The organism is Leeuwenhoekiella sp. W20_SRS_FM14 (assembly GCF_052119605.1).
Lineage (GTDB): Bacteria > Bacteroidota > Bacteroidia > Flavobacteriales > Flavobacteriaceae > Leeuwenhoekiella.
Window position 1 is genome coordinate 749727 of sequence record NZ_JBGQOK010000001.1, and the last position, 57671, is coordinate 807397.

General features: G+C 36.1%; 49 protein-coding genes and 1 other RNA gene (1 of these 50 only partly in view). 28 read left to right on the top strand and 22 right to left on the bottom strand.

Going from position 1 to position 57671, the window contains the following annotated elements; genetic code table 11:
* Positions 1–19: 19 nt before the first annotated feature.
* Positions 20–520 carry a DUF4168 domain-containing protein gene (locus ACEN25_RS03160; RefSeq protein ID WP_441801616.1) on the top strand — a complete coding sequence of 167 codons (501 nt, stop codon included), beginning with the start codon at positions 20–22 and terminating at the stop codon, positions 518–520.
* A gap of 76 nt (positions 521–596) precedes the next feature.
* On the opposite strand, the gene ACEN25_RS03165 is transcribed toward ACEN25_RS03160, so the two are convergent.
* Positions 597–2060 (bottom strand): aminoacyl-histidine dipeptidase, encoded by a 1464-nt coding sequence (locus tag ACEN25_RS03165; RefSeq protein WP_441801617.1) that lies wholly within the window; start codon positions 2058–2060, stop codon positions 597–599.
* A gap of 134 nt (positions 2061–2194) precedes the next feature.
* Between ACEN25_RS03165 and ACEN25_RS03170 the strand changes: the two genes are divergently transcribed.
* Both ACEN25_RS03170 and ACEN25_RS03175 read left to right on the top strand, forming a co-directional pair.
* Positions 2195–2479, top strand: coding sequence for a 4a-hydroxytetrahydrobiopterin dehydratase (locus ACEN25_RS03170; RefSeq protein WP_441801708.1), 285 nt, complete (start codon positions 2195–2197; stop codon positions 2477–2479).
* 100 nt (positions 2480–2579) lie between these two features.
* Positions 2580–3311: a YebC/PmpR family DNA-binding transcriptional regulator gene (locus tag ACEN25_RS03175; protein ID WP_441801618.1), complete on the top strand. Its 732-nt coding sequence runs from the start codon at positions 2580–2582 to the stop codon at positions 3309–3311.
* Between the two features lie 140 nt (positions 3312–3451).
* On the opposite strand, the gene rny is transcribed toward ACEN25_RS03175, so the two are convergent.
* The 4 genes from rny to ACEN25_RS03195 form a co-directional block, all read right to left on the bottom strand.
* Positions 3452–5020, bottom strand: a complete 1569-nt coding sequence (gene rny, locus ACEN25_RS03180) for a ribonuclease Y (RefSeq protein WP_441801619.1) — start codon at positions 5018–5020, stop codon at positions 3452–3454.
* Between the two features lie 48 nt (positions 5021–5068).
* A non-coding RNA gene (ssrS, locus tag ACEN25_RS03185) (6S RNA) lies at positions 5069–5176 on the bottom strand.
* Positions 5177–5227: 51 nt separating this feature from the next.
* Complete coding sequence (locus ACEN25_RS03190; protein WP_441801620.1) at positions 5228–5518, bottom strand: cell division protein ZapA; 291 nt, start codon at positions 5516–5518, stop codon at positions 5228–5230.
* Between the two features lie 8 nt (positions 5519–5526).
* A complete protein-coding gene (locus ACEN25_RS03195) occupies positions 5527–5817 on the bottom strand; it encodes a hypothetical protein (protein WP_028375185.1) in 291 nt (96 codons plus the stop codon).
* A gap of 283 nt (positions 5818–6100) precedes the next feature.
* On the opposite strand from ACEN25_RS03195, the gene ACEN25_RS03200 reads away from it, so the two are divergent.
* Together ACEN25_RS03200 and ACEN25_RS03205 are read left to right on the top strand one after the other, a co-directional pair.
* Positions 6101–7792, top strand: coding sequence for a M23 family metallopeptidase (locus tag ACEN25_RS03200; protein ID WP_441801621.1), 1692 nt, complete (start codon positions 6101–6103; stop codon positions 7790–7792).
* Between the two features lie 5 nt (positions 7793–7797).
* Positions 7798–10254 (top strand): TonB-dependent receptor, encoded by a 2457-nt coding sequence (locus ACEN25_RS03205; RefSeq protein ID WP_441801622.1) that lies wholly within the window; start codon positions 7798–7800, stop codon positions 10252–10254.
* Here the strand turns inward: ACEN25_RS03205 and ACEN25_RS03210 are convergent, their stop codons facing one another.
* Entirely contained in the window at positions 10255–11400 is a 1146-nt protein-coding gene (locus ACEN25_RS03210) for a cysteine desulfurase family protein (RefSeq protein ID WP_441801623.1), read from the bottom strand. It lies immediately after the preceding gene.
* A gap of 105 nt (positions 11401–11505) precedes the next feature.
* On the opposite strand from ACEN25_RS03210, the gene ACEN25_RS03215 reads away from it, so the two are divergent.
* Positions 11506–12468, top strand: a complete 963-nt coding sequence (locus ACEN25_RS03215; RefSeq protein WP_441801624.1) for a hypothetical protein — start codon at positions 11506–11508, stop codon at positions 12466–12468.
* A 12-nt stretch (positions 12469–12480) separates the two neighbouring features.
* Here the strand turns inward: ACEN25_RS03215 and ACEN25_RS03220 are convergent, their stop codons facing one another.
* Entirely contained in the window at positions 12481–13023 is a 543-nt protein-coding gene (locus tag ACEN25_RS03220) for a Smr/MutS family protein (RefSeq protein ID WP_441801625.1), read from the bottom strand.
* Between the two features lie 96 nt (positions 13024–13119).
* Between ACEN25_RS03220 and ACEN25_RS03225 the strand changes: the two genes are divergently transcribed.
* From ACEN25_RS03225 to ACEN25_RS03240, 4 genes are all read left to right on the top strand, one after another.
* On the top strand, positions 13120–15216 hold the full coding sequence (locus tag ACEN25_RS03225; RefSeq protein ID WP_441801626.1) for a T9SS type A sorting domain-containing protein: 2097 nt from the start codon (positions 13120–13122) through the stop codon (positions 15214–15216).
* Positions 15217–15394: 178 nt separating this feature from the next.
* Positions 15395–16672 (top strand): mechanosensitive ion channel family protein, encoded by a 1278-nt coding sequence (locus ACEN25_RS03230; RefSeq protein ID WP_028375178.1) that lies wholly within the window; start codon positions 15395–15397, stop codon positions 16670–16672.
* A gap of 35 nt (positions 16673–16707) precedes the next feature.
* The gene (locus tag ACEN25_RS03235; RefSeq protein WP_441801627.1) at positions 16708–17793 is read left to right on the top strand and encodes an endonuclease/exonuclease/phosphatase family protein; all 1086 of its coding nucleotides are present in this window, start codon (positions 16708–16710) and stop codon (positions 17791–17793) included.
* A gap of 23 nt (positions 17794–17816) precedes the next feature.
* Positions 17817–18767 (top strand): mechanosensitive ion channel family protein, encoded by a 951-nt coding sequence (locus ACEN25_RS03240; protein ID WP_441801628.1) that lies wholly within the window; start codon positions 17817–17819, stop codon positions 18765–18767.
* Here the strand turns inward: ACEN25_RS03240 and ACEN25_RS03245 are convergent.
* The 3 genes from ACEN25_RS03245 to ACEN25_RS03255 are packed head-to-tail and all read right to left on the bottom strand — an operon-like array spanning position 18764 to position 21266.
* On the bottom strand, positions 18764–20110 hold the full coding sequence (locus tag ACEN25_RS03245) for a GntP family permease (RefSeq protein ID WP_441801629.1): 1347 nt from the start codon (positions 20108–20110) through the stop codon (positions 18764–18766). The two genes, ACEN25_RS03240 and ACEN25_RS03245, sit on opposite strands and share 4 nt — an antisense overlap.
* Before the next feature lie 3 nt (positions 20111–20113).
* Positions 20114–20599 carry a gluconokinase gene (locus ACEN25_RS03250; RefSeq protein WP_441801630.1) on the bottom strand — a complete coding sequence of 162 codons (486 nt, stop codon included), beginning with the start codon at positions 20597–20599 and terminating at the stop codon, positions 20114–20116.
* Positions 20600–20654: 55 nt separating this feature from the next.
* The gene (locus ACEN25_RS03255) at positions 20655–21266 is read right to left on the bottom strand and encodes a DUF72 domain-containing protein (RefSeq protein WP_441801631.1); all 612 of its coding nucleotides are present in this window, start codon (positions 21264–21266) and stop codon (positions 20655–20657) included.
* 202 nt (positions 21267–21468) lie between these two features.
* On the opposite strand from ACEN25_RS03255, the gene ACEN25_RS03260 reads away from it, so the two are divergent.
* The 3 genes from ACEN25_RS03260 (at position 21469) to ACEN25_RS03270 (ending at position 25722) form a co-directional block, all read left to right on the top strand.
* On the top strand, positions 21469–22188 hold the full coding sequence (locus ACEN25_RS03260) for an outer membrane lipoprotein-sorting protein (protein WP_441801632.1): 720 nt from the start codon (positions 21469–21471) through the stop codon (positions 22186–22188).
* A 92-nt stretch (positions 22189–22280) separates the two neighbouring features.
* The gene (locus tag ACEN25_RS03265; protein ID WP_441801633.1) at positions 22281–25328 is read left to right on the top strand and encodes a WD40/YVTN/BNR-like repeat-containing protein; all 3048 of its coding nucleotides are present in this window, start codon (positions 22281–22283) and stop codon (positions 25326–25328) included.
* A 160-nt stretch (positions 25329–25488) separates the two neighbouring features.
* On the top strand, positions 25489–25722 hold the full coding sequence (locus ACEN25_RS03270) for a hypothetical protein (RefSeq protein ID WP_028375170.1): 234 nt from the start codon (positions 25489–25491) through the stop codon (positions 25720–25722).
* Here ACEN25_RS03270 and ACEN25_RS03275 read toward each other — a convergent pair.
* A complete protein-coding gene (locus ACEN25_RS03275) occupies positions 25719–26360 on the bottom strand; it encodes a protein-L-isoaspartate(D-aspartate) O-methyltransferase (protein ID WP_441801634.1) in 642 nt (213 codons plus the stop codon). The genes ACEN25_RS03270 and ACEN25_RS03275 overlap by 4 nt on opposite strands.
* A 119-nt stretch (positions 26361–26479) precedes the next feature.
* Between ACEN25_RS03275 and ACEN25_RS03280 the strand changes: the two genes are divergently transcribed.
* The 4 genes from ACEN25_RS03280 to dnaN all read left to right on the top strand — a co-directional run bounded on the left by ACEN25_RS03280 (position 26480) and on the right by dnaN (position 31119).
* Complete coding sequence (locus tag ACEN25_RS03280; protein WP_441801635.1) at positions 26480–27439, top strand: Gfo/Idh/MocA family protein; 960 nt, start codon at positions 26480–26482, stop codon at positions 27437–27439.
* Between the two features lie 27 nt (positions 27440–27466).
* On the top strand, positions 27467–28183 hold the full coding sequence (gene gldF, locus ACEN25_RS03285) for a gliding motility-associated ABC transporter permease subunit GldF (RefSeq protein WP_441801636.1): 717 nt from the start codon (positions 27467–27469) through the stop codon (positions 28181–28183).
* 1 nt (position 28184) lies between these two features.
* On the top strand, positions 28185–29858 hold the full coding sequence (gldG, locus tag ACEN25_RS03290; protein WP_441801637.1) for a gliding motility-associated ABC transporter substrate-binding protein GldG: 1674 nt from the start codon (positions 28185–28187) through the stop codon (positions 29856–29858).
* Positions 29859–30000: 142 nt separating this feature from the next.
* Positions 30001–31119, top strand: a complete 1119-nt coding sequence (gene dnaN, locus ACEN25_RS03295; RefSeq protein WP_441801638.1) for a DNA polymerase III subunit beta — start codon at positions 30001–30003, stop codon at positions 31117–31119.
* Positions 31120–31235: 116 nt separating this feature from the next.
* On the opposite strand, the gene ACEN25_RS03300 is transcribed toward dnaN, so the two are convergent.
* The 3 genes from ACEN25_RS03300 to gltB form a co-directional block, all read right to left on the bottom strand.
* Complete coding sequence (locus ACEN25_RS03300) at positions 31236–31676, bottom strand: hypothetical protein (protein ID WP_028375164.1); 441 nt, start codon at positions 31674–31676, stop codon at positions 31236–31238.
* Between the two features lie 106 nt (positions 31677–31782).
* Positions 31783–33249: a glutamate synthase subunit beta gene (locus ACEN25_RS03305; RefSeq protein WP_441801639.1), complete on the bottom strand. Its 1467-nt coding sequence runs from the start codon at positions 33247–33249 to the stop codon at positions 31783–31785.
* 7 nt (positions 33250–33256) lie between these two features.
* Entirely contained in the window at positions 33257–37765 is a 4509-nt protein-coding gene (gene gltB, locus ACEN25_RS03310; RefSeq protein WP_441801640.1) for a glutamate synthase large subunit, read from the bottom strand.
* A gap of 472 nt (positions 37766–38237) precedes the next feature.
* On the opposite strand from gltB, the gene ACEN25_RS03315 reads away from it, so the two are divergent.
* Genes ACEN25_RS03315 through ACEN25_RS03325 form a run of 3 tightly spaced genes read left to right on the top strand, consistent with a single transcriptional unit; the run spans position 38238 to position 40994 of the window.
* Positions 38238–39365, top strand: coding sequence for a porin (locus ACEN25_RS03315; RefSeq protein ID WP_441801641.1), 1128 nt, complete (start codon positions 38238–38240; stop codon positions 39363–39365).
* Between the two features lie 20 nt (positions 39366–39385).
* Complete coding sequence (locus ACEN25_RS03320) at positions 39386–39724, top strand: P-II family nitrogen regulator (RefSeq protein WP_028375160.1); 339 nt, start codon at positions 39386–39388, stop codon at positions 39722–39724.
* Between the two features lie 31 nt (positions 39725–39755).
* Complete coding sequence (locus ACEN25_RS03325; protein WP_441801642.1) at positions 39756–40994, top strand: ammonium transporter; 1239 nt, start codon at positions 39756–39758, stop codon at positions 40992–40994.
* Positions 40995–41054: 60 nt separating this feature from the next.
* On the opposite strand, the gene ACEN25_RS03330 is transcribed toward ACEN25_RS03325, so the two are convergent.
* Complete coding sequence (locus ACEN25_RS03330; RefSeq protein ID WP_441801643.1) at positions 41055–41399, bottom strand: DUF4870 domain-containing protein; 345 nt, start codon at positions 41397–41399, stop codon at positions 41055–41057.
* Between the two features lie 161 nt (positions 41400–41560).
* Here ACEN25_RS03330 and ACEN25_RS03335 point away from each other — a divergent pair, with 161 nt between their 5' ends.
* Positions 41561–42796, top strand: coding sequence for a hypothetical protein (locus tag ACEN25_RS03335; RefSeq protein WP_441801644.1), 1236 nt, complete (start codon positions 41561–41563; stop codon positions 42794–42796).
* Between the two features lie 37 nt (positions 42797–42833).
* On the opposite strand, the gene ACEN25_RS03340 is transcribed toward ACEN25_RS03335, so the two are convergent.
* From ACEN25_RS03340 to ACEN25_RS03355, 4 genes are read right to left on the bottom strand one after another with little or no spacing between them, the layout of a single operon-like run.
* Complete coding sequence (locus ACEN25_RS03340; protein WP_441801645.1) at positions 42834–44303, bottom strand: lipopolysaccharide biosynthesis protein; 1470 nt, start codon at positions 44301–44303, stop codon at positions 42834–42836.
* 12 nt (positions 44304–44315) lie between these two features.
* Positions 44316–45599: a glycosyltransferase family 4 protein gene (locus ACEN25_RS03345; protein ID WP_441801646.1), complete on the bottom strand. Its 1284-nt coding sequence runs from the start codon at positions 45597–45599 to the stop codon at positions 44316–44318.
* Positions 45600–45630: 31 nt separating this feature from the next.
* Positions 45631–48078 carry a YfhO family protein gene (locus ACEN25_RS03350; RefSeq protein WP_441801647.1) on the bottom strand — a complete coding sequence of 816 codons (2448 nt, stop codon included), beginning with the start codon at positions 48076–48078 and terminating at the stop codon, positions 45631–45633.
* 29 nt (positions 48079–48107) lie between these two features.
* Entirely contained in the window at positions 48108–48368 is a 261-nt protein-coding gene (locus ACEN25_RS03355) for a DUF4834 family protein (RefSeq protein WP_441801648.1), read from the bottom strand.
* A 175-nt stretch (positions 48369–48543) separates the two neighbouring features.
* Here ACEN25_RS03355 and ACEN25_RS03360 point away from each other — a divergent pair, with 175 nt between their 5' ends.
* Together ACEN25_RS03360 and ACEN25_RS03365 are read left to right on the top strand one after the other, a co-directional pair.
* A complete protein-coding gene (locus ACEN25_RS03360; RefSeq protein WP_441801649.1) occupies positions 48544–49434 on the top strand; it encodes a transporter in 891 nt (296 codons plus the stop codon).
* A 37-nt stretch (positions 49435–49471) separates the two neighbouring features.
* Positions 49472–50590 (top strand): GNAT family N-acetyltransferase, encoded by a 1119-nt coding sequence (locus ACEN25_RS03365; RefSeq protein WP_441801650.1) that lies wholly within the window; start codon positions 49472–49474, stop codon positions 50588–50590.
* Between the two features lie 33 nt (positions 50591–50623).
* Here ACEN25_RS03365 and ACEN25_RS03370 read toward each other — a convergent pair whose 3' ends face one another.
* The gene (locus tag ACEN25_RS03370; RefSeq protein WP_441801651.1) at positions 50624–51307 is read right to left on the bottom strand and encodes an SIMPL domain-containing protein; all 684 of its coding nucleotides are present in this window, start codon (positions 51305–51307) and stop codon (positions 50624–50626) included.
* 47 nt (positions 51308–51354) lie between these two features.
* Complete coding sequence (locus ACEN25_RS03375) at positions 51355–52005, bottom strand: rhomboid family intramembrane serine protease (protein WP_441801652.1); 651 nt, start codon at positions 52003–52005, stop codon at positions 51355–51357.
* A 54-nt stretch (positions 52006–52059) separates the two neighbouring features.
* On the opposite strand from ACEN25_RS03375, the gene ACEN25_RS03380 reads away from it, so the two are divergent.
* A complete protein-coding gene (locus tag ACEN25_RS03380; RefSeq protein ID WP_441801653.1) occupies positions 52060–52929 on the top strand; it encodes a lysophospholipid acyltransferase family protein in 870 nt (289 codons plus the stop codon).
* 60 nt (positions 52930–52989) lie between these two features.
* On the opposite strand, the gene glmM is transcribed toward ACEN25_RS03380, so the two are convergent.
* The gene (gene glmM, locus ACEN25_RS03385) at positions 52990–54378 is read right to left on the bottom strand and encodes a phosphoglucosamine mutase (RefSeq protein ID WP_441801654.1); all 1389 of its coding nucleotides are present in this window, start codon (positions 54376–54378) and stop codon (positions 52990–52992) included.
* Between the two features lie 127 nt (positions 54379–54505).
* On the opposite strand from glmM, the gene ACEN25_RS03390 reads away from it, so the two are divergent.
* From ACEN25_RS03390 to ACEN25_RS03405, 4 genes are all read left to right on the top strand, one after another.
* A complete protein-coding gene (locus tag ACEN25_RS03390; protein ID WP_441801655.1) occupies positions 54506–55114 on the top strand; it encodes an ACP phosphodiesterase in 609 nt (202 codons plus the stop codon).
* A gap of 8 nt (positions 55115–55122) precedes the next feature.
* Positions 55123–56877 (top strand): gamma-glutamyltransferase, encoded by a 1755-nt coding sequence (gene ggt, locus ACEN25_RS03395; RefSeq protein WP_441801656.1) that lies wholly within the window; start codon positions 55123–55125, stop codon positions 56875–56877.
* A gap of 158 nt (positions 56878–57035) precedes the next feature.
* Positions 57036–57629, top strand: coding sequence for a transcriptional regulator (locus ACEN25_RS03400; protein ID WP_441801657.1), 594 nt, complete (start codon positions 57036–57038; stop codon positions 57627–57629).
* Positions 57629–57671: the 5' portion of a DUF3307 domain-containing protein gene (locus tag ACEN25_RS03405; protein WP_441801658.1), read on the top strand. The gene runs 713 nt beyond the window's last position; the window shows 43 of its 756 coding nt (coding positions 1–43); it begins with the start codon at positions 57629–57631; its stop codon lies beyond the right edge, outside the window. The genes ACEN25_RS03400 and ACEN25_RS03405 overlap by 1 nt, the downstream gene beginning before the upstream one ends.

Consider the following 57671-nt stretch of genomic DNA (forward strand, 5'->3'; position numbering starts at 1 on the left):
TCATTTAAAAAGAAACACAATGATTACATTTAAAAAAGATATAATTGCGTTAGCACTCACGGGTGCTTTAATAGGTGGTGTAAACTTTACTGCAAGAGCGCAAGTAGCACCTAGCCAGTCAACCACGCAAACTCAATCAGAAATAACTAATGCAGAACTTACTAAGTTTGCTGATGCTTTTATAGAAGTACAAGAAGAAAACAAAGTAGCCCAACAAGAAGTGATGGGAATCATTAAAAATAATGGTTTAGAAGTAGACCGTTTTAATGAAATTCAAAAATCTAAAATGGATCCTAAAGCTACGGTAGATGCATCTAAAGAAGAATTAGAACAGCACGCAGCAGTAATTACCGAGATTAAGAGTATGCAACCAAAATTAGAATCTAAAATGTTTGCGATTATTAAGGATCACGGCCTTACTATGGAAACCTACAAAGCGGTTGCTGTAGCTCTTCAAAATGATAAAGCACTTCAACAAAAATTTCAGGAAATAATGATGAAAAGTCAAACTAAAGGCTAAATTTTCGGATAGTATAAATAAAAAAGGAGATGCTCGCGCATCTCCTTTTTTTTATAATACCATTTAATAAGTGTTATTATTTAACCGGAATATCTTTTAATATATCCTGAATAAAAATCCAAAACTTCTGAACTGAAGCTATACTTACGCGCTCATCTGGAGAGTGCGCTCCACGAATTGTAGGTCCAAAAGAAATCATATCCATATCTGGGTAGTTTTGGCCAAGAATACCACATTCTAAACCCGCATGACAAGCTGCTACGTGAGGTTCTTCGTTATTTATTTTTTTATATTTATCTACTAGTACTTTGAGAATAGGACTATCCATATTAGGTTTCCAACCGGGATACTCTCCAGAAGTCACCACTTCACAACCTATTAATTCAAAAACACTTCTAAGTGTATTAGCGAGGTCTGTACGTGACGATTCTACAGATGATCGTGTAAGACATAATACTTCAATTTGACCATCTTTAACGCTTACACGTGCCACATTATTTGAAGTTTCAACCAGGTTTTCAATATCTGGACTCATACGATATACACCATTCCAGGCAGCCTGTATCGCTTTTAAGAAGCCTTCCTGAACTCCCAGACTCATAACCTTTTTAGGCAAAGCGATCTCTTCTAATTCAACTTGTAAATTGGGCTCTAAAGTTTTGTACTCTTCTTTAAGTATTTCAGCAAATTCTGCTATATCACTTTTAAATGCTTCATTATGTATGCTGTCGATACAGAATTTTGATACACTCTCTCTGGGTATTGCATTACGCAAACCACCCCCAGTTATTTCTTCAATACGTAGACCGTAATTTTCAAAACCATCGAGCAAAAACCGATTCATAAATTTATTAGCGTTACCTAATCCCTTTATGATTTCCATTCCAGAATGACCACCCTGGAGTCCGTTTACAGTTAATTTAAAACCTGTTTTACCTTCTTCAACATCTTCTAGATTATAAGAACGGGTTGCAGTAATATCTACACCTCCAGCACATCCCACGCCTATTTCATCATCTTCTTCGGTATCCAGGTTTAATAAGATATCCCCTTTTAAAATACCTCCTTTTAATCCCATTGCTCCGGTCATACCGGTCTCTTCATCTATAGTAAATAAAGCTTCTAAAGCAGGGTGTGGTATCGCATCGCTTTCTAAAAGCGCCATTATAGTTGCAACACCCAATCCATTATCGGCTCCCAGGGTCGTACCTTCTGCTTTTACCCAATCACCTTCAACTTTCATTTTAATCCCCTGAGTGGCAAAATCAAATTCAGTTGCATTATTTTTCTGATGTACCATATCCAGATGGGATTGTAAAACAACCATCTTTCGGTCTTCGAGACCTTGAGTAGCAGGTTTTCTAATAATCACATTACCTACTTCATCTACAAAAGTTTCTAGATTCAACCCCTCGCCAAAAGCTTTCATAAAACCAATAACCCGCTCTTCTTGTTTAGAAGGTCTGGGTACAGTATTAAGGTTTGCAAAATTTTTCCATATCGCTTTGGGTTCTAGCTCTCGTATTTCCATATTTGTCATAAATTCAGTTTATACAAAGGTACAGGATATCTTTTGGTAAGTAAACAACTCGTATTCTTGTAAACGTTAATCTTGGGTTAAGCCTTATTCTGGCATTAAACCTATTATTATATTGATATTCTAAAACTAAAATGATGAAAAAACTAGAAGAAGCTGCAATACTAGAGCAATTACAAGATTTAGCTGGATGGGAATTTAAAGAAAACGCCATTCAAACGTCTTTAGAATTTGAAAACTTCAAAGAGGCATTTGCAACAATGACTCGTATTGCTTTTGAAGCAGAACTACAACAACATCACCCAGATTGGACCAATGTGTACAATACGCTAAACATAAGTCTTTCTACTCATGATGCCAATGGTGTGACAGCTAAAGATTTTAAATTAGCACATACAATTGAAGAAATAATAGGAGGTTAAAACATAAATAATTCACTTTTTTAAGGGTAATATTTAATCTAAAAAACGCACATTCTTAATGTTGAATTTTGTTAAATTTACACCCGTTAAAAAATAAACTATGGGAAGAGCATTTGAGTTTAGAAAGGCACGTAAAATGAAGCGCTGGAGCGCAATGTCAAAAGCATTTACGCGTATTGGTAAAGATATTGTGATGGCTGTTAAAGAAGGCGGCCCAGATCCTGATTCTAACTCTCGCTTACGTGCTGTTATTCAAAACGCGAAGAGCGTTAATATGCCTAAAGACAACGTAGAGCGCGCAATTAAACGTGCTAGTGATAAAAGTCTTGGTGATTTTAAAGAAGTTCTTTTTGAAGGTTATGCACCGCACGGTATCGCAATCTTAATTGAGACCGCTACAGATAATAATAACCGTACCGTAGCAAATATTAGGTCTTATTTTAATAAATGTAACGGAAACTTAGGTACTTCGGGTTCAGTTGAATTTATGTTTGATCATACCTGTAACTTTAGAATTCCTGCGGAAGGCTTAGATCCTGAAGAATTAGAATTAGAATTGATTGATTTTGGGGCAGAGGAAGTTTTTGAAGACGAAGACGGAATTTTAATTTACGGTCCTTTTGAGAGTTTTGGAGCAATTCAGAATTACTTAGAAGGAGCAGGTCACGAGATATTATCTAGTGGCTTTGAACGTATTCCTCAAGTAACTAAAGTGCTTACTCCTGAAGAGGCTGAAGATGTTGAAAAACTTCTTGAGAAAATTGAAGAAGATGAAGACGTACAAAATGTGTATCACTCTATGGATGAATCTTCAAGCAGTACGGAAGAATAATTAACATCCTTATATTTAAAAAAGCAGAAGCTAGCGCTTCTGCTTTTTTTTGCTTGAAATTCAAATTTCCTTTAAAACTTTTTAATACTAAAAAAGCCGGCAGTGCCGGCTTTCTTAGTTATTATATCTCTATGTAGTTACTACTTCGCGATATTCACCGCTCTAGTTTCTCTAATAACTGTTATTTTAACCTGACCCGGATAGGTCATATCAGTTTGTATTTTTTGAGAAATTTCAAAAGATAATGAAGATGCTTTCTCATCATTAACCTTATCACTTTCTACAATCACACGCAACTCTCTACCCGCCTGGATAGCGTATGCTTTCTTAACTCCCTGAAAACCGAATGCAATGTCCTCAAGATCTTTTAAACGTTGTATATAAGAGTCTAATACTTGTCTTCTTGCACCTGGTCTTGCACCGCTTATTGCATCACAAACCTGGACAATAGGAGCTAGTAGTGTTTTCATCTCGATCTCGTCGTGGTGAGCTCCTATAGCATTACAAACATCTGGTTTCTCTCCATATTTTTCAGCCCACTCCATCCCTAATAACGCGTGCGGTAGTTCGCTTTCTGTATCTGGCACTTTACCTATATCATGTAAAAGACCTGCACGTTTAGCAAGTTTAGGATTAATGCCTAACTCTGCTGCCATCGTTGCACAAAGTTTAGCCACTTCCCTACTGTGTTGAAGTAGATTTTGACCATAAGAAGAACGATACTTCATACGACCTACAGCTTTAATAAGTTCTGGGTGCAAGCCGTGAATTCCTAAATCTATAACAGTACGCTTCCCTATATCAACAATTTCCTGCTCGATTTGCTTAGTTGTCTTTTGAACAACTTCTTCAATACGAGCAGGGTGAATTCTTCCGTCAGTTACCAGTTTATGTAATGACAGACGCGCAATCTCTCTACGTACACTATCAAAACAAGATAAAATAATAGCTTCGGGTGTATCATCTACTATAATCTCAACACCTGTAGCAGCCTCTATAGCTCTAATGTTTCGACCTTCACGACCTATAATTCTACCTTTTACATCATCACTTTCAAGATTAAATACAGAAACACAATTTTCTACTGCTTCTTCTGTACCTATACGCTGAATGGTATTAATAATAACTTTCTTAGCATCTTGCTCAGCGGTAAGTTTTGCTTCTTCCATAGCGGTTTGTATGTACGCCATAGCATCACTTTTTGCCTGATCTTTTAAAGACTCAACCAATTGTTGCCTTGCCTCCTCTGCAGAGAGCCCGGAAATTACTTCGAGTTGTTGCACTTTATTAAAATGCATTTTATCAATCTCTATCTGGCGTTTTTCAACATATTCTAAACGCTCATCATAGTCTTTAACTTTCTCTTCAATTTCTTTATTAAGCTTTTTGTTTTTAGCTATTTCGCTACTTACCTGCGATTCTTTATCACGGGTACGTTTCTCAGCTTCATTAATTTTCTTGTCTCTAGAAAGAATAACTTTCTCGTGTTCTGATTTAAGCTCAATAAATTTTTCTTTTGCCTGAAGAATTTTATCTTTTTTGATTGATTCTCCCTCGCTTTTTGCTTCTTTAATAATATTAGCGGCTTCTTTTTTTGCATTGCTTACGATTTGCGATGCGTTATTCTTTTCTAGCAATTTTGCCAGTAAAAATCCCAGTGTGCCAGCGATTAAGATGACGCCTACGATTATAAGTACAGTATTTCCCATTTAGTTAGTGTATATATAAAAAAAGCCTACATTGATCGGGTTTTGCGTAAACTCCTTAAATAAATCATAGGACTAACGAGCTGATCAAGAATCCGTTCTAAGACGGCGCGCTTTTACAACTCAGACTCATCCTTTTTAAAGAATATAGTGTTGAGTTTACCAAAAAAAATAACCAATGTAGGCAGTAAATTTCTATTTTAAAGAACGTTAGGACAACTGGCTTTTAACCAGTAACTCAAGGTCTCGCAGTTGTTGTATCGCTTCGGTACTCTCACCACTTCCCTCAATATCCCTTTGTATTGTTTTAGACGCAAACTGCAAAGCGCACATCGCTAATACATCTTGCTTATCTCTAACGGCATAACTTTGCTCAAATTTCTTAATCATTTCCTCAATCTCTTTCGCTGCTTTACGCAATCCTTCTTCCTGCTGAGGTTTTATAGTTAGCGGATATAGCCGGTCTGCAATAGACAATTTTATTTTTAAATGATCAGACATATCCTAAACTAATCTGCTAATTGAGCAATACACGCATCAATCTCACGCATCATAGTATTTATTTTTAGCTTGGTTTCCCGTTTGTATTCGTTACTGCCCAGCATTGCATTTGCAGTTTTAAGTGTACTGTATTTAGCTTCCCAATTACTTAGTAAAGTTACCAGCTCTTCCTGCTCTTGCTTCAAATTATGATTTGCGGTCTGTAAGACCTCGTTTTCACGTTGAAGTTTCTGATAACGATGCACTAGTTTGCTAATTACATTTTGCAACGCATCTATACGCTCCAACATTTCACTCATAACCTTATTTTAACAATGCTTAGTCACACAAAGTTAACATTCGATGGTTAATATCGCAATACATTCTATTTTATTTTTAAACAAGTCATTGTAATGCTACAATAATTTAATCTTAACCACATTAACTATCAAAGAGTTCTGAAAATATTTAGTATTTAAATTTTAAGCGAAGCTTTTTATAATATTTTCAATTTAAAAAAGACATATTACATTAAAAAATAATCAAGTTCTTGGCTCCCTACAAATGTGCGATGATTACCATTTTTTTTATCTTAGCGATTCTATGAAAAAACTACTAATTACTCTTTTTACAAGTTGTACTTTTCTTGTAAACGGCCAATCAGATATTCCTAAAAAAGATTTTATACCACCGTTGCGTATCACCACCGTTCTTGCAGGTACTTTTGGTGAGCTGCGTAGTAATCACTTTCATAGTGGGCTTGATATTAAAACACAACAGCGTACCGGTCTTGATGTCGTGGCCAGCGCTTCGGGTTATGTGAGTCGTATCAAAATTTCGCATTATGGGTATGGTAAGGCGCTCTATATAGACCACCCTAATGGCTATACAACCGTTTATGGTCATCTTGATAAATTCTCTCCTGATTTAGAGGCATATGTAAAAGCAAAACAATATGAAGCCGAAAGCTACGAGATTGAACTTTTTCCGGCTCCAAATGAATTAGCTGTCACACAAGGCCAATTAGTCGCTTACAGTGGAAACACTGGTGGTAGCGGCGGCCCTCACGTTCATTTTGAAATACGGGATAAAAATGAACGCCCTATGAATGTCCAACTTTTTGGAATAGAAGTTTCAGACCATCGAGCTCCCATTATAAACGACCTGCTTGTGTATACACTCTCAGACAGTAGCGCTGTAAATCAATCGCAAGCACGTCAAAAACTAACCATTACAAAGCAACCTGATGGAACATTTTTAAGTGAAAAGATTACAGCTTATGGTGCTATAGGTTTTGCTGTAGGAACGGTTGATATGCAGGATGCTGCTAATAACAATAATGGTATCTACAAAATTGAAACCAGTTTAAATGGTGAATTATTATTAAATCTGGAAATGGATAAATTTTCGTTTGCAGAAACCCGCTACATTAACCGAATGATTGATTACTCCTATTTTGAAGAGAAACGGGATCGGGTTCAAAAATTATTTATAGAGCGTAACAATCCGCTGAGCATTTTTAAGTATGAAAAAAATAAAGGTATACTTCAACTTAATCAAGACGGCACCAGCGGAATTTATACTATAAAAGTATCGGATATTAAGGGTAATGAAACTGTAGTTGTCGTACCTATAACTATTGCTAAAGAACCGATATTATCACCAACTGTAAAAAAAGTCACTCCGTATTTTGTACAGGCAGATGCAAATCAAAGCTTCAAGGTAGGTGATTGGGATTTGTTTATTCCTGAAGGTTCGTTTTATGATGATTATTATTTAGATGTTTCTGCAAATACAGACGCACTGCATCTTGATCAGGATTTAATACCGGTTCAGAAATATATTAAATTGAGTTATGATGTTTCTGCATTTCTGCCCGGTGATCGAGAACGATTATATATAGGCAGCGTTAATTACAGAGGGCTATTGCGTTATGAAGGAGCTACCTTAGAAGGTGACCACATTTCTGCAAGTGTAAATGCGCTAGGCGATTTTAAACTGGGATTAGACGCTAAACCTCCTAAAATTGAAGCTATAGACCTAACAGATGGTAAATGGATTTCAGATTATAAAACACTAAATTTTAAAATAACTGACGAGGATACTGGTATAAAGAGTTACAGAGCTACTATTAATGGTAACTTTATATTGCTTGAATATGAGTATAAGAAGAACTTACTAACCTATAATTTTGATGATGGTATAAGTGTTTCCGGAGAAAACCAACTTCAGCTTATTGTAACCGATAATGTAGGAAATAGTACTACATTTAAGACCACATTCTTTAGAAAATAGAGCTTTTGAAAATACTTTCTTTTATTATAGTGCTTGTTATCCTGGGTAATTTTTCGGTCTTAAATGCCCAAAGTGCCGCACTAAACGGGATTGTATTTGATGAATTTAATAAACCTTTATCGGGTGTAAATATTAGTAGCGGTAATCTGGGTACACAAACAGATGAGACCGGTTTTTATTATTTAGAAATACCGGCAAATTCTATAGTAGAAATTAAGTTTTCGTATGTGGGATTTAAAACTACCACTGCTTCATTCTCACTTAAACCTGACGAAATCCTTGAGTTTAACCCTGTTTTAAGTACGCGTATTCAACAAATAAATACGGTTATAATTTCTGCAGATAATCAGAATCGCATAGAAGGTATCGTGAATTTAGATTCCGAAACTGTTAGAAAAATCCCGGGAGCAAATCCCGGAGTAGAAAATTTACTCAAGATTCTACCGGGAGTTAGCGCCAATAATGAACTGAGCACTCAATATGCTGTACGCGGTGGTAATTATGACGAAAATCTAATTTATATTAATGATATTGAAGTCTACAGACCATTTCTTATACGCTCTGGCCAGCAAGAAGGTTTGAGTATAGTAAATAGTGATCTTGTGCGCGATGTAAGTTTTAGTGCCGGAGGGTTTCAGGCTAAGTATGGTGATAAACTTTCTTCTGTACTAGATATAACCTACAGACGGCCAGTAGAATTTGCGGCTTCGGCAGATTTAAGCTTATTAGGTGTTAGTCTTTCTGCTGAAGGACTAAGTAAAACTAAGAAATTTACAGCCTTAGTAGGTGCGCGATACAGAGACAATAGTTTACTGGTAGATGCTAAGCAGACTGAAACCAATTACAAACCAAAATTTACAGATCTTCAAAGCAACCTTATCTATACGTTTAACCCTAAGTTTGAACTAGCCTTTTTGGGAAATCTAGCTGTAAACCGTTATGATTATAAACCCTTTACGAGACAAACTAATTTTGGCACCTTAGCAAATCCTATTGCCTTAATTATAGATTATGAAGGGCAGGAATCTGACCGGTATGAGACGTATTTTGGAGCCCTTACTGCAACTTATAAACCCACTGAAAATTTAAATTTAAAGATTATAAGTGCTGCTTATCATACGAAAGAACAAGAATATTACGACATTTTTGCCCAGTATGCATTAGGAAGTCCGAACTCTAATATTGGCGGAAACGATACCGGTGAAGTTGATTTTACTGAAGCCATAGGGTCTCAACTTACCCATGCTCGTAATAACCTTGATGCTTTAATTGTTAATATTCAGCATAAGGGACAGTTTTCAAAAGGTACAAATCAATTAGACTGGGGATTAAAATTTGCTCACGAATCTATTCGCGATCGGGTTCAGGAGTATGAAATCGTAGATTCTGCCGGATTTTCTTTACGACCGCCTTTAGATCGTATTCAAAACCAGCAACCCTATATACCCTTTGATGCACCATTAGAAGCATTTACGAATGTTCGCGCTCAAAATGAAGTTCAAATTAATCGTGTTTCTGCCTTTCTACAATACAGTAAACGTTTAGAACTAAATATCATAAAAGCCTGGTATAATTTAGGTTTACGCTCTCAAGTGTGGAATGTTAGCGGTACAAATCTTACTTCAAATACCCAACACGTAATTAGCCCAAGAGCACAATTTAGCGTTAAACCAAACTGGAGTGCCGATATGGTTTTTAGAATTGCCTCGGGTATTTATTACCAACCCCCATTTTATAGAGAATTGCGAAATGCTCAGGGTACAGTACTACCTAATGTAAAAGCACAAAAAAGTATTCATTTTGTAGCCGCAAATGACTGGAGCTTTGAGCTGTGGGAACGGCCATTTAAATTAATCAGCGAAGTGTATTATAAAGAATTATCTAACGTAAATTCCTATACCTTAGAGAATGTTAGAATACGTTATAAGGCAGCAAATGATGCAAAAGCATATGCATATGGAGTTGATTTTAGACTTTCTGGTGAGTTAGTACCGGGTACAGACAGCTGGGTTAGTCTTGGTATTTTAAAAACTGAAGAAAACATAAATAATAGAGGTTATAAAGCAAGACCTACAGACCAACGTTTAAAATTAGGGGTCTTGTTTCAAGATTATGTACCTACAATACCAGATTTAAAATTGTATATAAATATGGTATATCAAAGCGGGCTGCCTGGTGGTTCTCCTTCCTATGTTGATACCTATGATTACCAGACACGTTTGCCTTTTTATTTTAGATCAGATGTAGGGTTTGCATACTCGATACTAACTCGAGAATCATTAAAATCTGAAAAATCTATAGTTGAAGAGTTAAATATTGGACTTGAAATCTTCAATATTTTTGATCGCCAAAACAGCATCACCAATACATTTGTGCGTGATGCCGCATCTCAACAACAATATGCTGTCCCTAATTATCTTTCGCCCAGAGTGTTTAACATACGGCTTAGCGCTCGCTTTTAATTAAGCAATAAACTGTTTTAACGTCTCAATTACATAATCAACTTCTTCTTTAGTATTCTCGTGTGAAAATGAAAACCGAATAGAAGGCTTATCTAATTTATCTTTAGATAAAAATGCATTTAAAACGTGACTCCCCTGATCGCTTCCACTTTGACAGGCACTTCCTTTTGAACACGCAATACCCTTTAAATCGAGTTGAAATAAAAGCATTAAAGCTTTATCAGCAGGAACGGGTAAACACACATTTAGCAAGGTATATGTGCTTTTTGTTCCGTCGTGACAATTTCCATTAAAATGAACTCCCGGTATGTGCGCCTCTAATTGTTCTTTAAAATACCATTTAATGTTTTCTATATGTTTCCGCTCTGCGATAAGATTTGATTGCGCTAGAATAAGTGCTTCCTCCATACCTGCGATATTATGCACAGGTTCAGTTCCTGCACGACTACCGCGCTCCTGCCCTCCTCCAAAAATAAGCGGCCTAATTTTGCTGTTTTTACGTAAATAAGCAAAACCCACACCCTTGGGTCCGTGAAACTTATGCGCTGCAGCAGCTATAAAATCTACCGGAACCTCACTAAGATTAATATCAAAATGTCCCACAGACTGCACCATATCACTATGAAAGAGTGCGCTGTATTTTTTAGCAAGCGCACAAACAGCATTTAAGTCGAGCATATTGCCTATCTCATTATTAATATGCATCAGACTTATAAGCGTTTTTTCAGAATTTGAAGCTAATAACTCTTCAAGATGACTTAAATCTATGCTTCCGCAGTCTTTAATAGCCACCATAGATATTTTTATATCATATGCTAATTGTAAATGTTTTACTACGTGTAAAACTGCGTGGTGCTCTATAGGACTTGTGATGATATGCCTCACCTCTAAATCCCGAACAGCACTATTTATGATCAGATTATCTGCCTCTGTACCACCTGATGTAAAAATAATTTCGGCAGGAGTAACATTTAAATAGCCGGCGATGGTTTTACGCGCCTGTTCAATTACTGTTTTAGCTTTACGGCCAACTGCATGAGTTGAAGAAGGATTTCCTGGTATCTCACTCATAACCTGAATCATGCGCGTAATTACTTCGGGACGTATAGCTGTTGTGGCAGCATTATCAAAATAAACTTGAGTCATTCGTATGTTTTAGAGCCTGCAAAATTAACCACAATAAAATTATTTACCACCTACAACCGTTAGTAATGTGCAATTCTCCTATTTTTGCGCTAAAGTGATTTTATTATGAAGAAGTACCTATTTTTAGTATGCTCTGTTTTATTTTTTGAATCTTGTGATGACGGAGATCTTATTGTTACTTCATTTGATTTTACAGATTTAGCTATTAATTATTGTAGTACAGTTACTCTAGATAACAATGATACCACTATTACAAATTATATTTTTTACAAAATAAATAGCGACACTAACGAGTCTTTAGCATTTACATTAAGTACAAGTGACCCCATTTTAGAAGCTCCCAACAGCAGTGGGGCTTACACATATAATTTGGGTAGCAGTGCAGATTCTTTTATTTCCTATCGAATTTACAATGGAGACGTTGATGCAGACTATTTTTGCTCTAAAATACCGCCTGCCACCCCTACAGTTAACGAACAATATATAAGTGATGAAGGAACGCTTACAATAGTAACACAGGGAGATTATAATGATCGTGATGGCATAGATGCCGAATTTGAAATACTTTTAGAAGATGCAGAAGGCAATCTTACTGAAGATCTTGACGGTGATGGAATTCCTAATATTTACGACTTTGATGATGATGGTGATAATGTGCCTACAAATCAGGAGGGTGTCGTTTTCAATACAGATGGATCTATAAATTATGAAGCCTCTTTAGACACCGATGGTGATGGAAGACCTAATTTTATAGATAATGATGATGATGGTGATGGAGTTCTTACGATAAATGAAGATAAAGATCAAGATCTAAACCCAAACAATGACACTACAGATATTTCTATAGGTCAGGATTATTTAAATAATAATGTAGCTGTAGATTATAGCGTGAATACTTATAGAACTCACACTTATTATTTAGAGACTATTACACTAACTATAAATATTACTAACGCTGTTTTTATTAAAGATAACGGTGAGGAAACTATACGTCAACAAAATTTATTCTTTGGAGAGTATAGTGCTCCCAATCAAACCATAACAATAACTCCCGCTTTCCCTAATTAAAATAAAGCATCTTTAATTCTGAAAAATATAAACCTCGGTTGCACCTAAACCGTATTGTTGGTAATTAGCATCGTAATACTTAATGTTATCATATCTTGAAAGAAGATATTCAAGCTCTGCACGTAACACCCCCTCACCCACACCGTGTATAAAAACGATACGTTGAATACGTTTTCTTATGGCAAACTCTAATTTATGTCTTGCCGTATCTATTTGTAGATTGAGTTTATCGTGAGCACTAAGCCCACGTTCTGAAGATGTAAGTTGATGTATATGCAAATCAACTTCCATAGGAGGAACAACCCCTTTTAATTTTTTAGTAGGAATTTTCTTGTTTTGATATACTTTTTCTTTCTCAGTCAATAGTAAATCTATGTCTTCCGGGATAGCAACATCAAAAGCCTCATCCTTAATAACCTGAGATCTGTTCGCTGAAAGTTCAAAACCATCATCTGTACTGAAATAAATCTCATCAGCCACTATTTTTGTAATAACGCCAGATAAATTATCATCTATAAGGGAAATACGTTGTCCTACCTGTAAATTTATTTTCATAAAACCGTTGAAAAGCAATCGTTTAAAAGCGCAAAAATATCTTTTAAGTGTATTGCAGATATCTTAATTTTCATATATTTACAAAAATATTCTATTATGGGAAAACTATACTCTTATTTTTTCTTTTTGATGTTACCCATTTTGGCTTCGGGTCAATTATATATTGGTGATAATACGGCTTCATCCTATGTTTACAACAAAGGTGAAATTATTTATGTAACTCAAAATATTCAGTTAGAAGGATCTCCTATTCAAGATGCCGGTAATTTATATATGCGAGATGAAGGGCAATTAATACAAGGTAATGATGCTAGCCCAAATGCAGGAAATGGAGTTATCTCCTTGCTACAAACCAATACAAGAAATTTATGGGATTACCATTACTGGACTTCTCCTGTGGGCGATCCTACAAAATCAGCCTCCGGTAACGGAAATACAGGCAATGTTAATTTTTATATGAGTGGTGATGATAATGGAGGTCTTTATCAAACTGACGCATCAGATCCTTTGGGGGCTTCAGAAGTTATATTCACTACAAATTACAATAGTAGTATAGCTAGTATTAATGATTTTAGCTTATCCTCCTATTGGTTATACAAATTTGTCGCAAGTAATGGTTATGGTAGTTGGAGCAAGGTTTCTTCAACTAACCCTACTCGAGCGGGCGAAGGATTTACCATGAAAGGACTGGGTAATGGTACAAGTCCTTCAGGAATTGTACCTATAGATTTTAGAGGTCGCCCAAACAATGGTACTATAAATGTTGACGTAGCAGCAAGTAATTTATCTCTTGTTGGAAACCCTTATCCTTCTGCTATGAACTTGAGTTTTTACTTATTATCTAATTCTGGCGCTAGTAGTGCTATGTTGGCAGACTGTATAGGTACTTTTGATCCGGCAACAGCACCCACGGCTGTAAATAATTCAATTACTGGTCTTGCATACTTTTGGGAATCAGACCCTAATGTAAAATCACATTACATACAAGATTATCAAGGTGGCTATGGTACCTTTTCGCCTTTATTAGCTTGTAATTCTGCAGGAGAATACTCTCCCGCTGTTTTTATAACCTATGACAATGATGGAGAGCGAGTTTTAACTGAGCGGCCTAACACAGTGGAAAACGGGGGCCCTATAAACGACCCTGATGGTAATCCTTATCCATTTTTCCCAGAACTTGACACTGATGGTAATGTAGTTTTTGATAGTGATGGTAACGTTGTTTATGTCATGGACCCTGTGCCTACCGGTCTAGAGGGAGAAAATATACCAAGATACTGGGCTCCTGTAGGCCAGGGATTTTTTGTTGAGGCAATTGCAAACGGAGTGGTAACTGCTAAAAATGAATTTAGATATTTTATTAAGGAATCTCAAAGTGCAAACTCTCAATTCAAAAGCAAATATGAACCTAAGAAAGTGTCGAAAAAATCTTCTGAAAAGTCGACCGCTTCATTAAAGCCAAATCAATTAACTTATGATGAGGAAGGTTTATTGGTTATGCCAAAATTTAGAATTACTACACATATTAATGACACATATTATAGAAAAATAAGTGGAGTATTTTATGATGATGCTACCATGGGATTTGATATCGCAGGTGATGGCGACAATGTAAATGCTTTACCTTCTGATGTTAGTTTTATTGTAGAAGAATCTCCTAGAGATGTTATCATCAATCTCTTTCCTTATGATATAGATGCAGTTTTACCTTTAAAAATATCTGGAAACAAAGAGACTAATACTTTTAAAATGCAGGTCTTAGAACTTAATTTTGTGCCAGACGAAAGCATTTTCCTGCACGACAAGGAAACAGATGAATACCATGATATTTTAAACAGACCCTATGAGATTAAATTACCTCAGGGTACGTACAAAGAAAGATTTGAGATTGTTTTTAAAGATGCAAAAGCAGCAACTTTAGAAGTAGCAGAAGAAGTGAAAAAATCATTCGCTGTTTACCAAAATAACAATCGCGCTGAATTAACAGTTTTAAACCCTTTAGAGACAGATTTAAAAGAAATAAATGTATTTGATATCTCTGGAAAACTTTTAGTTTCTAAATTAAACGAAGGTTCAAAATCTAAAATTGTAATTCCGTCTGGTAACTGGAGTGACGGTATTTATATCATTAAAGTTATAACCCGTGATAATGTAGAATTTGCTAAAAAGGTTTCTGTTATTAATATGAAATAAAACAGTAAAGCAAAATTATATAAAACCAGAAACAGCCCTAATTTAGGGCTGTTTCTGGTTTTATGTCTTATTCTAAAATTCTCTTTTAAATTGCCTAAAAAACAAATTAAAAAGTTGGTTTATCATTAACCTTGATCTTTGCAGTTAATCACTACTTTTGCTCGTTCAAACCCAGACTATGGCTTACAGACTAGATAGCTATTTAAAAGATTTTTCCAGAAATATTATAGATTTCGGCGTATCACCGGTATATGCAGAATTGGTGACGATTTTTATAAATGCTTTTATATTTATTCTTGTACTTACCCTGGTAGATAAGATTCTGAAAAGATTTATAATAGAAGTCTTTAAAATCTTCAGTAATAAAACGAAAAGTTCGTTTGATGATTTTCTAATCTTAACCAACTTTCCGCGGTACATAGGTCATATAATACCACTATTAGTTTTTAGATGGTTTTTCTTAGAATTATTAAAGGATTATCCCGATACTACATATTGGCTTTTAAAAGCCTTTAATACCTATGTAATACTTCTAATTTTAAAAATTATACGCAGCCTTCTGCGTACCGCTCGTAATTATTTTCAGACTAAAGAGCAGTATTTTGACAAGCCATTACAAAGTTACTTACAAGTAACCATGCTCTTTTTATGGGGAATTGGGATCTTCTTTTTTATTCTTGAATTATTCGACAAAAATGCAATGAATTTTGTGCTCCAATTAGGAGCCGCATCTGCAGTTCTACTATTAATATTTAAAGATACGATACTTGGTTTTGTAGCCTCAATACAAGTATCTATTAATGATATCGTGCGTATAGGAGACTGGATTACCTTTAGTAAATACGGTGCAGATGGTAATGTAACCGAAATCAATCTTGCTACGGTACGTGTTCAGAATTGGGATATGACCTACACTACGATTCCTACTTACAGTCTTATTTCAGATTCGTTTCAAAACTGGAGAGGAATGCAGGAAAGTGGCGGAAGACGTATCAAACGATCGGTTTTTATCAAACAAAATTCTGTACGCTTTCTTACTTCTGAAGATCTGGTACAACTAAAAAAAATTCAGCTTGTGGCTCCTTATATAGAACATATGGAGAAAGAGGTAATACGCACAAACCGACGTCACGAGGTAGATGACAGCCTACCTATAAATGGTCTTAACCAAACAAATCTTGGTGTTTTTAGAAAGTATATCGATGCGTATTTATATGAGAATCCTGCAATAAATAAAGATCTCTTTCTTATGGTAAGGCACCTCGCTCCTACTTCTCAAGGTATTCCTTTAGAGATTTTCTGTTTTAGTCACGATAAACGCTGGGAAAATTATGAGCACATACAGGCAGATATTTTTGACCATATTATAGCCGCAGTAAAATATTTTGACCTTGAGATATTTGAAGAACCTTCGTCACGAGATATTACCAATTTCTTAACGCATAGAAATCTCTAAAATAGGTAGGTTGCAGGTCAACTAACCAATCATTTATGAGATTTAAAAATATTCTCCACATTTTTGGAGCGATAGCTATATTGCTCACTTTAGTTCCACTTATAGCAGCTGATTATTGGTGGATTCGGGTTTTTGATTTCCCACATACGCAGCTTACCATTTTAACGGCTACAGCAATATTAGCTTATCTTTTAAAGTTTGATATAAAATGGGTTAAAGACTATGTTTTTATGAGTGTTATGATTGCATGTTTTGTATATCAAATATCAAAAATTTATCCCTATACACCATTAGCTCAATTTGAAGTAAATAGAAGTGAGCAAAATAATCCTAATAAACAATTGAGTATCTTGGTAGCTAATGTCTTTCAGAAAAATGAGGACAAACAATCGCTTTTAAAAGAGGTTGCTGCAAAAAACCCTGATATTCTTTTACTTCTTGAAGCAAATACAGAATGGCACAGATTTGTAGATCCTACACTTTCAAAAAAATATAAATTTTACAAGGGAGCTCCCATTGATAATACTTACGGAATGCTACTCTATTCTAAAATTCCATTAATAAATCCTGAAGTTCATTTTCTTATAGACGACAGTATTCCATCAATAGATAGTAAGGTTAAATTGGCTTCAGGAGATACCATACAGTTATTTGCGATTCATCCTACACCGCCTATGCCCCAGCATAACCCCATGTCTACAGATCGTGATGCTGAGATGATGAAAACTGCATTTAAAAGCAGAGATTCAAAACTACCTGTGCTAGTTATTGGTGATTTTAATGATGTCGCCTGGTCAGAATCAACGGCTCTTTTTAAAAATGTTAGTGAGTTGTTAGATCTTCGCATTGGCCGTGGTTTGTTTAACACCTTTAGTGCAAAAAGTCAAATTATGAGGTGGCCTCTAGACCATATATTTGTTTCAGAACATTTTAGAGTTATTGATGTTCAAAGGGGTGAAGATATAAATTCTGATCACTTTCCGTCGTATGCAAAATTGAGTTTAGAATCAGAAATTGCTCAGGAGCAAGTGCCTAAACCACCATCAGAAAATCAATTAAAAAGAGCTCTTGATATTATAAAAAAAGAAGCTGGCCAAAAAGATACCCGTAAAGAAAATTAACGTTACAAATACTAGAAATTGTTATGAAATTACTCTTAATTCAGGATTTACAAACGGTATCTGATGCTTTTATTAATTATTATAACAATTTTATAAATCAGTTGCCGGGAATTGCCTGGGGGATTTTAATAATCATTCTGGGTTTACTATTAGGGGCTTGGATAGGTAATTTTGCGAGAAGACGAATTTCTGCAAAAACTGCAGATCCTCTTATGAGTCGATTTTTAGGTAAGGCAATCAAAATTACGTTTTTCATTATCGCAATTATGCTCGCCTTAAGAGCAGCGGGTCTTGGTGGTATAGCTACAGGTATTTTAACAGCTGCAGGAGCTAGTGCCGTAGTACTGGGGTTTGCTTTTAAAGATATAGGTGAAAACTTTATAGCAGGTATCATTCTGGCCTTTAATCGCCCATTTAACGTTAACGATACTGTAGAGATAGGTAATAACTTCGGAAAAGTAAAAGCCCTTGAATTTAGATATACTAAGCTAAAAACCTTTGATGGTAAAGACGTTTACATCCCCAATAGTGATGTATTGACCACACCGGTAACTAATTATACCGAAGATGGCTTTTACAGATGGAGTTTTATTATTGGGATTGCTTATGAAGATACTATTGATGGTGCAAAGCAAGTGATATTAGAAACGCTAAAATGTGAACCCAATGTTATCGAAGATGAGGAGCACGAGAATTTTGTAATTGAAGATGAATTAGCTACCAGTACGGTAAATTTAAAAGTGTTTTTCTGGGTAGACACAAAAGATTTTCGTCGTATGGCATTAATAACCAAAGGAAATGTTGTTCGTACGGTGAAAGAAGCTCTTGAAAAAAATGGTTACTATATGCCTGCAGATATTCAGGAAATTAAACTTTACGGTGCTGCTAAAGACTCCCCATTACGTATTGAACAATCTCAAAAGCAACCCGATTTACAAGAATCTAAATCTTCAAATACAGATCCCAAGAATTAAACTAAATACCAGAGTACCGTAGATACAAATAATCCCATAAAAGCAATAAGGGTTGTTAATATAGACCAGGTTTTAAAAGTTTGCTTTTCAGATAATCCTAGGTATTGTTTTACAAGCCAAAACCCACTATCATTTACATGTGAAAATACAGATGCGCCGGCCGCTATTGCTATTACAAGTATTGCTAATTGCATTTCGCTATAATTAGATATACCCAACAAAGGGGCTGTAATACCCGCCGCTGTAATCATCGCAACTGTAGATGAACCTTGCATAATACGTACGATAGCGGCTATAATAAACCCAAAAATTACGGGAGGAAAATAATCACTCGTTAATGATTCGGCAATCATTAATCCCGCACCCGTATCTATAAGTATTTGCTTAAACGCACCACCGGCTCCCGTAAGTAATATGATGACTCCGGCGGGATAAAGTGCTTTTGTAGAAATCGTTAGAAGTTCATCTTTACTTACATTACGACGAACTCCCAAAAAATACCACGCTATTAAGTTTGCTAAAATTAAAGCGGTAAAAGGATGACCTAGTAATGTTGAAATAAATAAGACCTGCTCAGGAAAATTCCAGTTAGCTGCTAAAGGGCTATTTACTAGGGTATTGATTACAATTAATACTATAGGAAGAAAAATTATAGATAAAACCAACCCTGTAGGTGATAAATTAATACTAGAATCTTCATTTTCTAAAGATTCATAAGGGGCTTCTATATGTATTTTTTTTGAAATGTATTTAGCGAAAAATGGTCCCGCAACAGCAGCAGTGGGAATACCTGTAATAAATCCAAAAACAATTACCCAACCTAAATTTGCATTCAATATATCTGCCACTGCAATAGGCCCAGGTGTAGGGGGTATAAACGCGTGGGTTACTGCGAGACCACTTAACAAGGGCAATGCATATAATAACAGTGATTTTTTAGTTTTACGCTGCAGGGCGTAAATTAAAGGTATGAGGATTATAAAAGCAACATCAAAGAATACCGGTATCGCTACTAGAAACCCGGTAAGCATAATTGACCACGGAGCTTTTTTAATTCCGAATTTTTGTATAAGATAATGAGCTATTTGCTTTGCACCGCCAGAATGTTCTAATACAGCTCCAAACAGCGAACCTAAACCTACCACAGTAGCTACAAATCCTAACGTGCCACCCATTCCCTTAGTGATCGCATCTAAAATAACATCAGGTGCCAAACCACTAAACGCACCTACAAAAACACAAACAATTAATAATGCGAGAAACGCCTGCAATTTTAACCTTAAAATGAGAACTAGCAGTAAGGCAACTCCAAACACTACCGCAAATAGTAATTGATAATCCATAACTTAAAAATCTAATTTCTTGAGTATTTCATCTACAATTTCTTCTACCGTTTGATCTATAGAAACATGTATGCCATAATCTGGACTTTCAAGCGTATCTAACTGCGACTGCAGCAATAGAGGATCAAAAAAATGATTCTTACGGTTATCTAGTCTAGATTTTAAGGTTTCAAAAGAGCCATCTAGAAAGACCCAAAAAAGGTCTACATGTTTTGCCAAAATTTTTCGGTAGGATTCTTTTAATGCAGAACATGCAAGAATTGCTCCTTCCTCATTATACCACTCCTGTAATTTCTCATCTAAAATTTCTAACCAGGGCTTACGATCTTCGTCATTAAGTGGCAGCCCACTTTTCATTTTATCTACATTAGCCTGTGGGTGATAATCATCTGCATCCTTAAATGGAATATTTAATTTTTCGCTTAAAAGTAAGCCTATTGTAGTTTTGCCAGATCCAGACACGCCAGCGATAACAATTAATTTTCTCATAAATTTAGTGTAGTGTTATTTTATCTTGATTGAGAATAGTTAGGTCAAAACCAGGTTAATTATTCATTTCTATAACCTGAAAGAAATTATTTTTTGAATCAAGACGATACATTTTTTTTGAAACTGTAGATTTGCTAAACAAATTTATATACCTAAACTCTATATCTAAAGGTACTTCACCTGGCCAGGATTCTATAAATTGCCCTACTCTATCCCAGTTTTTAGGCTGAAAATTATTATGCATCTGTAAAAAAATGCAACCTAGCTTTTCTTTTAATAATAAAGTGTGCTCGAGATATTCAGGGATCAATTCAGAAACATTAACAAGTCGTTTTAAATGACTTATGTTTCTCGTGATTTTAGGAAAAAACCGAAAATCTGCCGGAACTTGCGCATACCATTTTTCAAACTGCTCTTTCGGAAAAAGCCTTAGAAACGTAGCATTTAACTCAATAGAATTAAATTGACGCGAATAATAATCCAATTCATCACGTATTCCTTTAGGATAGAAATTCTTTAAATCCTGCTTGTTCCATTTTGCACATCCTACATAGAGTACAGCCTTTTTTGAAACGGCTTTCCTTTTTAGTAAAACCTCAGTATCCGGATGATCTGCTGGTAATGTGAAGTGAATATGTTCAGGATTTTCTACCTTACCGAATTGCATAGTGATGTATTAAGTATAGGCGTATAAAAATTTATCCCTTTATACAGCTATGCTTTAAATATATAAATCCCATATTTAAAACAAGACAAGTATTTATTAAAACAAATCATTATAAATAAATTTCTATTTTTAGATCTTATCTGTGTAACATAATGGCGCACTTATTGTCTAACAATCAAGCAAAAAAACTAATTACAGTATTATGAAAGTATTTAAATCTCTTTTTACGCTAGCACTTGTGCTAATTGTAAATACGGTTTCTGCACAAACTGCAGAAGAAATTATTGCGAACTATGTAGAAAACACCGGTGGTGCTGAAGCCTGGGCTGAAGTAAATGCCACTAAGATGTCTGCTACAGTCAATCAAGGTGGGATGTCTATTCCGGTAACCGTGTACAACACTAAAGATGGTAAACAAGCCGTGGTAATTGAGTTTAATGGTCAGAAAATAACGCAAATGGCGTATGATGGTACAAATCTTTGGACCACAAATTTTATGTCTATGAAACCAGAAAAGTCTTCTGAAGAAATGACCCAGAATATGGCACTTAATAAAAATGACTTTCCTTCTCCACTACTTAACTATAAAGAGAATGGTTATGCTGTAGAATATATAGGTACCGAAACTAAAGAAGGTGCAGAAACTTACAAAGTAAAAATTACACAAGAGCCGGTAATGGTTAATGGTGTAGAAACTCCAAGTATAAGCTATTACTATTTTGATACAGAAAATTTTGTTCCTATTGTAATCGAGACTTCTCAAATGGGACAAGATGTAAATATCGTAATGAGCGATTATCAGGAAGTAGAAGGTCTATACTTTCCTTTTGCTATGAGCCAGGCAGGACAACCTTTTGAAATGAGCGAAATCATCGTAAACCCTGAAGTTGACGAAACAATTTTTGCATATCCCGGTGAATAATTTTCAGCATTAATTACCCGTAATGGGAATTCTTCAAGGGTGTCAATTTTTATAATAGACACCCTTTTTTATTTAATTTAAACTAACAAAAAATGAAAAAATTAATACTCACATTTAGTGCTTTATTACTTTTTGTTACAAGTAATGAAGCACAAGAAAATACACCTGGAGGAAAAGAACTATTTGGTGACATACAAGCGCGTCACATAGGTCCTGCTCTTATGAGTGGTCGTTTTATCGACCTTGAGGCTCATCCCACAAACAACCGCATATTATTTGCAGGAGCTGCGGGTGGTGGTGTTTGGAAAACTATTAATGGTGGCGCAACATTTAGTCCTGTTTTTGACGAGCACGCTCAAAGTATAGGTGCTATTAAAATAGATCCTACAGATCCTGATAAAACTGTATGGGTGGGCACAGGAGAAATCTGGACACGCAACTCGGTTAGTGTGGGTGATGGCTTATATAAATCTACAGATGGTGGTATAAACTGGACAAAGAAAGGCTTTGAAAACTCAGAGCGTATTAGTGCTATAGCTATTAATCCTTCAAATAATAAAGAGATGTATGTTGCTGTAATGGGTGCACTCTGGGGAGATAGTGAAGAGCGTGGTATTTATAAAAGTAATGATGCAGGAGAAACCTGGGAGAAAGTACTGTACACAGATGAATCTACTGGTGCGGCAGAACTCCTAATTGATCCTAAAAATCCCAATGTGCTCTACGCTTCCATGTGGAAATTCCGCAGAACACCATGGGGTTTTGAATCGGGCGGAAACACCAGTGCTATCTACAAAAGTAAAGATGCTGGTAAAACCTGGAATAAAATTCATGATGGATTCCCTGATGGCAAACTTGGTCGTATTGCGTTAGCGCTTTCACCTTCAGACTCCTCTATTCTTTATGCTGCAGTAGAAACAGAATCAGAAAAAACAAATGGCCTGTATAAAAGTACAGATGCAGGAACTAGCTGGAAACAGCTTAATAATGATTTTGGTCTTACTGTACGTCCCTTTTATTTTGCAAGACTTGTAGTTGATCCTAAAAATCCAGATATCCTTGTAAAAGGCGGCCTTTTTGGATCGATATCTAGAGATGGTGGCAAAACATTTCAGGATTTAGGTCCACAGCATTCAGACATACATGATATTGTTTTTGATTTTCACGATAGCAATCGTCTGTATACAGCAACAGATGGTGGTGTATATCGCAGCTGGGATGCCGGTTCTAATTTTGAAATGGTACAGGATTTACCGGTTTCTCAATTTTATCATGTTTCCGTAGATGACGCGACACCTTATAATGTTTATGGCGGACTTCAGGATAATCAATCGTGGTATGGACCTTCCTCATCTCCTGGTGGCGTTGAAGCCAGAGATTGGAATCTTATAGGAGCCGGTGATGGTTTTAGAGTGCTTAAACACGCTACAAAACCTATTATTTATTCAGAAATGCAAGGCGCTCAAAATGTATGGCGTTTTAATACGGAGCTAAATCAGGCAAAAAATGTTGCTCCGCCTGCAGAAAACGATGAGAAGCTACGATTTAATTGGAATGCACCTATGGCACTCAGTGTTCACGCTCCAGATCGATTTTATATGGGGAGCCAGTATCTTCATAAGTCTGAAGATATGGGTGATACCTGGACTAAAATCTCTCCAGATTTAACAACAAATGACCCTAAAAAGCAAGATTTAAATTCAGGTGGTTTATCTGCAGATAAATCGGGTGCAGAGACACACACTACAATTTTTACCATTGCCGAATCTTCTATAGACGAAAAAATTATCTGGGTGGGTACAGATGATGGCAATGTACAAATCACACGTGATGGAGGTAAATCATGGAATAATGTTGTAAAAAACATTACCGGTTTACCGGCAAATACATGGGTGTATCATATTGAAGCAAGTGTACATAATCCCGGCACTGCCTATGCTGTTTTTGATGGGCATGCTACAGGAGATATGAATACCTATGTATACAAAACTTCAGATTATGGTCAAACCTGGGAGTCTATTGTAACTTCAGACATTAAAGGATTTGCACGTAATATTCAAGAGGATTATGAGCAAAAAGATCTATTATTTTTAGGTACTGAATTTGGTCTTTTTATAACAACAAACGGTGGCAAAAACTGGTCTCATTTTACAAACAACCTTCCTGAAGTTGCAATACATTATATAGAACTTCAAAAAAGAACTTCAGATCTGGTTTTAGGTACACACGGAAGAGGAATTATTATACTAGATGATATTTCACCGCTACGACAAATTAATGATGCTGTTTTAGAAGAAGATTTGCACTTCTTTAAAACTTCAGCAGGTATTATAAAAGAAGAAAGTGGTTTTGGTGGTACAAGTACAGAAACCGAGTTTGTAGGAGAGAATCCCAGCAGTATGGCTAAAATCATGTACTATATGAAAAAGCGCCATACATTTGGTAAAATGAGTATGCATATCAAAGATTTAGAAGGAAATCTCATTGCAGAACCTGTTCCTGGAAAATCTAAAGGTATTAATATTGTTTATTGGGATTATTTAAAGAAAGCCCCTAAAGTTGCTGTAGGTAAAATACCCTCATTTGTAATAGCTCCTAAGGTAGACGCCGGTGACTACAACGTCGTTATCACAAAAGGCAAAGAAATCTATGAACATCGTATAAGTGTTAAAAATGATCCTAATTCTATGGTAACAGATGCAGACCGTACAGCAAATAAAGCATTAACCCTTCGTCTTTTTAACGCAATAGAAGATCTGGCGTATTTAGGATATCGCATAGATTCTACAGTAGAATTGTTAAAAGAAGATGCTACAAAAAATGCAACTAAAGCAGTAGAAGAATTGACAGCGTTAAAAGCAAAACTGGTAATAACCACCGGGGATCGCTATGTACAGGAAGCAGAACCAGAATTAAGAGAAAAACTGAATTTGCTTTATAATGAGGTTGCCGGTATGTTTGAAAAACCTGCGCCGGTACGTTACGCAAATACAGAAACTTATGAGCAACAAATTGCAGATGCCTGGAAAATGTATACAAATCTTGAAAAGAAATACGTTTCTAAAATTAATGCTGAGCGTATCAAAAATGGTAAAGAGGAACTTGTTTTAGATTCTAAAGAGGTATTCTTAGCAAAATAATTAAGATTTATCGCTGTTAATATCACGAAATTAATAGTCCGGATGTGCTAACTACTGACAGTTACACATCCGGATTTTTATTTTAAACCCCAATTGTTTTTGGATTTTCATCTTGATTTTTGTAAGTTATTACCAATTTTTACTAAAAATCATAGAGATTATGCAATCTTCAAAACACTTTAAAAAAAATAAAACGTTTATAAAACAATTGCGTGCGGCAAGCCTTGTATGGCTTGTAGGATTAATATTTATACTTTGGGCTTTATCAGATATACATTCAATTTCTCAATTGGGTCAGCTTAAATACATACCTGTTTATATTATTACTTTAGTATCTGCTGCCGGTTTGGTATGGTTTCACTATACATCCTGGCAAAAGAATAGTTCCATTTAATTTTTATCCTCTAATAGCGGAACAAATCTAAACTCCCCATACTCTTTCTTTTCAAAGTCGGTTTCACTTTTGCGAATTATGCGGGTCATGGTTTGTACTTCTTCACCTACAGGAATCACAAGCTTACCTCCTATTTTTAATTGGGCAAGTAGTGGTTTAGGAATAAAAGGAGCTCCTGCAGTTACAATAATTCCATCAAAAGGAGCAAATTCAGGCATTCCCAAATAACCATCTCCAAAGGTTAAACGCTTGGGACGGTATCCTAATTTTGCTAAAAAATTCTTTGTTTTTCTAAACAATTCTTGCTGGCGTTCTATGCTATATACTTTTGCGCCTACCTCACAAAGTACGGCTGTTTGATAACCACTCCCCGTTCCTATTTCTAAGACTACGGCTCCTTTTTTTAATTCAAGTAGTTCCGTTTGAAATGCAACCGTATAAGGTTGTGAAATGGTCTGGTCTGCAGCAATAGGAAAAGCCTTGTCTTGATAGGCGTGATCCTCAAAACTGCTATCCATAAAAAAGTGACGCGGTATTTTGCGTACGGCATCAAGCACGTCTTTATTTGTTATTCCTTTTTTTTCGAGAATCTGAGCTAACAGACGGCGTTTGCCCTGATGACGCGTAGTATCTTTCATAACGCTAAATTAAAAATCTACGACCGCCTTTGCTAAGAAAACACATTCATTTTTTCAACAATGCCCATTAGATAATTTATGGCTTAGAAAGCCTATTTTTGTGTAAAACAAAATAGATTATGCTAAAAGCCGGCGTTCTGGGTGCAGGTCACTTAGGAAAAATACATTTAAAACTTTTACAACAATCTGAAGCATACGAGTTAGTAGGCTTTTACGATGATTCTGATGCGGTAGCCGAGGCTGTCGTTAAAGAATTTGGGTACACCCGTTTCCCTTCTAGAGCTGCTTTAATTGAAGCTTGTGATATGGTTGACGTGGTTACACCTACTACACATCATTTTGACTGTGCAGAAGAAGTTATAAAAGCTGGTAAACATTTATTTATTGAAAAACCCATTACCCAAACTGTAGAACAGGCGGTTGCCATACGTGAACTTGCAAAAAAGCACGGAGTACGTGGTCAGGTAGGTCATGTAGAACGCTTTAATCCTGCATTTAGCGCAGTAAAGGATCTTATAGACAATCCCATGTTTATTGAGGCACATCGCCTTGCTGAATTTAATCCTCGCGGTACAGATGTTCCTGTAGTCTTAGATTTAATGATTCACGATATCGATGCGATATTAAGTGTCGTAAAAAGCAAGGTAAAAAAAGTATCGGCCTCAGGAGTTTCAGTAATTAGTGATACTCCAGATATTGCAAATGCTCGTATTGAATTTGAAAATGGTTGTGTTGCAAATCTCACCGCAAGTCGTATCTCTATGAAAAAGATGAGAAAAGCCAGGTTTTTTCAAAAAGACGCCTATATCTCTGTTGACTTTTTAGAGAAAAAATGTGAAATCGTACGTATGAAAGATGCTCCTGAACAAGCAGATGATTTTGCGATGATTTTACAGAATGCTGAAGGTATTAAAAAGCAAATCTATTTTGACAATCCTGAAGTACAGGATAATAATGCAATCTTAGATGAGCTAGAAGCTTTTGCTCAATCTATACAACAAGATACTACTCCTGTCGTTAGTTTAGCGCAGGGCACCGAAGCATTACGTATTGCTATGAAAATTATTGCAGATTTATAAATACCGCTCAAAACTGCTCGTTTTAATATGATTGCCATACTAAAAAAAGAATTTCATTCATTTTTTGCATCTCCGGTAGGTTATCTCGTGATAGGCCTGTTTCTGATTCTCAATTGGCTTTTTCTTTGGGTATTTGATAATGACTTCAATCAATTTGATTATGGGTTTGCAGATCTAACACCGTTTTTTCAACTTGCACCGTGGATTTTTATTTTTTTAATTCCCGCTGTAACTATGCGCAGTTTTAGTGACGAATTACGCCTGGGTACATTAGAGCTTCTCTTAACACAACCCATAACCACGTTAAAATTAGTTCTGGGAAAGTTTTTTGGCGGGTTATTTTTAATTCTTTTGGCGCTCATTCCTACCCTAATATACATTTACGCTATAGATCAATTGGGAAATCCTCAGGGTAATTACGATTCTGGTATTTTAATAGGTTCGTATCTGGGGCTTCTCTTTTTAGCGCTCGCCTATACAGCAATTGGGATTTTTGCCTCGACCTTATCTGAAAATCAGATTGTCGCATTTATAATAGCAGTTTTTTTGTGTTTCCTTTTCTATTTTGGTTTTGATGGTTTAGCAGATGTTTCTAATATCGAATTTTTGAGAACTCTAAGTTTGCAACGCCATTTTGAAAGTATTAGTCGCGGTGTTTTAGACAGTAGGGATTTGATTTATTTTTTAAGTGTAGGCACAGGGTTTATAGCAATGACCATTTTTAAGCTTGAAAAGAAAAGGTAATATGAAGCTAAATTCTAAATATCCTATTGTTCTTGCCTTGCTAATAGTTGTTGGCTATTTATCACAGCTTTATAGCTTTAGAATAGATCTTACAGCAGATGGCAGATATACCCTGTCAGAATCTTCAGAAACAATTCTCGCTAAAGCGACAGAGCCTTTAATAATTGATGTTTTTTTAGAAGGAAACGTGCCCGATGCGTTTCTTAAATTGCAACTAGAAACCCGCCAGCTGCTTGAGGAATATGCTTCAGAAAACCCTAATATTAAGTTTGCTTTTGTAAATCCTGTCCCAGACGGTGCTGTAGTAGAAAATATTGCACAGGATTTTAATAATCGTGGTATGCGACCAGAACAGGTACAGCTACGTAACAATGGTAAGGTTACACAAGAGTTTATATTTCCGTGGGCAATAGCATCTTACAAAGGTAAAACAGTACCTATACCATTATTAAAAAAGACTTTAGGAGCAAGCCCAGATGAACTCGTAAGCCGTTCTGTTCAAAATCTTGAATATGCCTTTTCTAATGGTCTATATAAACTTTTAAATCCTAAAAGTAAACGTATTGCTGTACTTAAGGGTAATGGTGAACTGGATGACAAATACATTGCAGACTTTTTTAAAACCTTAAGAGAAAGCTATTTTATAGCACCTTTTCCGCTAGATTCTGTTAATGGAAATACAGATCAGGTTATGCAGGCACTTAACAGTTTTGATCTTGTAGTTGCTGCAAAACCTACAAAAGCTTTTACAGATGTAGAAAAGTATGCCTTAGATCAATTCACAATGCAAGGTGGTAAAGCCATATATCTTATAGATGAGGTGGCTATGGAAACAGACAGCCTCTATGCTAATGACGGTATGGCTTTGGCAACTGCGCGAATGCTTAACCTTAACGATTTTTTCTTTAAATACGGCATACGTATCAATTCCGTTTTAGTAGAAGATTTATATGCTGCTCCGCTTGTATTAGCTAGTGGTGAGACCACTAATTCTCAATACACACAGTTACCATGGTTTTACTATCCCTTAATTACTACGGAAGAAAACCACCCAATTAATACAAATATTGACAATCCTGTTTTTTTAAGATATGCCAACCAGATTGATCTACTAGAAACAGAAACGCGCAAAACAGTACTTTTAAAAAGTTCACTACTCACAAAGTTAAGTGGTGTTCCTCTACCCATTTCGCTAGAAACAATAACTACAGAACCTAAACCCGAACGTTATGCAGGCGGAGCTCAAACTCTAGCTGTTTTATTAGAAGGAAACTTTACTTCAGCCTTTAAAAACAGAATACTCCCTGTCGAATCTTCAAGTCTTAAATTTTTAGAAAAATCAAATAGAGAAACAGCAATTGTTGTAATCGCAGACGGAGATATTATACGTAACGACTTAGATAAAAACGGTAGACCTCTTGAGTTAGGCTTCGATAAATTTACGTTTAAGGAATACGGTAATAAAGAATTTTTACTCAATACGGTGAACTACCTTCTTGACGATACCGGTCTTATTAACATTCGAAGTAAAAGTATTCTCCTCCCGGCATTAGATATAGAGAAAACTGTAAACGATCGCTCAAGCTGGCAAGCCTTTATTTTAGGGACTTCATTACTATTCTTAGTCCTTTTTGCAGGAGTATACATCTATCTTAGACGTCGCAGCTATCGTTAGTAGATGTTAATAAGTTTGTTTCGGCAAAAAAAGCTATTACGATATCTTTGTTAGGCTGTTAAACCAGCTGTATTTTAAAACTTACAACCAATTATATTCTGGTTCAACTGATGAACCAAACTATTATAAATAGCACCTTCTTATGAAATTTATTGTATCAAGTTCTTACCTTTTAAAACAATTACAAGTTTTAGGTGGGGTAATTAACAACAGCAACACGCTTCCAATTTTAGATAATTTCCTATTTGAGTTAGAAGATAATGATCTTAAAGTTTCTGCTTCAGATTTAGAAACTACAATGATTGCCGTTCTTGATGTAGAGTCTGAAGATACTGGAAGTATTGCAGTGCCGGCACGTCTTTTATTAGATACGTTAAAAACGTTTCCTGAGCAGCCTTTAACTTTTGTAGTAGGTGATAATCACACTATAGAAATAAGCTCTAATCATGGTAAATATGCTCTAGCCTATGCTTCTGGTGAAGAATTTCCGAATGCAGTTGAATTAGATGATCCTAGTAAAGTAACTATACCTGCTGCAGTTTTAGCAACAGCAGTGAGCAACACTATTTTTGCTACCGGAAATGACGATTTGAGACCGGTGATGAGTGGTGTATTCTTTCAATTTGATACTGAAGGTTTGACGTTTGTTGCAACAGACGCTCACAAACTGGTTAAATACGGTCGCACAGATGTAAAAGCTACTCAAACGGCAGAATTTATTATGCCTAAAAAACCGTTGAATCTTTTAAAAGGTATTTTAGCTTCTAGCGACGATGATATTACGGTAGAATACAATGATTCTAATGCAAAATTTAGTTTTGACAATGTACAATTGCTGTGTCGTCTTATAGATGGTAAATACCCAAATTACGAAGCGGTAATTCCTAAAGAGAATCCTAATAAATTAATTATAGACCGTAATCAGTTTTTAAATTCGGTACGTCGTGTTTCTATTTTCTCAAATAAAACCACCCACCAAATCAGACTTAAAATTGCGGGTGCAGAATTAAATATTTCTGCAGAAGATATAGATTACAGTAATAAAGCAGAAGAGCGTTTAACCTGTGATTATCAAGGTGACGATATGCAAATAGGTTTTAATAGTCGTTTTCTGGTAGAAATGCTCAATAACCTGAATGCTAATGACGTTTCTCTTGAAATGTCACTTCCTAATCGTGCGGGAATTTTAACTCCCGTAGATGGCTTAGATGAAGGTGAAAAAGTAACCATGCTGGTTATGCCGGTAATGCTTAACAACTAGACAGTTTAAAAATACCTTTTATTACGTGAAAAAGCCCTGTTGATAATTCAACAGGGCTTTTTCTATATTAATCAAAGTAATGTTCTGTAGCTTAGTAAGCTAATAAAACAGTTAAATTATTTATCTCCAAAACTATAAAACAAACCAGGACCATCGCACTGTTCCCAGTTACTCTTTAGGCTACTCGAGTCTATATACTCTAAAAATTCTTCAGTTGTTCCTGTACAATTTCCTACCAGCACATTATCTGTATCGTGTGTGAATTTTAAATATTTATCACTTTCAATCATTACAATATCAAATTCGCCTTGAGAGCTTAAGGTATCCCCATCTCGAATCTGCACTTTAGTAAATCGCATCTCACTGCCCAATTCATAATATTCCTGCCATTCCATTTCTGAACCGCTGCGTTCAGAATTAAGCGTATTACCAGACATTTTTACAAGAGATAATTTAATTGATTGATTTTCTTGTACTTCTATGGGCTGCTCTGAGGTATCTGAACACGACCCCAGGATTATCAAACTCAAAAATAAATAGGAGAATCTAAACTTCATAAATATGTTTTTTGAGTAGATGAAAAACTTTAAGAAGGGTTGCGTCTAAAAACAAAAAAAAACGACTGAATTTCTTCAGTCGTTTTTAAAATAATAATAAGTGAAATTATACTCGAGGTAAATCACCATCTCCTTTGAGTGGTAAATCTGATTTCCCCATTAAATATTTATCAACATAGTGCGCCGCTTGTCTACCTTCAGAAATCGCCCAAACAATTAAAGATTGACCTCTACGCGTATCTCCTGCTGCAAAAACACCCGGTACATTAGTCATATAATCATCTACAGAAGCCTGAATATTTGTTCTTGGATCTAATTTTACACCTAATTGCTCAGCTATTGTAGCTTCACTTCCAGTAAAACCTAAAGCAAGAAAAACCATATCTGCTTTCCATTCTTTTTCGGTACCCGGTACCTCAGAAAGGTTAGGTCGCTCTCCGGGTTTATGTGTCCACTCTACCTCAGAGGTTACCAAACCGGTTAAATTTCCATCTTTATCACCTACAAACTTTTTTGTAGAGATTGAGAAAAAGCGTTCTGCACCTTCTTTATGAGAACTACTGGTACGTAATCGCATAGGCCAATAAGGCCAAGGCTGATTTTCAGGACGCTCAGGAGTTCCTTTACTCATTATCTCAAAATTATTTACACTCGTAGCACCTTGTCGTATAGATGTACCTATACAGTCACTACCGGTGTCTCCACCGCCTATTACAATGACATCTTTACCGTTTGCATTTATTTCTTCACCTTTCCACTGTAAGCCATCAACGCGACGGTTATTTTGAGGTAAGAAATCCATAGCCTGATAAATACCTTTTAAGTCTGCTCCTTCAATAGGTAATGTTCTGCGCACGGTTGCACCACTACAAAGCACTACTGCATCATATTCTTCCTTTAATGCATCTGCCGTAATATCTACGCCAACGTGAACTCCGCATTTGAAAGTAATCCCTTCTTCTTCAAGAATTACCAGTCTACGGTCTATGACATGCTTTTCCATCTTAAAATCAGGAATACCATAACGTAATAAACCTCCCGGTTTTTCATCACGTTCATAAACAGTAACCAAATGTCCTGCACGATTTAATTGCTGCGCAGTTGCAAGACCAGCAGGACCAGAGCCAATTACAGCCACTTTTTTACCGGTACGTTTTTGAGGCGGGTTTGCCTTTATCCACCCGTTTTTAAAAGCTTCTTCAGCTATATTTTTTTCAATATTCTCAATAGTAACCGGGTCTTCATTTATCCCCAAAACACATGCTTCTTCACAAGGTGCAGGACATAATCTACCTGTAAATTCAGGAAAATTATTTGTGCCGTGCAGTATATGTGCTGCCTCTTCCCAACGCTCACGGTAAACTGCGTCGTTAAAATCTGGTATTAAATTACCTAAAGGGCAACCACTATGACAAAATGGAATCCCACAATCCATACAGCGGGCTCCTTGATTCTTAAGTTCAGATTTCTCTAAGGGTATTGTAAATTCTTCATACTTCTTCACCCGTTCTTCAACAGGTTTGTACGGTTCTATTTTTCTTTCGTATTCTAAAAATCCGGTTATTTTTCCCATGATTCTATTATTCCGTTAAATCTGTTAATTTTTCTTCTTCTTCTAATCGTATAAGAGCCTTACGGTATTCTTCTGGAAGTACTTTTACAAACTTAGGCAGATAAGAGTCCCAGTTTTCTAATATACGTTGCGCTAAAGTACTTTGCGTATAATTGTAATGATTAGTTACTAATTCGTGAAGTTGCGTTACATCTTCTGACGCTGTAACCGGATCGAGATTTAAATCTGTAGCATTACATTTTGATCTAAATGTGCTGTCTGCATCTAAAACATAGGCTACACCACCGCTCATACCTGCTCCAAAATTACGTCCTGTTTTACCCAGAATTACTGCTAAGCCACCGGTCATATATTCACACCCGTGATCTCCAATACCTTCAACAACAGCTACGGCTCCACTATTACGTACACAGAAACGTTCTCCGGCTGTACCGTTAAAATACGCTTCACCACTTGTTGCACCATATAACGCAACATTACCTATAATCACATTCTCACTAGCTTCAAAGGTTGCTTCTTCTGGTACTTTTACAATTAAGCGAGCTCCGGAAAGACCTTTACCCACATAATCATTTGCGTTACCATCTACTTTTAGGGTTAAGCCTCGAGTAGCAAAAGCTCCAAAACTTTGACCTGCAGAACCTTTAAAGTTTACTTTCAACGTATTGTCAGGTAATCCTTGCTCGCCATAAATTTTTGAAATCTCATTACTTAAGATTGCTCCTACTGCACGATCTAAATTAGTAATGTCAAGATCTAAAGTTGTTTTCTCTTTTCTAAATAAAGCAGTGTGTGCTAACTCTATAATTTCAAAATCGATAGATTTTTCTAAATGGTGATTTTGAGTTTCTGTATTATAAACTTTTACGCCTTGAGGAACAGCAATATTGTGTAAAATAGGAGAAAGATCTACTCCCGCAGCTTTATAATGCTCTACTGCTTTACTGCGATCTAACTTTTGAACTTGTCCTACCATCTCATCTATAGTTCGGAAACCAAGTTGCGCCATTATCTCTCGTAACTCTTCTGCCACAAAATACATGAAGTTTACTACGTGTTCTGGCTTCCCTTTAAACTTCTTACGAAGCTCTGGGTTTTGGGTTGCTATACCCACCGGGCATGTGTTTAGATGACACACACGCATCATAATACAACCTGATGCTACTAATGGAGCCGTTGCAAAACCAAATTCTTCTGCACCCAGCAGACAAGCTACCGCTACATCACGTCCTGTTTTTAACTGACCATCACATTCCAGACGTATTCTGCTACGTAGATTGTTAAGTACTAAGGTTTGTTGTGCTTCAGCAATACCTAATTCCCAGGGTAAACCGCAATGTCTTAGAGATGTTAATGGAGAAGCTCCTGTACCCCCATCATAACCTGAAATTAAAATTACATCTGCCATTGCTTTTGCAACACCGGCAGCAACCGTACCTACTCCTACTTCAGAAACAAGCTTCACATTAATACGTGCTTCGCGGTTTGCAGATTTAAGATCATATATTAATTGTGCTAAATCTTCAATTGAATAAATATCGTGATGCGGTGGCGGTGAGATTAGACCTACGTAGGGTGTACTCTTACGGGTTTTAGCAATAAATTTATTTACTTTCTCTCCTGGTAATTGACCACCTTCTCCCGGTTTAGCCCCCTGTGCCATTTTAATCTGAATCTCTGCAGCACTGGTAAGGTAATTACTGGTAACTCCAAAGCGACCGGAAGCCACCTGCTTAATTGCAGAATTGCGCCAGTCTCCGTTAGGGCTTTTGTAAAAACGTTCTGCATCCTCTCCACCTTCTCCACTGTTACTTTTTCCGCCAATACGGTTCATCGCTACAGCAAGATTCTCGTGCGCTTCTTTACTTATTGAACCATAAGACATAGCACCAGTTTTAAATCGTTTTACGATTTCAGTCCAGGGTTCTACTTCTTCTAATGGAATTGGGTCGTAATTTGAAAATTCAAAAAGACCACGTATAGTCATTAAATTTTTTGACTGTTCGTTTACTAAACTAGCATATTCTTTATAGGTCTTCGGATTGTTTTGACGCACAGAATCCTGAAGTTTTGCAATAGTCAACGGATTAAACATATGTTTTTCTCCGTTACGACGCCAGCGGTAATCACCACCTATTTCCATCTCCAGGTTTCCTGAAATATCCTGACGTTTAAATGTACGGCTGTGTCGTTTTGCCACCTCCTGCTCTACTTCATAAAGACCTATACCTTCTATACGGCTAGGCGTATTAGGGAAATACTTTTCTATTAATTTAGAATTTAATCCCAGAGCCTCAAATAAACGAGAACCCCTGTATGAATTTAAGGTAGAGATACCTATTTTATTCATTACCTTAATTACTCCTTTACCTACGGCCTTATTGTAATTTTCGACAGCATCCTGAAACTCTATATTTTCAAGATTTTTCTCATCTATTTCTTCTCTAATAATCTCGTTAACCATGTACGGGTTAATCGCACTGGCACCATAACCAAATAATAAAGCGAAGTGGTGCACCTCACGTGGTTCTGCAGATTCTATGATAATACTCATTTTTGAACGCTGCCCACTTCTAAAAAGTCCGCTGTTCATATAAGAACAACCTAACAGTGCAGGAATAGGCGCCATTTTCTCATTAACGCCTCTGTCTGAGAGTATAAGTATAGTGTGACCAGCATCAATAGCTTCAGAAGCCTGAGCTACCATAGACTCTAATGCATCTTCAAGGCCATTTAACCCTCTGTTTGCTTCATAAAGCATAGGTATTTCAGTAACCTTAAAATCTGGATGATCAAAGTTTTTAATCTTATCCAAATCTTCTTTTGAAATTACCGGATTCTGTATTCTAATTTTTTTACAATAATCTGGAGTAATCTCCATCAAATTGGTATCAGGTCCAAGTGTTAAACTCAAATCTGTAATAAGCTCTTCGCGAATACCATCAAGCGGTGGATTGGTTACCTGAGCAAATAGCTGTTTAAAATAGTTATATAAAAGCTGGGGTCTTTCAGATAATACTGCTAATGGCGTATCAGATCCCATAGATCCTATGGGCTCTTTTCCTTTTCCCGCCATAGGCAGAATAATAGTACGTATATCTTCCGCAGTATAACCAAACGCATTTTTACGCAGATCAAAAATGGTCTCTTCTACTTTTAGATCTACATCGCGATATGGAATATCTTTTAAGTTAACTCGGTTTTTATTTAGCCATTCTCCATAGGGCTTTTTAGATACGATGCTTTCTTTAATCTCTTCATCGTTAATGATTCGACCAGCTTTCATATCTACTAAAAACATTTTTCCCGGCTCTAATCTACCGTGAAAAGCAATATTTTTTGGTTCTAATTCAAGAACACCCGTTTCTGAAGACATAATTACATATCCTGTTTTAGTTACAGAATAACGTGAAGGTCTTAAACCATTACGATCTAAAACTGCTCCTATATAATCACCATCGGTAAAAGGAATAGATGCAGGACCATCCCAAGGCTCCATAATACAGCTATTAAACTCGTAAAATGCTTTTTTAGCCTCGCTCATATCCTGATGCTTCTCCCAGGCTTCAGGAACTAACATCATCATAATCTCTGGCAATGATCTACCAGACATTAATAACAACTCTACAACCATATCCATTGAGGCAGAATCAGATTTTCCTTTTAGAATAATTGGGAAAAGCTCTTTAATCTCTTCGCCAAACCACTCACTTTCTAAAAGTTCTTCTCTACTGCGCATACGAGATACATTACCACGCAGGGTATTTATTTCGCCATTGTGACACATATATCTAAATGGCTGTGCTAAATCCCAGGTAGGAAATGTATTTGTAGAGAAACGCTGATGTACCAGTGCCAGACGTGTAGTTAACTTAGGATCTAATAAATCTGTATAATAAAATTTAATATCCTCAGGCATTAAAAGCCCTTTAAATATTAAAGTTTTGTTAGATAAACTTGGTAAATAAAAATAAGAGTGCTCAGAAAGCTTACTACTTAATATGGTATGCTCTGTAATTTTACGTGCCGTATAAAGTTTAATCATAAACTCCTGCTCCTGCATTTCTGCATTAGGCTTACCTATAAAGATTTGTTCTATATGAGGTTCTACGCTGGCTGCAATAGACCCAAGATAACCTGCATCTACCGGTACTTTTCTCCAACCTAGGAGTACAAGCCCTTTATCTTTAATTTGTTTTTCAAAAACCTCTTTACAATATGCACGTTGATTTTCCTTTTTAGGTAAAAAGACATTACCCATCGCATACTCTCTAGGTGCCGGAAGATCAAAATCACAATTCTCTTCAAAGAAGTCGTACGGTATATCTATAAGAATACCTGCACCATCTCCTGTTTTACCATCACTACTAACTGCACCACGATGTTCTAGTTTTTCTAAAATTTCTAGAGCCTTATGAATAATATCATTTGACTTGTTTCCTTCAAGACTACAAATGAACCCTGCGCCGCAATTTTCGTGTTCCCATTCTGGTGAATATAAACCCTGTTTTTCCATAAAATTTCTCCTCTTATTTAAAGACTGAATCATAAAGCTATTCAATAAACTTTTATGCTAATAATTTTAAAGAATAAGATTTTTATTATTCCATAATTAGCAATAAAACCGACTTAAAATGCAAACAAATCAAAATAAGTTAACAGATTTTATAAAAAATGAAACGCACTTTTTCAGTTTTTAAGGTTTTTTGGCAGAAAGTAAAAAATTGCATTTTCTTAAACCCATGTTAACATTTGACGTTTTCGATGCTTTTTTAACCACACAAACCTTAAAAAATCACGAAAAATGGACAAAACACACAATCAATTTCACAAAACACATCTTTATTAAGCCTTAAATAATGTTATACCCTAAAAAATAGGGGGTAAATTTTGATTAAATAATAAAAATTAAACAGTAACCCCTAAAATATTGGGGGTGGTCTTAAATATTATCTAGTTTAGCAACTCACCAATTAATCAAATTTAGAATGAAAAAATTACTACTACCTTTAATGATTTGCTTGAGCATTTCTGCAATAGCTCAAGAAGAAGAAACATCCTGGTCTGATGGTTTTACACTTTCGGGTTCTGTAGATGCCTATTTCAGACAAAATCTTAATGCTCCAAATAAATTAATTGATACAGATGCAGACGGGGAAGTAGATAGTTATGTCGCTCCCGGTTCTTCTTTTGCAAACCAGCCTGGTTTTGCTTTAGGTATGGCCAATCTTATTATTGGTTATGAAAAAGGAAATGTAGGAGTTGTTGCAGATCTTGTCTACGGTCCTCGTGGTACAGACGCTGTTTTTGGCTCTACTACAGCAAGTTCTAGTATTGTTAACCAATTATATGTGTACTGGAATGTGAGTGAAAAAGTAAAATTAACCTTTGGTAACTGGAATACCTATTTAGGTTATGAAGTGATTTCGCCTGCAGCAAATTTCAACTACTCTACCTCTTATATGTTCTCTTACGGTCCTTTCTCTCACTCTGGTCTTAAAGCAGATTTTGCCCTTGACGATAATTGGAGCGCAATGCTTGCTGTTATGAACTCTACAGATTACACAGACTATAATCCTTTTGGTGGTTACACTGCCGGTGCGCAGCTGGGGTATTCTGCAGATGCAGGCAGTGCTTACTTAAACTTCTTATATGGTGATCAGGATGGTGACTATACAGATATGGGCATAGGCGAAGGTGTAGGTGCTACTTTTCAAGTAGATCTTACAGCTGGATTAGACCTTTCAGATTCTTTTTACTTAGGTCTTAATACAACGTATAACACTACCGAAGCAGGAGATTTAGGTGGTGATTCATTCGGTTTTTACGGTGTTGCGTTATACGCACAAATCGCAGCAAGCGAAACCTTTTCTGTAGGTCTACGCCCAGAGTATTTTAGCCAGTTTGGTGGTTTTGATGCAATAGGTGGAAATGACGCTAACGGAGACGGAAATGTATTTGCTTTAACCTTATCTGGTAACGCAAAAGTTGGCCCTCTTACTTTTATTCCCGAATTTAGATTAGATTCTGCTAGCGAAGATGTATTCTTGGATGGTGATTTAACACCACAAGGAAGCTTAGGGTCCTTCCTGCTTGCTGCCGTATATTCATTTTAATCTAAAACACAAATTACACAATGAAAAAAATCGAAGCGATTATTAGAAAATCAAAATTTTCAGCCGTAAAGAAGGCTTTACATGAAAAAGGAGTAAACTTTTTCTCTTATTGGGATGTTACCGGGCTGGGTAATGAAAAACACGGTCACGTTTATCGTGGTGTTTCATACAGCACAAGTGACATACAGCGTAGATACTTATCAATAGTAGTAAACGATGACTTTGAGCAAATAACCATTGCAGCTATTCTTGAAGCAGGATCTACAGGAGAAGTAGGTGACGGGAAAATATTTGTTTCTGACATTAAAGAAGCCTACAGAATACGAACAGGTAAAAAAGGTGGCGACACTTTAAACTAAACTAATCAACCCTAACAAAACAAATTAATATATGGAAGCAGGATTATTTACAGCAAACAACGTATGGATGATGATCTGTACAGGGCTTGTGTTTTTTATGCACCTTGGATTCTCATTACTTGAAATAGGACTTACTCGCGAGAAAAACACGATAAACATTTTATTTAAAAATGTGTTTATCATCTGCATAGGTCTATTAGTATATTATATAGGAGGTTTTAACCTAATGTATCCTGGCTTTGCAGAAGATTCTTCAGGGATTTTTAGCTTTGCCGGATTTGGTATTGCCCCTCCAGAAAATGGTATGACTCCAGAATATGCAGATGGTGGTTACACATGGTGGACAGATTTCTTATTTCAGGGAATGTTTGCCGCTACAGCTGCAACTATAGTTTCTGGTGCAGTAGCAGAGCGTATTAAACTAGGCGCCTTTATGATTTTTACAGTTATCTATGTAGGCTTAGTATACCCTATAGTAGGTTCCTGGAAATGGGGTGGCGGTTTCTTAGATGCAATGGGTTTTTATGACTTTGCAGGTTCTACTCTTGTACACTCTGTAGGTGGCTGGGCTGCGCTTATTGCAATCTACTTACTGGGAGCACGTATAGGTAAATTTGATGAAAATGGTAAAGCAAATGCTATACCGGGACACAATATTCCTTTTGCTGTAGCAGGAGTATTAATTCTTTGGTTAGGATGGTTTGGCTTTAATGGAGGTTCTGTACTATCTGCAGATCCTGCTTTAACATCTTTAACACTGGTGACAACCTCTTTAGCTGCCGCAGCAGGTGGTGTAAGTGCATTTATAGTTTCTACTATTATGTATAAAAACTACGATTTAACCATGTTCCTAAACGGAATTTTAGGAGGTCTGGTAGGTATCACAGCAGGTGCAGATCAAATGTCTCCTAATGACGCAGTTATTATAGGGGTTATAGCAGGTGCAATTATTGTTTTTGGTGTTGCTTTAGTAGACAAATTAAAATTAGACGATCCTGTAGGAGCTGTAGCAGTACACTTAATATGTGGTATCTGGGGTACCTTAGCTGTAGGTATATTTGGTGCTATGGCTAGTATGGAGCAGTTTGTTACCCAATTAACGGGTGTAGGTATTGTAGGTGCATTCTGTTGTACAACAGCTTTTATAATCTTGTTTGTACTGAAAAAGACTATGGGTCTTCGAGTTTCTGAAAAAGAAGAACTTGAAGGTTTAGACGAGCACGAACACGGTATGAGCGCTTATCCTGATTTTGGATTAAACGAACATTAAAATTTCGGTTATTACTTTTTAAAAACCCCGCATCTTCTGATGCGGGGTTTTTTTATTTAATTACGTTAAGAATTGATACGATAACGGGTAATACGTATGTTCTCCATTTATTGCTTTTATAGCATTAATGATAGGGAAAATAAAAATAAGCACAGCTAGAATAATAAGGCCGAGAACACCAAGCCCAAAAAGGAAAATTGCCGGCACACAAAACAACGTTAGGATAAACGTGCTGATTTGAAAATTCAAGATTTGCTTTCCTTGAGAATCCATATCAAAAACTTTATCTTTTTGGGTTAACCACAATACCAATGGTATTACGAAGCCTCCAAAACCTGTAACAAAATTTATTAATTGACTTAAATGTGCGAGTGCAACTAAATTTCTATCCTCTCTTAAGTTCATGATTTTTTGATATTTGATTGATTATTATATAAGTACCCAAATCAAACCATTTGTTACACAACCCAAAACATGTGTTTTTAAATTATGGCACACTCCTTGTAAAGTATGATATGTACCATCCAAAAAGTTCAAAGAGTACAAACCATTAAAATTTAGAAATCATGAAAAACTTATTCTTTCTTTTTATAGGCCTTATGTCTGGCCTTACTCCAATACAAGCGGAGTCCCTGGATGCTACTTCGACCCGATATGATGGCAGTCGTTATATTTTTGTTGAAGGTGGTGTTGAATTTTCGGTTTACCCAGATGGTGAATTCGATTTTGTTCTACCTCAAATAGCTCAAAGAGCAGTTAACGTAAATGTAAATGCGGGCCCTGTAAATATTAGCTATAACTCGGGTTACAATTACGATCCTTATGTTCAATACGATGATTATGGTGCGGTATTACAAATAGAAGATGTTCCTATTTACTACGATAACTGGGGTAGAATTACACAGGCAGGTAATGTATATATAAACTACCGCAATGATCGTATTGTAAATGTAGGTGGGTTGAATGTTTTTTATAACGGATCAAGATTTTCGCACGTAACCGGTTATATAAATATATACAACAGAGGTTATGTGTACCATCCCTACCATAATTTTTTCTACCGCCCGTTTTTTGATAGATGTCTAGTGTATAATACACCGTACAGAAGATATTATCGTCCTGTACGTTATGATTACGCATATCACAGAAGTCATTACAATCAAGGTTACCGTAATGGGTATGCAAATGCATATCACGACTTTAAAAGACCTAAAGGACGTGTGGCACATAATAACGCAAGAAGAGGCAGTTATGCAACAGCTAGGACTCAAGTAAATAACGATAGACGCTATGCTACTAATTCTAGAAGTGCTGTTACTAGTAGATCTAATACAAGTCGTTCTCAGGAAGCTAAGAGAAATACAAATTCTAGACAGTATAGTAAATCAAATCAGGTGCAAAGTCGTTCTGGCAATACAAGAAGTAATTCAGCAAGATCCTCTACTCCATCACGCAATAGTAAATCACCTGCTATAATTGATTCACGAGGTTCTAGAAACGCAAGCCCTGAAGTCTATAGAACTGCAAATTCACGTAGCTCTACAACGAGGTCATCACAGTCTGCTCAACGAGCTCCACAAAGAAATACTTCAACACAACGAGCAGTAACTCAACGCGCGTCTCGAGGTAATAGTTCGCAACGACAGGTAGCGCAGAGAAATACGTCACAGCAACGTTCTGCTGCACCTAAGCGTACTGTTCAAAGTTCTCAAAATTCACGCAGCAGCAATGCCGCCAGAACAAGTAAAAGTTCAAATAGAGAACGTTCTTCTGAGAGAGGCTCAAGAGGAAGAGGCAATTAAAATTTTGGTTGGTTAGTTGGAAGATCCCGTTTTTGATTTATTCAAAGCGGGATTTTCGTTTTAAGATATAATCGTTTATCCATTTATATATCTCGGGAGAGAGTTTAAAGAAATAAACTACACTTAAATAGCTAAGACTTATTATCAATGATTTTAATGCAATCGCTAACAACGGATTTATAGTAAAATCCCAAAAATAAAAAGCTAAACCAAGTAGCACGAGTAAGAATGTTGTGTATAGCGTTTCTCGAGTAAAGGGGTGCATCTTAAATTTTTTAAACACCACTACAATTTTAGCAAATGCATAACCTACTGAAGCTATAAAGGTCGCTATAGCGGCACCATTTATTCCTAGTTTTGGTATAAAGATAAGATTAAGAGCTACCGCTACGATAACTAAGAAAACGCCCAATACAAGCACCAGTCTATAATAATCGCTGTTGTATAATATTGCGTTATTATTTCCTAAAATGTTGTCTACTAATTTTGCAAGCGAAATCAAAAGCACCACGTAAAGTCCCTTACTGTATGCAGGATCTAAAATTAAATAAAGACTTTTTATATTGCATACAATTAACAACAGAAGAAGACCAGAAATTATATAGAGTGTAAGTGAGCTTTTTTTATAGAGATCTTTGAGCTCTAAAAACCGTCTTTCATTAAGATAATTAGCCGTCAACGGATACATAATCTGATGCATCGCTCTGGCCGGTACAGCAATTACAGCGGCTATATAAATTCCTACTGAATAGTAAGCAACATTTTCAATTGGCACCAGCTTACCCAGCATAAACATGTCAATTTCTAAAATCATTACCGCTACAGAACCTGCTATGATTATAAGCACACTATATTTAAGTATCGCAACCCATTCATAAGGTATTGCCAGTCTCAACCTTGGCCTTTTTAAATAAAAAGCATACCCCATCATAATACCCATACGTAACATATAAACTACACCCACCCCATATAAAAAATCTTGAGTAGTTATAATTTTTAATGCAAAAAATAAAAGAAGAATCATTACTCCTAAACGGTGAAAAACCTCATTCATTATATTCCCAAAGACACTACGCAACTGTGCTTTTGAATATGCATAGGCAATCTCAAAATATGCCATTGCAAAAGCAATAATTCCTATGAGAAAGACATAAGGGCGTACAATTTCATTTTTTGAAGCTAAAAAAGTTACAAGTTCATCATAGAAAATCCCAATGAGAATAGAGCTTGGTATTAATACAAGTAACGGCAAAAGCAACATAAAACTTAGAAATACATCTTGACTTCTACCACTATATCTGGAGTAGAACTTAATAAGTGTATTTTGGGCACCCACAGCGATAAAAGGCATAGCTAGTGTTGCGCTACTCAATAAAAAACCTACCAAACCATAATACTCATCTTTAAAGAATTGAACATAAAGTACCAATGTGTTTAAGGCACCTATTCCAAAACCAAGATAGGTGGTTATGAGGTTTTTAAAAGATTGTGAAGAGACAATTCCCATATAGGCTTTAATCTAAAATTGATATAGTATTTCTGAAAGTTGTCTGGTTAATTCTTTGCGGGTAAAGGCTGTCAAATCTGAAGTATTTTGAGAAATACCGCCTGTTTTATACCTATTATAATATTCTAATATGGTGTTTTTTAGTTGCGCTTTATTTCCATACGAAAAATAAGAACCACTTTTTGCCTGTTCCAGTATTTCTATAATATCAGAATCTTTTGGACCTATTGCTATTATAGGCCTTTTAGAGGCTAAATACTCAAATAATTTACCGGGAATTATCGCCTGGGTATCGTAAGAATCAATTTCGATTAAAAGTAGTAGCTGCGCACTGCATTGCCTGCGTATTGCTTCCTGATGCGAGACGTAACCGGGCAACTCTAAATTTGGAGACAAATGATAACGTTCTATATTTTGAATTACAGTAGTACTTACTTTACCGGTTAGCTGAATACGCAAATCTTGAGAAAAATCATTATGCTCTTGCTTAAGTTCACTCAAGGCCTGCCACAATATATCTGGATTACGATCTTCAAGAAGCGAACCTATATGCGCTAATGTAAACTTAGTATCTAAGGGCACTGTTGCATCATAGACAGTATCAAAGCCATTTGTAATACAGGTAATAGGCGTTGTCGTCGTTTTACTAAAATCACTTTTAGTAGTAGGACTGGTAACTATAATATGATCTGCTTTATTTAATACCTCAAACTCGAGATCTACATGTTTTTGACGAGATTTCTGAGTAAGTTTTAATTTTTTCTGATAACCTATAGTCGTCCAGGGATCTCTAAAGTCTGCAACCCAGGGAAGCTGTGTTTGTTTTTTTAACTGTAGTCCTATAAGATGTAAACTGTGTGGCGGTCCTGTAGTTATAATAACATCAATAGTTGTTGACTTTAGGTAAGATTTCAAATATTTGACCGAAGGTTTTATCCACCATTTGCGGGCATCAGGAATAAATAGATTTCCACGTACAAAGAGCATCAGACGTTGAAGTAGACCCTGCTTTTCCTTATCTTTAATAATACCGCTGCTTATTTGGTCTGTTTGTTTTTTAGAAAACAATTGTGCTAAGCCATAGGGTTCTTTTATAGGATGTTTTAAAACAGTAATCCCCTGCGGAATTTCTGCTTCTAAGCTTGCATCAACTATTGGATAATGCGGATTTTCAGGCACATAAACTATCGGTTCTATATCAAAGTCACGTAGGTATTTTACAAATTTTAGCCAGCGCTGCACCCCGGGACCACCCGCAGGAGGCCAATAATAACAAATGATCAGGGCTTTTTTCACACAACACGGTTCTAATTTCTAACTGAAAATTTTAAGCTTCAGTTTCAACTTTTTGTTTGTTCTTTCTAAAACTTAAAAACAAGGATCCCAGAAGAATCAAGATTACAATTATATTACTTGCAAGACTTATTTTGCTTCCGGTTTTTATTACTTTAGGCTCAAACTTAAATTCTATTGTATGAGTTCCTTCAGGTACCATTAATGCTCTTAGAATATAATCTGCTTTTAAATAATCAACCTGGTTTCCGTCTATATAAGCATTCCATCCATTAGGATAATACACTTCACTAAAGACAGCAAGACGCTCTACTCCTGTTGTAGCTTTATACTTTAAATAATTGGGTTGATGCTCAATTAATTTTATACTAGCAAGACTATCTTCAGGAAAAATTAAGCCTCCCAGTTCGTTTTTATATCTCTCATTTACAACGGCAGTTTGAAGCGTATTTAGATTATCAAGAGCTAAAATCTCGGCATCTGCATTAGGTACAAGTTTTACATTTTGAACAAACCACACATTGCCATTTGCATTGGGGTTAATTTGTACCTGCTCCTCTCCTTCTTCATTTTGAGTAATTACATATTTTACATTTAAAATATTAAGCGGCGCCATTTTACCTTGATATAAATAAAAGTCAGCAAGATCTGCCAGTCTTCCCGGCTTAGCACCGTGATACCCACCTATAGAACTGTGAAAATAACTGGTACGTGCACCATTAAGCCCTATACTTTGCTCATAAACACGATAGCGCGTTGTATCCTGTAATATTTGTTGATCTGCTGCAGATTGTTGAAAGGGTTGCTCAACCAATCGTGCGGCCATAAAATTTTCTGAATTTACATAACGCCTGTCAACCTGAACCAAATCAAATACAATTAGTATTGTAAGAACAATTAACACCTGGTTTTCTGAAATTTTCTTTTTTAGATAAAACCAAAGAACCGCAGCTGCCATAATAACAAGAACAAACGTTTTAATGCTGTCGCTTACTAAAAGTGCTTTACGATCTTCCTTTACGGCATTTATAAATTCCATCCCAAAATTCTGAATGAAATACGCGTCGTTTCCGCCGGCAAATGAAAATAGACTTCCTTTAAAAAGTAAAATTATTAGAGCCAATCCTGCGGTGATGCCGGTACTCCATTTTAAAGCTAATAACTTGCGTTCTACCGGTTCTGTTAGCTGAAGTATTTTAAATAATCCGAATAATGCCAAAACAGGAACACACAATTCTGCTATCACCTGTATAGAGGTTACTGCTCGAAATTTATTGTATAGTGGGAAGTAATCAATAAATAAATCTGTAAACCAGGCTAAATTACTCCCATAGCTAAGAAGCAATGATAAAACCGTACCTCCTACAAGCCACCATTTTAATCTGCCTCGTACCAGAAATAATCCTAAAACAAACAGAAATACAATTATTGCGCCTAAATAGGCAGGTCCCGAAACTCCCGGTTGGCTTCCCCAATAATAAAGACCAAATTGCCCGTAAACAGATTCTATCTGAGCCGGTGGCACGCCTTGTTTCAGTAAAAAGTTAGCAAAGACACTATCTTTATTATAAGGTTCAGAATTTGAACCGCCGTAAAGCCCGGCAATAAATAAATCTAAAGTTTCAGAAATACCATAACTATACTGGTTTATGTAAGCTTTATCAAGACCTACTATATCTTCTTTAGGAGAACCATCTGGAGTAATTGTCAATTCACTTTTTCCGCGGGTACTAAATGAGCTGTATTCTGAAGTAGCCATTAAACTCGCTGCGTTAGTCCCAACAGCAAGAACCACAGCAAGTATTAAAATACCTACGCTCTTAAAGTAATGCGCAAGTTCTTTTTTACGTATCGTATCTATAAGGTAAGCAATACCTAAAACAACTACAAGAAGCATAAGGTAGTAGGTCATTTGCACGTGGTTAGCCACGATCTCCAGTGCCATTGCCAACGTAGTAAGTATAAAGCCCCAAATATAGTTGCGCCTAAATGTGAGTAAAACACCACTTAATACCAGCGGCATATACGCAATAGCATGGGCTTTAGCGTTATGCCCCACTCCTAATATGATAATTAAATAACTCGAGAACCCAAAAGCTAATGCACCCAGTGCAGCATAACGCCAGTCTAGTTTTAAAACGAGTAGTAAAATATAAAAACCTATAAAATAGAGAAATAAATAGTCTGCAGGTCTCGGTAAAAACCGAATTCCTAAATCAAGACTTTTAATCCAGTTATTAGGATATTTAGCACCTAATTGATAGGTAGGCATTCCGCCAAATGCAGCATCTGTCCAGTAAGGCTCCTCCCCGGTTTGTGCTCTAAAGTCCATTTGCTCCTTAGCCATACCGCGATATTGCTGTATATCACTTTGAAACATTTTTTTACCCGAAAGTACCGGACTAAAATAAAGAAGTGCAGTAACTATAAATACAAATACCACAGCAACGTGTGGTCCTATTTTTTTAAACGAAAAACTCATAGAATGTAACTGTAACTAAAGGGTTGAAATTACTCAATTTCTTCGTAATCGATATATTCACCCACCTTTTTATTTGAAGTCCTGTCTTGATTGGGGACTTTTTCAATAACGATCTCACCCTCTGGTTTTGTATGCGTATTCTGGTTTTTAAAACCACCGGCCATATTTTGAAAACGTTCTCCCGCTTTTTTAGCGATGTAACGCACTAAATAAGGTGCTGCCAACCTAAAAAGTATGCGCAACCCAAAAAATATAAGCAGAATTATAAGTATGGTTTGTAACAATTTCATCTTTGTACTATTTGTTGTAAAATTAACTATTCGCTAATTCTTTATACCTAAAAAAAGAATAAAACAACACCCTGCTCTTATCAATTGATCTTTAGGCTATCTCTTATATTTACACTATGTTTGTGAGATTACACAAGAATATATCTAGTGTAAACCTCAAAAATTATAATGTATTATGCTAGGGAGATTAATTTTTGGTAGTATTTTGCTTCTAAGTATTAGCACGCAAGAAGCTAACGCTCAATACACTGAAACTATTAATTCTAACAGGCCGGGACAATCGCAAGGTGCTTTTGCTCCTGGTCGAGGCGTTCTGCAGGCAGAACTAGGTACGACATTAGGAAGAGAATCGCACAATCTAAGGTTTACTGAAACAGATAATATAGGCGCAGAATTTGCCATACGTTATGGTGCCATACGAGAGCAATTAGAATTTATAGTAAACGGTAATTTTCTTTATGAAGATATTACGCCCACAGCCGGCAATGCTGAGCCGTATACACAAAGTGGATTTCCTATTGTAACAGCAGGTGCTAAATACCTTATCTACGACCCCTACAAAAATAGAGAAGATAAAATAAACCTTTATAGTTACTGGGCAAATCGCAGATTTAAATGGAATACATTAATCCCGGCTGTATCTATCTATTCTGGTGCAAATTATGTGTATAAAAACAATAATCCGTTTTTACCAGACAGTCAGGCTGGGTTTACACCTAAAGCAGTTCTAATTACACAACACAACTGGGGACTCTGGGTTTGGGTAAATAATTTTATCTACGACCAGTTTTTAACAGACTATCCTACAAAAGCCTGGATCACCACAATGACCCACTCTTTTAATCCAAAAATTGCAGCTTTTGCAGAAATTCAAATTATCTCAAGTGATATATATTCTGATGATTTGTTACGTTTTGGTGGTGCTTATCTAATTAGTAAAAACTTACAGGTAGATTTAAGTGCATTAGTAAACTTTAAAGAAACTCCTAAGCGCAGGCAATTGGGATTAGGAGTGTCGTATAGACTAGATTTTCATAGTAAAGACGAGTTACTTCCGCAGAAATAAAAATACGGTTACCTTTACACGCTATTTAAAAATTACAATGATTACGATTAAAGAAATGAAAACGAAAAAGGAATTGACGCAGTTTGTCAAATTCCCATTTTCGCTATACAAGAAAGACAGTAACTGGGTTCCACCATTAATTAATGATGAGCTTGAAAGTATGGACTCAAATACGAATCCTGTTTTTAAGAATGCTGAAGCTCGCTTTTTTCTAGCTTATAAAAATGATAAGCCTGTAGGACGTATAGCTGCAATCATTAATCGTATTGAAATAGATGAGCAGGGAAAACCCAAAATGCGCTTTGGGTGGTTTGATGTTATAGATGATCTAGAAGTTACAAAAGCATTAATCGCTGAAGTTGAAAAAATAGGTGTTGCCAATAACTTAAAGTGGATTGAAGGTCCGGTAGGTTTTAGTAATATGGAAAAAGCCGGATTGCTTATTGAAGGTTTTGAGTATTTAAATACCATGATTACATGGTATAACTACCCGTATTATAAAGAGCACTTTGAAAAACTGAATTTTGAAAAAGCTTCAGAATGGGTTGAATTTAAAATTCAAATCCCAAAAAAATCTCCGGAAAAAGTTGAAAAATTTGCGCGTATCGTTCAACAACGCTACAAGCTTAAAATGATTCATTTTAAGAATACAAAAGAGATTATACCTTACGTAGATGATATGTTTGGCCTTCTTAATAAAACCTATAGCGAGTTAAGCACCTTTGTGCCTATTCAGCAATATCAAATAGATCACTACAAAGAGAAGTACATTAAGTATATAAATCCTAATTATATAAAATGTATTGAAGATGCAAACGGTAAATTGATCTCGTTTGCCATTACGATGCCTTCTTTTAGTAATGCCCTTAAAAAAGCTAACGGTAGCCTTTGGCCTTTTGGCTTTATTCATATGCTACGCGCCCGTTCTAAAAACGATACAGCAGCTTTTTACCTCATAGGTATAGATCCTGAATATCAGGGAAAAGGTCTTACTGCAGTAATCTTTCAGGCGATGCAAGATCTATTTTCTGCTAACGGAATAACAGAAGTAGAAACTAATCCTGAACTGGAAGAAAATAAAGCTATACAGCAATTGTGGAAGAATTACGAGCATGTAATGCATAAAAAAAGAAGGACCTATAAACGTGATTTATAGATCCTTCAAGATTTATTTTATAGTAGTTTTTTTCTAATTTAAAAGCTCAAAAGAAATTTGAATTTTTGAAGTTATGGTTATTTCTCCCGGAGCTAAAGTTCGCTGAGAAGAATCCATAGACTCAGACATCATCGCTGCTTTGTACATAGGCTGTGGTTGTGGTGCATTTGTACTTTGTTCTGCAATCATAAGAGCTTTACCTATTTTTTGATTAAGAACACCTGCATATTCCTGTGCTTTCATCTTGGCATCAGCTACAGCTTTTTTACGTGCTTCTGCCTCATAAGTTTCCATCTTTGAAGAACCAAAATCAACACCATTAATTGTGTTAATCCCTGAAGCTACAAGACCAGACATTACCTCGTCATAACGCGATAAATCTTTCAGTTTTACCGAAATAGTCTGACTGGCGTTGTAATTATATGTTTTGGTATTGTAATCGTAATTTTTGTTTAAACTCACATATTCAGTCTGTACCTGGTTTTGTGGGATATTCATTTTCATTAAAAAAGCCAGTACTTTATCTACTGAAGTATCATTTTCAGATTTTACAGTTTCTGCGACTTTACCTTGTGTTTGTACACCCAGGCTTATAGTAACCTCGTCTGGTACAGCAATTACTTTACCTTCGCCTGTTACACTTACAGATGGTTGTATTTGTTGAGCGTTTGCCAATGTAGTCATAGCTGTAATAGCTAAAATTAAAATAGTTTTCATATAAGATTGTTTTATTGTTTGCTTAACTATAGGCAAGACCTGTGCCATTATATCTTCCCGGTCTTGTTGAGAATAAAGAGAATAATGATAGGAATTGCTAAAAGTCCTACCATCAAGGTGTTAACCTGAAGCAATATAGGAACCATTAACAAAGTAATAACATAACCCCCTACTGCCCCACCAAAATGCGCATCGTGACCTATATTATCATTATTTGCCCGCATTCCATAAATCGAGTACAGTAAGTACCCAATACCAAAGATATAAGCTGGAATAGGCACAGGAATAAAGAACATATATAAACTCATATCTGGGTTTAGCAAAATCGCAGAATATAATATCCCAGAAACTGCACCACTCGCTCCTACAGCTGTATAGTGATATTCATCTTTGTGAAAATAATAGGAAAGTAAATTACCTAAAACAAGACTTCCTAGATAAATAACGATAAATTCCCAATTACCTAAAAAGCCAATTACTATAGGAGCAAAAAAATACAAGGTTAGCATATTAAAAAATAAGTGCGAATTGGTCACATGCAAAAAGCCCGAAGAAAGAATGCGTACATGTTCACCTCTGCGTATGGCTCCGGTATTAAATTTGTATTTCTCAAAAAATGAATAGTCTTTAAAACCCTTCATTGAGATTAACACATTTACTGCTATAACAATAACGGTAACCAAGTTCAAATCGCCCATACTTTCACTAATTTAGCCTCAAATATACCTATATTTACCCAAAATTTACCGCTCATGCAATGGCTTATATTCTGGCTTGTTTACCCGCTTTTGTGGCTTTTATCGCGTCTTCCGTTTTGGTTATTTTATAAAGTTTCTGATCTGGTCTACATACTGGTCTACTACCTTGTAGGTTACCGTAAAAAAACTGTGAGATTTAATCTTAAAACTGCTTTTCCTGAAAAATCTGATGCCGAGTTATTAAAGATTGAAAAGGAGTTTTACAGCCATATGTGTGATATGTTTCTTGAGATGATCAAATCAATCTCTATTTCTGCGGAAGAATTAAAGAAACGATTTGAACTGCCAGATTTAGATATCATACACAAACTAGCAGAAGAGCGCAGGAGTTCTCTTATCGTTATGGGGCATTACGCCAGCTACGAGTGGCTAACGGCCTTGCAATTTTACTTTGACCATAGCGGTTATGGTATTTATAAACGTATTAAGAATCCGTATTTTGATAAACTTATACGAGATATACGAGGAAAGTGGAATTCTGAATTGATAAATAACAAAGAAGCCACATTTATTATAAAAAAACAGCAACGTGCAGGTAAAATGGCGACATATGCTTTTATCGCAGATCAATCTCCTAAAACCCGAAAAAACCAATATTGCACAGATTTTTTAGGTCAGAATGTACCCTTCTTTACAGGAATAGAGCGTTTAGCAATAGCCGAAAATATGCCGGTATTATACCTCGCTGTTGATAAAGTAAAACGAGGTCATTATAAAGCAGTTTTTAAAGTAATTACTGAAGACCCACAATCACTACCTGAATATGCTATCACAGATGCTTTTATAACTAACTTAGAAGCTCAAATACGCAATGCGCCACAATATTACTTGTGGACGCATAAACGTTTTAAGCACGCGGAGTAATCGTATACAGTATATTTATTAAACACCCATCGAGGTTTAACAACTAACTGTTTACTACTTTTAGATACCTGCTAGTTCTTTAATTTCTGCAATCATGGCATCAGCAACTTGATCTGCCTCAGCTTGTGAAAATGCTTCGGTATAAATACGAATTATGGGCTCTGTATTTGACTTTCTTAAGTGAACCCAGTGTTTTTCAAAATCAATTTTTACACCATCTATCGTATTTACTTCTTCATTATTATAGCTAGCCGCGATTGTTTCTAAAATTTTATCAACGTCAAGAGTCGGAGTCAATTCAATCTTCTTCTTACTCATAAAGTAAGATGGGTAACTCGCACGAAGTTCACTTACCTTAATCTTCTTTTTAGCTAAATGGGTCAAAAATAATGCAACACCTACCAGCGCATCACGACCGTAATGTGATTTTGGGTAAATAATTCCACCATTGCCTTCTCCACCTATCACTGCGTTTACTTCTTTCATTTTTGTCACCACATTAACTTCACCTACTGCCGAAGCGTGATACTTGCCGCCGTGTTTTAAGGTAACATCACGTAGAGCTCTTGACGAACTTAAATTAGATACGGTATCTCCCGGGTTTTCGCCTAAAATATAATCTGCACAGGCTACAAGTGTGTATTCTTCTCCAAACATTTCGCCGGTCTCATCTATAAAAGCCAGGCGATCAACATCAGGATCTACCACAATACCAAGATCTGCATCTTCTTCTTTAACTAATGCACAGATATCACCTAAATGCTCTTTTAAAGGTTCTGGATTGTGCGGAAAATGTCCTGTGGGATCACAATACAACTTAACCGTGTGTACGCCTAAACGATTTAATAGCATAGGTATAGCGATACCTCCTGTAGAGTTGACACCATCAACGACAATCTTAAACTTTGCTGCCTTAATTGCGTCTTCATCTACAAGCTCTAAATCGAGTACCTCATCTATATGAATATCTATATAAGCATCGTTTTTATGTATCTCGCCTAGATCATCTACTTCTGCAAATTGTAAATCTACAGATTCAGATAATTTTAGGATTTCTGCTCCCGCTTCAGCATTTAAAAACTCTCCATTACTATCTAAAAGTTTTAACGCGTTCCATTGCTTAGGATTGTGTGAGGCTGTTAATATAATACCACCATCTGCGTGCTCTAATTGTACAGCTATCTCAACGGTAGGTGTTGTAGAAAGATCTAAATCTATTACGTGAATTCCCATACCTACTAAAGTTTGCATAACAAGCTGCTGCAACATCTCCCCACTTAAACGAGCATCACGACCTACTACAACGCGATGCGTTTCTTTATTGCGCTGATTTTTTATATAGGTCCCATAAGCAGCAGCAAATTTAACAGCATCAATTGGTGTTAAATTTTCTCCCGGTTGGCCGCCTATTGTTCCGCGTATTCCTGATATAGATTTTATTAGGGTCATAGTTATTTAGCATTCTAAATTATTGAATCATTTTTAAAAATTAATTCTTTAACTAAACTGAATTAATTCTGGACAAATATAGCCAATCACACCACTACCCTAAGTTGATAATTTGTAATTTAAGCCTGTGAATTATTTAGCGCATATCTATCTTTCTGGTGACGACACGCTCGTAACACTTGGTAATTTTATGGCAGACGGCATAAAAGGAAAACAGTACAAAGAATTTTTACCTCAATTGCAAAAAGGAATTTTACTGCATCGCGGTATAGACACCTTCACAGACTCACACCCTATTGTAAAGCAAAGCACTAAGCGTTTACATAGCAAATACAGTCACTATAGTGGTGTTATTGTAGACATTTTATACGATCACTTTCTTGCTAAGAACTGGCGTATTTATTCAGATGAACCGCTCGCCGTATATATAGAAAAATTTTATGACAGCCTTGATGAGAATTACGAGTTACTTACCCCTGGCATTCAGCGTATGATACCTCACATGATTGCAGATAACTGGTTACTGAGTTATTCTGAAATAAGTGGCATAGGCACAGTTTTGTACAATATGAACAGACGTACTCGTAACATAAGCGGTATGGACCGTGCCGTTGAAGATCTACAACTACATTATCACGATTTTGAGAACGAATTCACGCGCTTTTTTGAAGAATTGAGGCACTTTTGCCAGTTAAAACGGGAAGAACTCGACCTAAAATTCAGTATAAAAAAATAATTGCTTGTATGGTTAAACGCTACGTATCATTTAGAAAAATCAATCAAACCTTAGTTGTAGGATTTCTTTGTTCTTTAATTCTTACCAGTTGCAAAACAGAAAAAACAGAGACAAGATTAATCAATCGAGGTCAACTTGCAGATAGTATTATGGTCGTTTCTGCCCGGGAAGAAGCTTCTCGTATTGGTGCAGAAATTCTTAAAAATGGTGGTAATGCTTTTGATGCGTTAATTGCCGTAGATATGGCGCTCAATGTGGCCTATCCGTTTGCAGGAAGCTTAGGTGGTGGTGGTTTTATGGTGTATAGAAAAGCAAATGGCGAGACGGGCAGTATAGATTATCGTGAAAAAGCTCCTATCGCAGCCACACACGATATGTACCTGGATCAAGAAGGCAATCCTATAGATTCACTGAGTAGACAGGGTTCATTAGCAGTAGGTGTTCCCGGGGGTATGGCCGGTATGTTTGCCATTCATAAAAAACTGGGATCTATGCCTATGGCAGATATTTTAAAACCGGTTATTGAACTAGCTGAAAATGGTTATATGATTACTGAAAACCAATTAGCACGTTTTAAAAATTATGCTCCTGTATTTTATCAGGTTAACGGTAAAGAAACATTGTATTCTATTGGCTTCCGCGAAAGTGATACCGTTAAAATAAAAGCAGGAACGCTAATTAAAAATCAGGTTTTAGCCGAAACTTTAAAGCGTATTGCTGCAAATGGTGAGGATGAATTTTATAAGGGCGAAACAGCTCAAAAACTGGTAGCCTTTATTCAAAAACACGGTGGTATTATAACGCTTGAAGACCTTAAAAATTATAATGCTGTATGGCGTGAGCCTATCGTATCTACCTATAAAGGTTTAAAATTAATAGGAATGCCACCACCTTCAAGTGGTGGTATATCATTAGCTCAGATTTTTAAAATGCTTGAGCCTTATAATCTTAAACAATACGGTCATAACTCTTTAAATAGTATTCAACTTATAACCGAAGCAGAACGTCGTGCTTACGCAGATCGTAGTTTTTATCTGGGAGATCCTGATTTTAATGATATTCCTATTGATAGTCTTACAAGTGAAATTTATGCTCATAGGCGTATGCAGAACTTTAGTTTTGATAAAGCAACCCTTTCTTCAGAAATAAAACATGGGGAAGTTGCAGGTTACGAGTCTATGGAAACTACGCATTTTTCACTAGTTGATCAATTTGGGAATGCGGTAGCCCTTACCACTACCCTAAATGGTGCCTACGGATCTAAATTATATGTAGATGAATTGGGTTTTTTCTTGAATAATGAAATGGATGATTTTAGCGCCAAGCCGGGTGTTCCTAATATGTTTGGCCTTATAGGTGCAGAAGCAAATAAAATAGAACCTCAAAAACGTATGTTAAGTTCGATGACACCCACTATTGTAGAAAAAGACGGCAAATTGTGGATGACTGTGGGTACGCCCGGCGGTTCTACAATTATTACATCGGTTTTACAAACCATTTTAAATGTTAGCGATTTTGGTATGGGTATGCAGGAAGCTGTAGATGCACCACGCTTTCACCACCAGTGGTTACCAGATGTAGTTACCTTTGAGCCAAATGCCTTTGGTAAAATTTTGCTAGATAGTTTGAGTTCAAAAGGATATAAAATTCAGCAAGAAAATAGTGTTATTTTAGGTAAAGTAGATGGTGTACTTGTGTTACCAGACGGAACTCTTGAAGGTGGCGCAGACCGTCGGGGTGATGATACGGCTGTAGGTTTTTAATTTTTTTGATTTAGGAACTATTCTGTTTAAAGTATATATCATGATTTATAACCTATATAGTGTATAAAATATATTATATTCTATTTAGTATATATTTAAATTTATACCCTTTTTAATGTATATTTAAATACTAATTACGAATACTTATTATAATCAATATGCAAGCAGTATTAACAGGAGATATTATTAGTTCTCAATCTGGCAATGACTGGCAGCAAGAACTTATACGTGTATTAAATATATACGGTTCAGAGCCTAAGGAATGGGAATTATTTAGAGGAGACAGTTTCCAATTAGAACTCCAGGCAGAACAGGCACTAGCCGCTGCCATACATATTAAAGCCGCGATTAAGACTTTTTCTAAACTTGATGTACGTATAGCAATAGGCCTGGGAGATAAAAATTATAATGCATCTAAAGTAACGCAATCAAATGGGAGTGCCTTTGTACATTCGGGTACTGCCTTTGATACCATTAAAAAAAATACACTGGTTTTACAGTCAGATCAAGCAGAATTTGATACCACTATAAACCTAATGTTAAATCTCGCTACTTTAACTATGGATTTATGGCCACCCGTGACTGCAGCTATAATTAAAACACAGCTAGAACACCCTCAGCTCAATCAAACCGAATTAAGTGAATTACTAGGTAAAGCGCAAAGCGCAATTAGCAAAGCGCTTAACCGGGCAGGCTACGCAGAAATTACCAGACTCATTCAGTATTACACAGAAACTTTAAAAAAATACTAATGTTAACGCTCGCTATAAAACTCATTCTCGCGCATATTATTG

What these genes read in the sequence shown, in the direction of transcription:
- ACEN25_RS03160 (WP_441801616.1), top strand. Translation starts at nt 20, where the DNA reads ATGATTACATTTAAAAAAGATATAATTGCGTTAGCACTCACGGGTGCT.
- ACEN25_RS03165 (WP_441801617.1), bottom strand. Translation starts at nt 2,060, where the DNA reads ATGACAAATATGGAAATACGAGAGCTAGAACCCAAAGCGATATGGAAA.
- ACEN25_RS03170 (WP_441801708.1), top strand. Translation starts at nt 2,195, where the DNA reads ATGAAAAAACTAGAAGAAGCTGCAATACTAGAGCAATTACAAGATTTA.
- ACEN25_RS03175 (WP_441801618.1), top strand. Translation starts at nt 2,580, where the DNA reads ATGGGAAGAGCATTTGAGTTTAGAAAGGCACGTAAAATGAAGCGCTGG.
- rny (WP_441801619.1), bottom strand. Translation starts at nt 5,020, where the DNA reads ATGGGAAATACTGTACTTATAATCGTAGGCGTCATCTTAATCGCTGGC.
- ACEN25_RS03190 (WP_441801620.1), bottom strand. Translation starts at nt 5,518, where the DNA reads ATGTCTGATCATTTAAAAATAAAATTGTCTATTGCAGACCGGCTATAT.
- ACEN25_RS03195 (WP_028375185.1), bottom strand. Translation starts at nt 5,817, where the DNA reads ATGAGTGAAATGTTGGAGCGTATAGATGCGTTGCAAAATGTAATTAGC.
- ACEN25_RS03200 (WP_441801621.1), top strand. Translation starts at nt 6,101, where the DNA reads ATGAAAAAACTACTAATTACTCTTTTTACAAGTTGTACTTTTCTTGTA.
- ACEN25_RS03210 (WP_441801623.1), bottom strand. Translation starts at nt 11,400, where the DNA reads ATGACTCAAGTTTATTTTGATAATGCTGCCACAACAGCTATACGTCCC.
- ACEN25_RS03215 (WP_441801624.1), top strand. Translation starts at nt 11,506, where the DNA reads ATGAAGAAGTACCTATTTTTAGTATGCTCTGTTTTATTTTTTGAATCT.
- ACEN25_RS03220 (WP_441801625.1), bottom strand. Translation starts at nt 13,023, where the DNA reads ATGAAAATAAATTTACAGGTAGGACAACGTATTTCCCTTATAGATGAT.
- ACEN25_RS03225 (WP_441801626.1), top strand. Translation starts at nt 13,120, where the DNA reads ATGGGAAAACTATACTCTTATTTTTTCTTTTTGATGTTACCCATTTTG.
- ACEN25_RS03230 (WP_028375178.1), top strand. Translation starts at nt 15,395, where the DNA reads ATGGCTTACAGACTAGATAGCTATTTAAAAGATTTTTCCAGAAATATT.
- ACEN25_RS03235 (WP_441801627.1), top strand. Translation starts at nt 16,708, where the DNA reads ATGAGATTTAAAAATATTCTCCACATTTTTGGAGCGATAGCTATATTG.
- ACEN25_RS03240 (WP_441801628.1), top strand. Translation starts at nt 17,817, where the DNA reads ATGAAATTACTCTTAATTCAGGATTTACAAACGGTATCTGATGCTTTT.
- ACEN25_RS03245 (WP_441801629.1), bottom strand. Translation starts at nt 20,110, where the DNA reads ATGGATTATCAATTACTATTTGCGGTAGTGTTTGGAGTTGCCTTACTG.
- ACEN25_RS03250 (WP_441801630.1), bottom strand. Translation starts at nt 20,599, where the DNA reads ATGAGAAAATTAATTGTTATCGCTGGCGTGTCTGGATCTGGCAAAACT.
- ACEN25_RS03255 (WP_441801631.1), bottom strand. Translation starts at nt 21,266, where the DNA reads ATGCAATTCGGTAAGGTAGAAAATCCTGAACATATTCACTTCACATTA.
- ACEN25_RS03260 (WP_441801632.1), top strand. Translation starts at nt 21,469, where the DNA reads ATGAAAGTATTTAAATCTCTTTTTACGCTAGCACTTGTGCTAATTGTA.
- ACEN25_RS03265 (WP_441801633.1), top strand. Translation starts at nt 22,281, where the DNA reads ATGAAAAAATTAATACTCACATTTAGTGCTTTATTACTTTTTGTTACA.
- ACEN25_RS03270 (WP_028375170.1), top strand. Translation starts at nt 25,489, where the DNA reads ATGCAATCTTCAAAACACTTTAAAAAAAATAAAACGTTTATAAAACAA.
- ACEN25_RS03275 (WP_441801634.1), bottom strand. Translation starts at nt 26,360, where the DNA reads ATGAAAGATACTACGCGTCATCAGGGCAAACGCCGTCTGTTAGCTCAG.
- ACEN25_RS03280 (WP_441801635.1), top strand. Translation starts at nt 26,480, where the DNA reads ATGCTAAAAGCCGGCGTTCTGGGTGCAGGTCACTTAGGAAAAATACAT.
- gldF (WP_441801636.1), top strand. Translation starts at nt 27,467, where the DNA reads ATGATTGCCATACTAAAAAAAGAATTTCATTCATTTTTTGCATCTCCG.
- gldG (WP_441801637.1), top strand. Translation starts at nt 28,185, where the DNA reads ATGAAGCTAAATTCTAAATATCCTATTGTTCTTGCCTTGCTAATAGTT.
- dnaN (WP_441801638.1), top strand. Translation starts at nt 30,001, where the DNA reads ATGAAATTTATTGTATCAAGTTCTTACCTTTTAAAACAATTACAAGTT.
- ACEN25_RS03300 (WP_028375164.1), bottom strand. Translation starts at nt 31,676, where the DNA reads ATGAAGTTTAGATTCTCCTATTTATTTTTGAGTTTGATAATCCTGGGG.
- ACEN25_RS03305 (WP_441801639.1), bottom strand. Translation starts at nt 33,249, where the DNA reads ATGGGAAAAATAACCGGATTTTTAGAATACGAAAGAAAAATAGAACCG.
- gltB (WP_441801640.1), bottom strand. Translation starts at nt 37,765, where the DNA reads ATGGAAAAACAGGGTTTATATTCACCAGAATGGGAACACGAAAATTGC.
- ACEN25_RS03315 (WP_441801641.1), top strand. Translation starts at nt 38,238, where the DNA reads ATGAAAAAATTACTACTACCTTTAATGATTTGCTTGAGCATTTCTGCA.
- ACEN25_RS03320 (WP_028375160.1), top strand. Translation starts at nt 39,386, where the DNA reads ATGAAAAAAATCGAAGCGATTATTAGAAAATCAAAATTTTCAGCCGTA.
- ACEN25_RS03325 (WP_441801642.1), top strand. Translation starts at nt 39,756, where the DNA reads ATGGAAGCAGGATTATTTACAGCAAACAACGTATGGATGATGATCTGT.
- ACEN25_RS03330 (WP_441801643.1), bottom strand. Translation starts at nt 41,399, where the DNA reads ATGAACTTAAGAGAGGATAGAAATTTAGTTGCACTCGCACATTTAAGT.
- ACEN25_RS03335 (WP_441801644.1), top strand. Translation starts at nt 41,561, where the DNA reads ATGAAAAACTTATTCTTTCTTTTTATAGGCCTTATGTCTGGCCTTACT.
- ACEN25_RS03340 (WP_441801645.1), bottom strand. Translation starts at nt 44,303, where the DNA reads ATGGGAATTGTCTCTTCACAATCTTTTAAAAACCTCATAACCACCTAT.
- ACEN25_RS03350 (WP_441801647.1), bottom strand. Translation starts at nt 48,078, where the DNA reads ATGAGTTTTTCGTTTAAAAAAATAGGACCACACGTTGCTGTGGTATTT.
- ACEN25_RS03355 (WP_441801648.1), bottom strand. Translation starts at nt 48,368, where the DNA reads ATGAAATTGTTACAAACCATACTTATAATTCTGCTTATATTTTTTGGG.
- ACEN25_RS03360 (WP_441801649.1), top strand. Translation starts at nt 48,544, where the DNA reads ATGCTAGGGAGATTAATTTTTGGTAGTATTTTGCTTCTAAGTATTAGC.
- ACEN25_RS03365 (WP_441801650.1), top strand. Translation starts at nt 49,472, where the DNA reads ATGATTACGATTAAAGAAATGAAAACGAAAAAGGAATTGACGCAGTTT.
- ACEN25_RS03370 (WP_441801651.1), bottom strand. Translation starts at nt 51,307, where the DNA reads ATGAAAACTATTTTAATTTTAGCTATTACAGCTATGACTACATTGGCA.
- ACEN25_RS03375 (WP_441801652.1), bottom strand. Translation starts at nt 52,005, where the DNA reads ATGGGCGATTTGAACTTGGTTACCGTTATTGTTATAGCAGTAAATGTG.
- ACEN25_RS03380 (WP_441801653.1), top strand. Translation starts at nt 52,060, where the DNA reads ATGCAATGGCTTATATTCTGGCTTGTTTACCCGCTTTTGTGGCTTTTA.
- glmM (WP_441801654.1), bottom strand. Translation starts at nt 54,378, where the DNA reads ATGACCCTAATAAAATCTATATCAGGAATACGCGGAACAATAGGCGGC.
- ggt (WP_441801656.1), top strand. Translation starts at nt 55,123, where the DNA reads ATGGTTAAACGCTACGTATCATTTAGAAAAATCAATCAAACCTTAGTT.
- ACEN25_RS03400 (WP_441801657.1), top strand. Translation starts at nt 57,036, where the DNA reads ATGCAAGCAGTATTAACAGGAGATATTATTAGTTCTCAATCTGGCAAT.